Annotated in this window: 52 protein-coding genes (1 of these 52 cut by a window edge); 32 read left to right on the top strand and 20 right to left on the bottom strand. The window is 71.9% G+C overall.

Annotation, left to right across the window (positions count from 1 at the left end):
• The 3 genes from hemC to hemB form a co-directional block, all read left to right on the top strand.
• Nucleotides 1-248, top strand: partial view of a hydroxymethylbilane synthase gene (hemC, locus tag AB0917_RS07770; RefSeq protein ID WP_366818600.1) — the 3' portion only. 739 nt of this gene lie to the left of the window's left edge; the window shows 248 of its 987 coding nt (coding positions 740-987); its start codon lies beyond the left edge, outside the window; the stop codon is at nt 246-248.
• On the top strand, nt 245-1915 hold the full coding sequence (locus tag AB0917_RS07765; RefSeq protein WP_366818599.1) for a bifunctional uroporphyrinogen-III C-methyltransferase/uroporphyrinogen-III synthase: 1671 nt from the start codon (nt 245-247) through the stop codon (nt 1913-1915). The genes hemC and AB0917_RS07765 overlap by 4 nt, the downstream gene beginning before the upstream one ends.
• Nucleotides 1916-2033: 118 nt before the next feature.
• Nucleotides 2034-3041 (top strand): porphobilinogen synthase, encoded by a 1008-nt coding sequence (gene hemB, locus AB0917_RS07760; RefSeq protein ID WP_366818598.1) that lies wholly within the window; start codon nt 2034-2036, stop codon nt 3039-3041.
• Nucleotides 3042-3058: 17 nt separating this feature from the next.
• On the opposite strand, the gene AB0917_RS07755 is transcribed toward hemB, so the two are convergent.
• The 4 genes from AB0917_RS07755 to AB0917_RS07740 all read right to left on the bottom strand — a co-directional run bounded on the left by AB0917_RS07755 (nt 3059) and on the right by AB0917_RS07740 (nt 5888).
• On the bottom strand, nt 3059-3535 hold the full coding sequence (locus tag AB0917_RS07755) for a hypothetical protein (protein WP_366818597.1): 477 nt from the start codon (nt 3533-3535) through the stop codon (nt 3059-3061).
• 18 nt (nt 3536-3553) lie between these two features.
• A complete protein-coding gene (locus tag AB0917_RS07750) occupies nt 3554-3895 on the bottom strand; it encodes a hypothetical protein (protein WP_366818596.1) in 342 nt (113 codons plus the stop codon).
• A gap of 242 nt (nt 3896-4137) precedes the next feature.
• On the bottom strand, nt 4138-4962 hold the full coding sequence (locus AB0917_RS07745; RefSeq protein ID WP_366818595.1) for a DUF4253 domain-containing protein: 825 nt from the start codon (nt 4960-4962) through the stop codon (nt 4138-4140).
• 182 nt (nt 4963-5144) lie between these two features.
• Nucleotides 5145-5888, bottom strand: a complete 744-nt coding sequence (locus AB0917_RS07740) for a DUF4232 domain-containing protein (RefSeq protein WP_366818594.1) — start codon at nt 5886-5888, stop codon at nt 5145-5147.
• Nucleotides 5889-6081: 193 nt separating this feature from the next.
• Here AB0917_RS07740 and AB0917_RS07735 point away from each other — a divergent pair, with 193 nt between their 5' ends.
• Nucleotides 6082-7545 (top strand): helix-turn-helix transcriptional regulator, encoded by a 1464-nt coding sequence (locus AB0917_RS07735; RefSeq protein ID WP_366818593.1) that lies wholly within the window; start codon nt 6082-6084, stop codon nt 7543-7545.
• A 79-nt stretch (nt 7546-7624) separates the two neighbouring features.
• On the opposite strand, the gene AB0917_RS07730 is transcribed toward AB0917_RS07735, so the two are convergent.
• Nucleotides 7625-9730, bottom strand: coding sequence for a CoA transferase (locus AB0917_RS07730; protein WP_366818592.1), 2106 nt, complete (start codon nt 9728-9730; stop codon nt 7625-7627).
• 379 nt (nt 9731-10109) lie between these two features.
• Here AB0917_RS07730 and AB0917_RS07725 point away from each other — a divergent pair, with 379 nt between their 5' ends.
• Entirely contained in the window at nt 10110-10553 is a 444-nt protein-coding gene (locus tag AB0917_RS07725; protein ID WP_366818591.1) for a hypothetical protein, read from the top strand.
• Nucleotides 10554-10764: 211 nt separating this feature from the next.
• Here the strand turns inward: AB0917_RS07725 and argS are convergent, their stop codons facing one another.
• On the bottom strand, nt 10765-12537 hold the full coding sequence (argS, locus tag AB0917_RS07720; protein WP_366818590.1) for an arginine--tRNA ligase: 1773 nt from the start codon (nt 12535-12537) through the stop codon (nt 10765-10767).
• A 176-nt stretch (nt 12538-12713) separates the two neighbouring features.
• On the opposite strand from argS, the gene lysS reads away from it, so the two are divergent.
• Entirely contained in the window at nt 12714-14480 is a 1767-nt protein-coding gene (gene lysS, locus AB0917_RS07715) for a lysine--tRNA ligase (protein ID WP_366818589.1), read from the top strand.
• Nucleotides 14481-14567: 87 nt separating this feature from the next.
• Here the strand turns inward: lysS and AB0917_RS07710 are convergent, their stop codons facing one another.
• The 3 genes from AB0917_RS07710 to AB0917_RS07700 all read right to left on the bottom strand — a co-directional run bounded on the left by AB0917_RS07710 (nt 14568) and on the right by AB0917_RS07700 (nt 18041).
• On the bottom strand, nt 14568-16097 hold the full coding sequence (locus AB0917_RS07710) for a DUF2637 domain-containing protein (RefSeq protein ID WP_366818588.1): 1530 nt from the start codon (nt 16095-16097) through the stop codon (nt 14568-14570).
• A gap of 181 nt (nt 16098-16278) precedes the next feature.
• Entirely contained in the window at nt 16279-17085 is an 807-nt protein-coding gene (locus AB0917_RS07705) for a DUF3558 domain-containing protein (protein WP_366818587.1), read from the bottom strand.
• Nucleotides 17086-17216: 131 nt separating this feature from the next.
• The gene (locus AB0917_RS07700; protein WP_366818586.1) at nt 17217-18041 is read right to left on the bottom strand and encodes a DUF3558 domain-containing protein; all 825 of its coding nucleotides are present in this window, start codon (nt 18039-18041) and stop codon (nt 17217-17219) included.
• Between the two features lie 183 nt (nt 18042-18224).
• On the opposite strand from AB0917_RS07700, the gene AB0917_RS07695 reads away from it, so the two are divergent.
• Nucleotides 18225-19418: an RtcB family protein gene (locus AB0917_RS07695; RefSeq protein ID WP_366818585.1), complete on the top strand. Its 1194-nt coding sequence runs from the start codon at nt 18225-18227 to the stop codon at nt 19416-19418.
• A gap of 48 nt (nt 19419-19466) precedes the next feature.
• Here the strand turns inward: AB0917_RS07695 and AB0917_RS07690 are convergent, their stop codons facing one another.
• The 3 genes from AB0917_RS07690 to AB0917_RS07680 all read right to left on the bottom strand — a co-directional run bounded on the left by AB0917_RS07690 (nt 19467) and on the right by AB0917_RS07680 (nt 22176).
• Nucleotides 19467-20225 carry an SDR family oxidoreductase gene (locus AB0917_RS07690; RefSeq protein ID WP_366818584.1) on the bottom strand — a complete coding sequence of 253 codons (759 nt, stop codon included), beginning with the start codon at nt 20223-20225 and terminating at the stop codon, nt 19467-19469.
• Between the two features lie 186 nt (nt 20226-20411).
• Nucleotides 20412-21146 carry a Mut7-C RNAse domain-containing protein gene (locus tag AB0917_RS07685; RefSeq protein ID WP_366818582.1) on the bottom strand — a complete coding sequence of 245 codons (735 nt, stop codon included), beginning with the start codon at nt 21144-21146 and terminating at the stop codon, nt 20412-20414.
• Between the two features lie 205 nt (nt 21147-21351).
• Complete coding sequence (locus tag AB0917_RS07680) at nt 21352-22176, bottom strand: helix-turn-helix domain-containing protein (RefSeq protein WP_366818580.1); 825 nt, start codon at nt 22174-22176, stop codon at nt 21352-21354.
• An 80-nt stretch (nt 22177-22256) separates the two neighbouring features.
• Here AB0917_RS07680 and AB0917_RS07675 point away from each other — a divergent pair, with 80 nt between their 5' ends.
• Entirely contained in the window at nt 22257-22832 is a 576-nt protein-coding gene (locus AB0917_RS07675; RefSeq protein ID WP_366818579.1) for a TIGR03086 family metal-binding protein, read from the top strand.
• Between the two features lie 127 nt (nt 22833-22959).
• Here the strand turns inward: AB0917_RS07675 and AB0917_RS07670 are convergent, their stop codons facing one another.
• Nucleotides 22960-23397 carry a hypothetical protein gene (locus tag AB0917_RS07670; RefSeq protein ID WP_003968390.1) on the bottom strand — a complete coding sequence of 146 codons (438 nt, stop codon included), beginning with the start codon at nt 23395-23397 and terminating at the stop codon, nt 22960-22962.
• Nucleotides 23398-23839: 442 nt separating this feature from the next.
• Between AB0917_RS07670 and hemL the strand changes: the two genes are divergently transcribed.
• From hemL to ccsB, 7 genes are all read left to right on the top strand, one after another.
• Nucleotides 23840-25147, top strand: coding sequence for a glutamate-1-semialdehyde 2,1-aminomutase (gene hemL / locus AB0917_RS07665; RefSeq protein WP_366818578.1), 1308 nt, complete (start codon nt 23840-23842; stop codon nt 25145-25147).
• Nucleotides 25144-25836, top strand: coding sequence for a histidine phosphatase family protein (locus tag AB0917_RS07660; protein WP_366818577.1), 693 nt, complete (start codon nt 25144-25146; stop codon nt 25834-25836). Before hemL ends, AB0917_RS07660 begins: the two co-directional genes overlap by 4 nt.
• Before the next feature lie 345 nt (nt 25837-26181).
• Nucleotides 26182-27453, top strand: coding sequence for a hypothetical protein (locus AB0917_RS07655; protein ID WP_366818576.1), 1272 nt, complete (start codon nt 26182-26184; stop codon nt 27451-27453).
• Between the two features lie 67 nt (nt 27454-27520).
• A complete protein-coding gene (locus AB0917_RS07650) occupies nt 27521-28123 on the top strand; it encodes a TlpA disulfide reductase family protein (protein WP_366818574.1) in 603 nt (200 codons plus the stop codon).
• A 4-nt stretch (nt 28124-28127) separates the two neighbouring features.
• On the top strand, nt 28128-28937 hold the full coding sequence (locus AB0917_RS07645) for a cytochrome c biogenesis protein CcdA (RefSeq protein ID WP_366818573.1): 810 nt from the start codon (nt 28128-28130) through the stop codon (nt 28935-28937).
• Nucleotides 28938-28941: 4 nt separating this feature from the next.
• Nucleotides 28942-30729, top strand: a complete 1788-nt coding sequence (locus AB0917_RS07640) for a cytochrome c biogenesis protein ResB (RefSeq protein WP_366818571.1) — start codon at nt 28942-28944, stop codon at nt 30727-30729.
• Nucleotides 30726-31808, top strand: a complete 1083-nt coding sequence (ccsB, locus tag AB0917_RS07635) for a c-type cytochrome biogenesis protein CcsB (protein WP_366818569.1) — start codon at nt 30726-30728, stop codon at nt 31806-31808. The genes AB0917_RS07640 and ccsB overlap by 4 nt, the downstream gene beginning before the upstream one ends.
• Before the next feature lie 61 nt (nt 31809-31869).
• Here the strand turns inward: ccsB and AB0917_RS07630 are convergent, their stop codons facing one another.
• Together AB0917_RS07630 and AB0917_RS07625 are read right to left on the bottom strand one after the other, a co-directional pair.
• Nucleotides 31870-33207: an aldehyde dehydrogenase family protein gene (locus tag AB0917_RS07630; RefSeq protein WP_366818567.1), complete on the bottom strand. Its 1338-nt coding sequence runs from the start codon at nt 33205-33207 to the stop codon at nt 31870-31872.
• A 197-nt stretch (nt 33208-33404) separates the two neighbouring features.
• Entirely contained in the window at nt 33405-33776 is a 372-nt protein-coding gene (locus tag AB0917_RS07625) for a PLD nuclease N-terminal domain-containing protein (protein WP_366818615.1), read from the bottom strand.
• Between the two features lie 157 nt (nt 33777-33933).
• Here AB0917_RS07625 and AB0917_RS07620 point away from each other — a divergent pair, with 157 nt between their 5' ends.
• Both AB0917_RS07620 and mqnP read left to right on the top strand, forming a co-directional pair.
• Entirely contained in the window at nt 33934-35391 is a 1458-nt protein-coding gene (locus AB0917_RS07620; RefSeq protein WP_366818566.1) for a menaquinone biosynthesis decarboxylase, read from the top strand.
• Nucleotides 35388-36311, top strand: a complete 924-nt coding sequence (gene mqnP, locus AB0917_RS07615; RefSeq protein ID WP_366818565.1) for a menaquinone biosynthesis prenyltransferase MqnP — start codon at nt 35388-35390, stop codon at nt 36309-36311. Before AB0917_RS07620 ends, mqnP begins: the two co-directional genes overlap by 4 nt.
• Before the next feature lie 21 nt (nt 36312-36332).
• Here the strand turns inward: mqnP and AB0917_RS07610 are convergent, their stop codons facing one another.
• Entirely contained in the window at nt 36333-36965 is a 633-nt protein-coding gene (locus AB0917_RS07610) for a rhomboid family intramembrane serine protease (RefSeq protein ID WP_366818614.1), read from the bottom strand.
• A 120-nt stretch (nt 36966-37085) separates the two neighbouring features.
• Here AB0917_RS07610 and AB0917_RS07605 point away from each other — a divergent pair, with 120 nt between their 5' ends.
• Nucleotides 37086-37769 (top strand): UbiX family flavin prenyltransferase, encoded by a 684-nt coding sequence (locus AB0917_RS07605; protein ID WP_366818564.1) that lies wholly within the window; start codon nt 37086-37088, stop codon nt 37767-37769.
• Nucleotides 37770-37797: 28 nt separating this feature from the next.
• On the opposite strand, the gene AB0917_RS07600 is transcribed toward AB0917_RS07605, so the two are convergent.
• On the bottom strand, nt 37798-37944 hold the full coding sequence (locus AB0917_RS07600; protein ID WP_366818563.1) for a hypothetical protein: 147 nt from the start codon (nt 37942-37944) through the stop codon (nt 37798-37800).
• A 121-nt stretch (nt 37945-38065) separates the two neighbouring features.
• Here AB0917_RS07600 and AB0917_RS07595 point away from each other — a divergent pair, with 121 nt between their 5' ends.
• The 6 genes from AB0917_RS07595 to AB0917_RS07570 all read left to right on the top strand — a co-directional run bounded on the left by AB0917_RS07595 (nt 38066) and on the right by AB0917_RS07570 (nt 43597).
• Nucleotides 38066-38521 (top strand): Lrp/AsnC family transcriptional regulator, encoded by a 456-nt coding sequence (locus tag AB0917_RS07595; protein ID WP_366818562.1) that lies wholly within the window; start codon nt 38066-38068, stop codon nt 38519-38521.
• Between the two features lie 95 nt (nt 38522-38616).
• A complete protein-coding gene (gene mqnE / locus AB0917_RS07590) occupies nt 38617-39780 on the top strand; it encodes an aminofutalosine synthase MqnE (RefSeq protein WP_366818561.1) in 1164 nt (387 codons plus the stop codon).
• Nucleotides 39781-39906: 126 nt separating this feature from the next.
• Nucleotides 39907-40443, top strand: coding sequence for a GNAT family N-acetyltransferase (locus tag AB0917_RS07585; RefSeq protein ID WP_366818560.1), 537 nt, complete (start codon nt 39907-39909; stop codon nt 40441-40443).
• Nucleotides 40444-40669: 226 nt separating this feature from the next.
• Nucleotides 40670-40939, top strand: coding sequence for a DUF4229 domain-containing protein (locus AB0917_RS07580; protein ID WP_366818559.1), 270 nt, complete (start codon nt 40670-40672; stop codon nt 40937-40939).
• A gap of 435 nt (nt 40940-41374) precedes the next feature.
• Nucleotides 41375-42772: a dicarboxylate/amino acid:cation symporter gene (locus tag AB0917_RS07575; protein WP_366818558.1), complete on the top strand. Its 1398-nt coding sequence runs from the start codon at nt 41375-41377 to the stop codon at nt 42770-42772.
• Between the two features lie 174 nt (nt 42773-42946).
• A complete protein-coding gene (locus AB0917_RS07570; protein WP_366818556.1) occupies nt 42947-43597 on the top strand; it encodes a TetR/AcrR family transcriptional regulator in 651 nt (216 codons plus the stop codon).
• 22 nt (nt 43598-43619) lie between these two features.
• Here the strand turns inward: AB0917_RS07570 and AB0917_RS07565 are convergent, their stop codons facing one another.
• From AB0917_RS07565 to AB0917_RS07555, 3 genes are read right to left on the bottom strand one after another with little or no spacing between them, the layout of a single operon-like run.
• Nucleotides 43620-44003 carry a VOC family protein gene (locus AB0917_RS07565; protein ID WP_366818555.1) on the bottom strand — a complete coding sequence of 128 codons (384 nt, stop codon included), beginning with the start codon at nt 44001-44003 and terminating at the stop codon, nt 43620-43622.
• 45 nt (nt 44004-44048) lie between these two features.
• A complete protein-coding gene (locus AB0917_RS07560) occupies nt 44049-44987 on the bottom strand; it encodes a MaoC/PaaZ C-terminal domain-containing protein (protein ID WP_366818554.1) in 939 nt (312 codons plus the stop codon).
• Nucleotides 44988-44992: 5 nt separating this feature from the next.
• Nucleotides 44993-46312 carry a 3-oxoacyl-ACP reductase gene (locus tag AB0917_RS07555; RefSeq protein ID WP_366818553.1) on the bottom strand — a complete coding sequence of 440 codons (1320 nt, stop codon included), beginning with the start codon at nt 46310-46312 and terminating at the stop codon, nt 44993-44995.
• 124 nt (nt 46313-46436) lie between these two features.
• On the opposite strand from AB0917_RS07555, the gene AB0917_RS07550 reads away from it, so the two are divergent.
• The 8 genes from AB0917_RS07550 to AB0917_RS07515 all read left to right on the top strand — a co-directional run.
• On the top strand, nt 46437-47726 hold the full coding sequence (locus tag AB0917_RS07550) for an acetyl-CoA C-acetyltransferase (RefSeq protein WP_366818552.1): 1290 nt from the start codon (nt 46437-46439) through the stop codon (nt 47724-47726).
• A gap of 282 nt (nt 47727-48008) precedes the next feature.
• On the top strand, nt 48009-49940 hold the full coding sequence (locus AB0917_RS07545) for an AMP-dependent synthetase/ligase (RefSeq protein ID WP_366818551.1): 1932 nt from the start codon (nt 48009-48011) through the stop codon (nt 49938-49940).
• A 444-nt stretch (nt 49941-50384) separates the two neighbouring features.
• Entirely contained in the window at nt 50385-51641 is a 1257-nt protein-coding gene (locus tag AB0917_RS07540) for a hypothetical protein (RefSeq protein WP_366818550.1), read from the top strand.
• Between the two features lie 504 nt (nt 51642-52145).
• Nucleotides 52146-52907, top strand: a complete 762-nt coding sequence (locus AB0917_RS07535; protein ID WP_366818549.1) for a hypothetical protein — start codon at nt 52146-52148, stop codon at nt 52905-52907.
• A gap of 14 nt (nt 52908-52921) precedes the next feature.
• A complete protein-coding gene (locus tag AB0917_RS07530) occupies nt 52922-53374 on the top strand; it encodes a phage holin family protein (protein WP_366818548.1) in 453 nt (150 codons plus the stop codon).
• Nucleotides 53350-53991 (top strand): DUF3618 domain-containing protein, encoded by a 642-nt coding sequence (locus tag AB0917_RS07525; RefSeq protein ID WP_366818547.1) that lies wholly within the window; start codon nt 53350-53352, stop codon nt 53989-53991. The genes AB0917_RS07530 and AB0917_RS07525 overlap by 25 nt, the downstream gene beginning before the upstream one ends.
• A 256-nt stretch (nt 53992-54247) precedes the next feature.
• Nucleotides 54248-55318 (top strand): M20 family metallopeptidase, encoded by a 1071-nt coding sequence (locus tag AB0917_RS07520; RefSeq protein ID WP_366818613.1) that lies wholly within the window; start codon nt 54248-54250, stop codon nt 55316-55318.
• 457 nt (nt 55319-55775) lie between these two features.
• A partial coding sequence (locus AB0917_RS07515) for a MarR family transcriptional regulator (RefSeq protein WP_366818546.1) occupies nt 55776-56782 on the top strand: 1007 nt, incomplete at its 3' end.

Here is a 56782-nt window from a genome sequence, read left to right as displayed (position 1 = left end):
CCGCCCTGGAGGCCGGCTGCTCCGCACCCGTGGGTGCGCTGGCCGACCTCCTGGTCGACGGACAGGTTGTCAACGAACTGCGCCTGCGCGGAGTCGTCGGTTCCACCGACGGTTCCTCGCTGGTACAGCTGTCCACCACCGGTCCCGTCCCCACGTCGCACGACGACGCGGCGGCCCTCGGTCGCGAACTCGCGTCCGAGATGCTCGCCAAGGGTGCGGCCGGTCTTATGGGGGAGCGAGCACTTTGAGCCCCAACGGCCCCGCCGCATCCGACTATCCGGCCCTGTCCCCACAAGGTCAGGTCACCTTCCTCGGCGCCGGCCCCGGCGACCCGGGACTGCTGACGCTGCGCGCCGTCGAGGCGCTTGCGAGCGCGGACGTCCTTGTCGCCGAACCGGACGTGCTGGACGTCGTTCGCGGTCATGCGCGGGCAGGCGTAAGCACGCCTGAGCTGACGGTTGTTGACGTTCCGTCAACAACCGCCGGAGTACCCGTTCTCAGGGATGCGGCCAATCTTTGCATGGAGGCGGCCAAGGGCGGCAGGCGGGTGGTCCGTGCTGTGGCCGGAGACCCGGGCCTGGACGGCAGCGCGGGGGCGGAGATGCTCGCCTGCGCCGCCGCCGGGGTCCCCTTCGAGGTCGTCCCGGGCATCGCGAACGCCGTCGGCGTGCCCGCGTACGCCGGGGTGCCGCTGCGCGACGCGCAGGGTGCCGACGTGCGCTTCGTCGACGCCCGTACCGCCTCGGACCGGTGCTGGAGCGAGGTCGGCGCGAGCGACGCGACCGCCGTCGTCTCGACCACGCTGGACGCGGTCGCGGCCGCCGCCGGTGAGCTGGTCTCCGCGGGCCGCAAGCCCGACACCCCGCTCACCGTGACGATCGGGGGCACCACCACCCGCCAGCGCACCTGGACGGCGACCCTCGGGACGATCGCCCAGGTCTTCAAGCAGGCCAAGGTGCTCCCCTCGCCGGAAGGGCACCGGCCGGTCATAGCCGTGGTCGGTGAGCGCAGCTCCGCCGCCCAGCGCGACCAGCTCGCGTGGTTCGAGTCCAAGCCGCTGTTCGGCTGGAAGGTGCTCGTGCCGCGTACGAAGGAGCAGGCCGCGTCGCTCTCCGACCAGCTGCGTTCCTACGGCGCGGTGCCGCACGAGGTCCCGACGATCGCCGTCGAACCGCCGCGTACGCCCCAGCAGATGGAGCGCGCGGTCAAGGGCCTGGTCACCGGGCGCTACGAGTGGATCGCCTTCACCAGCGTCAACGCGGTCAAGGCCGTGCGGGAGAAGTTCGAGGAGTACGGGCTCGACGCCCGCGCCTTCGCCGGGATCAAGGTCGCGGCCGTCGGTGAGCAGACGGCGGCGGCCCTGGTCGACTTCGGGGTCAAGCCGGACCTGGTTCCCTCCGGTGAGCAGTCCGCCGCCGGGCTCCTGGACGACTGGCCGCCCTACGACCCGGTCTTCGACCCGATCGACCGGGTGTTCCTGCCGCGCGCCGACATCGCCACCGAGACCCTGGTGGCCGGGCTCATCGAGCTGGGCTGGGAGGTCGACGACGTCACCGCGTACCGCACGGTCCGCGCCTCGCCGCCGCCGGCCGACACCCGCGAGGCGATCAAGGGCGGCGGCTTCGACGCGGTCCTGTTCACCTCGTCCTCGACCGTCCGCAACCTGGTCGGCATCGCGGGCAAGCCGCACAACGTGACCGTCATCGCGTGTATCGGCCCGGCCACGGCGAAGACCGCCGAGGAGCACGGGCTGCGCGTGGACGTCCTGTCCCCGGAGCCGTCCGTGCACCGGCTCGCCGAGGCGCTCTCCGCCTTCGGAGCGCAGCGTCGGGACGCGGCGAAGGAGGCCGGCGACCCGGTGACCCGGCCCAGCGAGCGGCGCCCGGGTGCGCGCAGGCGTCGGACGACGACCTGAGGGATACGTGGTGGGGTGGGCCCGGTTGCTTCGGCGGCCGGGCCCGCTGCCGTTCCCGGGGCCTTTCCCGGCGTGGGTGTCGGTAAGAGGGTGATGTGGGCGGGTCTATGGTCGAAGGATGACTGCGTACGGAAACTTCCCCGGCTCCCGCCCCCGGCGGCTGCGGACGACCCCGGCGATGCGGCGGATGGTCGCCGAGACACGGCTCGACCCCGCGGACCTGATCCTCCCCGCGTTCGTACGGGAGGGCATCGACGCCCCGGTCGCCATCTCGGCCATGCCCGGCGTGCACCAGCACACCCTGGACACCCTGCGGAAGGCGGCCGTCGAGGCGGTGACGGCCGGGGTCTCGGGGATCATGCTCTTCGGCGTTCCGGAGGACGCGAAGAAGGACGCCCGGGGCACGGCGGGCACCGACCCCGACGGCATCCTCCAGCTCGGGCTGCGGGCGGTGCGCGAGGAGGTCGGGGACGACCTGGTCGTCATGTCGGACCTGTGCCTGGACGAGTACACCGACCACGGCCACTGCGGGGTCCTGACGGCCGACGGGCGGGTGGACAACGACGCGACCCTGGAGCGGTACGCGGAGATGGCCCAGGTCCAGGCGGACGCCGGGGCCCATGTGGTGGGCCCCAGCGGCATGATGGACGGCCAGGTGGGCGTGGTCCGGGACGCCCTGGACCAGACCGGGTACGAGGACGTGTCGATCCTCGCCTACACCGCGAAGTACAGCTCCGCCTTCTACGGCCCCTTCCGCGAGGCCGTCGGCTCCTCGCTGACCGGCGACCGCAAGACCTACCAGCAGGACCCGGCCAACGCCCGGGAGTCGCTGCGGGAGCTGGCGCTCGACCTGGAGGAGGGCGCCGACATGGTCATGGTGAAGCCCGCCGGACCGTATCTGGACATCCTCGCCAAGGTCGCCGGGTCGGTGGACGTGCCGGTCGCGGCGTACCAGATCAGCGGCGAGTACGCGATGATCGAGGCCGCCGCCGAGAGGGGCTGGATCGACCGGGACAAGGCGATCCTGGAGAGCCTGACCGGTATCCGGCGGGCCGGGGCGCAGATGATCCTCACCTACTGGGCGACCGAGGCCGCCCAGTGGCTGGGGCGCGACCCGCAGCGCTGAGCGGGGCGGGACGGGTTTCAGGGGAGGCCGGCTCCGGTCTCCTGGAGCCGGTGGGCCTCCTTGATGGAGAACCGGGCGCTGTCCCGTACGAGCGGGTCCTGGTCGGCGCGCGCGGTGGAGTCCAGGGCCATCGCGACGAGCGGGTCGGAGGTGTAGGGCGCCAGCGACATCGCCGCGTACTGGCGGACCAGGTCCTCCTCCGGCTCCCGCAGGGCGGTGAGCAGGGCGCGGCCCGCACGGCGGCGGAGGTCGGGGTCGGCCGGGGGCCAGACGCGCAGGACGGTGGCGCTCTCGACCCGGGCGAGGTCGTACTCATCGGCGTCGGCGACCACCGAGACGAGGAACGGCAACGCCTGGGCGTTGGCGTCCAGTTCGGTGATGATCTCGCGCTTGCGGTCGCTGCCGGGGGGCAGCGCGCGGTACTCGGCTATCAGGCGTTCGGCGGCTTCGGCCGCTGCCGCCGCTGCCGTGGTCGGGGGGTGTGTGTCGTTCATGGGGGTGGACACTTTCTGTCAGGGCCAGTCGACCAGTGCCATGAATGCTACGAAAGTGACCACCACGGTGGCGGGCGCGGCCAGCGCCAGGCCCACACGCCGGGCGGCGTTGCGCAGTTGCCAGGGGGCCGCCCAGCTCGCGATCAGCAGGATCAGGGCGAGGAGCAGACCCACGCACAGGACGGTCCACGCGGGGGCGAAGCTCGCGTCGAAGCGGTCGGCCTCGGCGCCGTTGCAGGAGTCGCACGCCATCGGGGTGAGCCCGCCGATGAACAGGGCGATGAGTCCCATCGGCAGGGTGACGAGCGTGGAGATCAGCGGGGCGATCCAGGCGCGCGGGTCGCGTGTCGTGTCGGGCATGCGCACGAGTCAACCTCGGCTGCCGGTCGGTCGCATGAGTACCGGGGCTCAGTCGCCCGCTGGTATGCGCCCGCTTGTACGCGTGTCCTGGGGCTGGGGCTGGGGCTGGGGCTTGGGGTGAGGTTGAGGTTGGGGCTGAGGTCGGGGTTGAGCCCTGGCCTGAGGTCCGGGCTGGGGTCCGGGTCGAGGTCCGGGCTGGGTCCGGTCGGGGCCCGGCCTCTGCCCGGTCGGTCGGCCCGTGGTCAGTCCCACCAGAACGACCACACCTCCTGGTCCAGCAGGCGCTTCTCCGCGTACACGTCCAGGTCGTACGGCGGGGACTGGTCGATGTTGTCCGGGCAGAACGCGTAGTGCTCGGCGGCCAGGGCGCGGGCCTCCTCCAGGGTGGTCGGCGGGCGTCCCACGGAGACGGTCATCGTGTCGAAGCCGAGCACCACGACCCGGGCGTCGTAGCGGTCCTCCCAGGAGCGGAGCACCGCGCAGAGCCGGGCCACGTCGTTCTCGTGGTTCATCGGGCCCGACCAGCCGATCGCCGCCGGTATGTCCGCGCTGCGACGGGCCGGGACGAGGGCCATGCGGGCCCCGCCGAGCCAACCGTCCGGGTCGGCCGTGATCACGCCCGCCAGGCCGGCGGCCGCCTCGTCCGGGTCCTCACCGGACCCCTCCGCCGGGGCCGGGGCGAGACCGGGCCAGGAGCCGGGGGAGCGCTCCGCCTCCTCGCCCCGCGCCCCGCCGTCGCCCACCTCGTCGTCCGCGTACTCCGTCCAGTACCCCGCCAGCACCTCGTCGGCCTCGTGGTCACCGGGGTACGTCGTCAGCTCCGGGCACAGGTCCCACTCCTCGGGCCACTGGTCGCGCGGTCCGCCGCTGACCAGCACCGGCAGCAGCCCCAGCCGCCGTCCGGCCGTGCGCAGGGCGCTCCAGTCGCGAGGAGCGGCCGGGCCGTCCGCGTACCACAGCAGCGGTTCGTGCCAGGGGCCGTCCAGCGTGGCGTCCACCAGGGAGCCGGGCGGGAGGTCCAGGCCGGAGGCGGCCAGACGGGGCAGGAAATTCGGGAGCGTCGCCATGGAGGAGACCATAGGCGGGCCCACTGACAACGCCGGCCGGGAGATCGACCGGCACTCCGCCGAGGAGGCCGAGGAGGCCGACGAGGCCGACGAGGCCGACGAGGCCGACGCGTGACCCGTACGTACAGGTCACGCGTCAGCTTCTGTAGGGCGACGCGGCGGCCCGGCGGACCGGCGGCTGATCAGAAGGTGAGCGCGGTCGCCCGGTCCGACTGCCAGTAGGTGACGAAGCCGTTGTCGTCCCAGTAGGTCTCGGCCGGGAGCTTGAGGTTGACGGGCGTGTCGTACGTCGAGCCGTCGCGCTTGGCGAAGTACACGGACAGGTTCGTGCCCTGGTGGACCTTGCTCTGTCCGGGTTCGCCGGTGAGGCCGATGCCCGCGTACGCCTCCTCTCCGGGGGCGAGCGTGACCACGGCCTGCGGCTTGCTGCTCTCCAGGATCGGGAAGACGGACTGGGCGCCGTCGAAGCCGAGACGGGGCGCGTAGTAGGCGTCGCAGAGGCCGGAGCCGGTGTTCTTCAGGGTGAGCAGCAGGTGGTTGATGGGGCGGCTCACCTTGACGACGGTCACCTGGGTGTTCGCGGCCGTGCAGGTGGTGCGGGGCGCGGCGGAGGCCGGGGTGGCCTTCTCGGTGCCGTTGTGGGCGGTGCCGTTCCCGTTGCCGCCGGCGTGCTTGCCCTGGGCGGGCGTGGAGGCGCTCCCGGTGGGGGCCCCGGTCGGCGGAGCGGGGGATTCCGGCGTCTCCGGAGCGGTGGACTCCGGCGTGGCGTCGGTGCTCGTCGCGGCGGGCGCCGACGAGGCCGGGTCCGACGAGGCCGCCGGGGCCGTCGCGGTGTCCGTCCCGCCGCCGCCACAGGCGGTCAGCGAGAGGGCGGCCACGAGTGCGGTGGCGGCGAGTGCGGTGGTGCGGATGCGGTTGGTGCGCATGGCGGTGGTACTCCCCGTGTTCGGTACGTCGGTCGGTGCTGCGGTCTGGTCCGAGCTTGCGGGGTGGCTGATTCCGGCCGCAACGCCCGGCGAACCATTGGGGATGCTGGAACGTCTAGGCCTACGGTGACCTGCGGGAATTCCGCGTCCCTGGAACGCCGTTCCGGGACGGACCAAGGAGGGGAACGCCGTCGTGGCGACGCCGGAGGCCGAGCATTTCGCGGCCCTGCTCAAGGATCTGAAGGACCGTTCGGGGCGCAGCTACGGGGTACTGGCCGGGAGACTGCACGTCAGCACGTCGACGCTCCACCGGTACTGCAACGGTGACGCCGTGCCCAACGAGTACGCCCCGGTCGAGCGGTTCGCCCGGCTGTGCGGGGCGGCGGGCGACGAGCTGGTGGAGGTGCACCGGCGGTGGATCGTGGCGGACGCGGCCCGGCGGCGGCCTGCGGGGACGGGTGCGGGGGCGGGGGCAGGGGCTGAAGGGCCGGCTCGGGCTCCGGTGGTGGGTCCGGCTACGGAGTCGGGCCCCGCTTCGGCTGTTCCTGATGTTCCTGCTGCTTCCGCTGCTTCCGCTGCTTCCGCTGCTTCGGTGGCGCGTGCGCCGGAGCCCGCGCCGGAGCCCGGTACTCCTGGGGCCACGGCCGGTGCCGGTGCGGTGTCCGCCGGTGACGCGGTGGCCGGTGGCCCCTCCCGGTGGGCCCGGCTCTCCCGGCGTACGCGGGTCCTCATCGCCGCCGCCGGGGTCGCCGCGCTCCTCGTGCCCGCCTCCGTCGTCGCCGCCGATCTCGTCGGGGGGCGGGCGGAGGGCGGCGCGGGCGCTCAGGGCCGGGTCGAGTGGGCGAACGACGGCACCTTCGTCCCGCCCGCCTCCGCCTCCGCCCTGCCCCGGCCCTCCGAGTCCCCGGCCTCCCCCTCCGAGAGCCCCTCCCCGCCGGAGTCGTCCGGCGAGCCGTCGGCCGAGCCCTCGGGGGAGTCCGGTGCGCCCACCGCCCCCGGTACGGATCAGCCGCAGGAGGGCGGTACGGGTCTCGGCGCACCGCCGGCCGTCACCATCTCCTCGTACAACTGGGACGAGCCCTGCGGGCAGTTCTACCTGCTGGACCGGGAGCCGAAGAGCGTGTCCTCGCCGCCCCCGCCGCAGGACCGGCGGGGCTGGGCCGAGTCGTACGGCGGGGTGGACGCCGGGAACATGCTGCTCCAGCTGACCGTGCAGGGCACCTCGCGCGAGGCGGTCGTCCTGAAGGGCCTGTACGTGCGGGTGCTGTCCCGCAAGGCGCCGCTGCCCTGGTCGGCGTACCTGATGGGCAACGGCTGCGGCAGCGGCATCGCCCCGCAGACCTTCGCGTCCGACCTGGACTCCGGGCACCCCGTCATCACCCCGGTCCCGGGGTCGCAGGGGGACCGGACGATTCCGGCCGTGCCGTTCCCGTTCAAGGTGTCGTCCGAGGACGTGGAGGTCTTCAACCTCGACATGAAGGCCCAGGGGTACGACGTCACCTGGTACCTGGAGCTGAAGTGGAGCAGCGGCGGGCGCGAGGGGATGCTGCGGATCGACGACCACGGGAAGCCGTTCCGTACGAGCGGTATGCGGGGGCGGCCGATGTACACGTACGGCAACGACGAGGTGAAGTGGGAGCCGCACCTGGCAGGTTGACGGGTGCAAGAGGGCCCGGCCGCTGTCCGTGGCAGCGGCCGGGCCCCGTTTCAGGCGCCGGTGACGGTGGACGCGGCGGTCACGAGAAGCTCCAGGGGGGTGTGGGCCGGGCGCAGCCGTCGTGGGTGAAGTACGGGGCGAGCGCGGGGTCCTGGGGGAGCGCGGCGAGGTCGGTGACCACCTCGCGGGCGGGGACCCCTGCCGCGTGGAGGCGCTTGACCCAGGTGCTGGAGGGGGCGGCGGCGAACGTCGCGAGGGCGGCGGCGGTGGTGGTGGTCTTCGTGGCGCCGCCGGACGGCCCGGCGCCGGACGCCCCGGCGCCGGGCGTCGCGGCGGACAGCCCTCTGTCGGTCGGGTCGACGGACGAACCCCTGCCGTCCGTGCCGCCGTTCATGCCGCCGTTCGTGCCGCCGCCCGTGCCGCCGTTCGTGCCGCCGTGCGGTCCGCCCCCGGTCACGGACGGGATCGTCCCCGCCGCCGCTCCGACCGCGATCAGGCCGTCGGCGGTCGGCGCGACGAGACCGGGCGGCGCCGGACGGCTCCCCGGGGTTTCGTCCAGGCCGCGCAGCAGGGGCCGCAGCAGCACCCGGGAGGCGCCGAGCAGCGAGGAGTCGACGCGCAGGCGGCCCGTCGCCGCCCCCGACTCGCGGGCCAGCAGGGCCGCCAGGACGGACTCGGCCGCCAGCTGGCCGCCCAGGATGTCCAGCAGGGTCACCAGCGAGGGGGCCGGGTTCCCGTCGGGCGTCCGTACGGTGTCGGCGACGCCCGACCACGCCTGGACCATCGGGTCCGTCCCCGGTGGGCGCGGTCCGTCGGGTGAGCGGTCCCAGGCGGAGGCCCAGGCGTAGATCAGCCCGGGGTGGACGCGGGCCAGGTCCTCCTCGTCGAGCCGGAGCCGGGCCGCCTCGCCCGGGGCCCAGGTGTGCAGGAAGACGTCCGCCTCGGCCACGGTCTCCGCGACCGCGCGGCGGCCCGCCGCCGTACGGATGTCGATCTCGCGGACCTCCTTGCCCGCGTTGAGCACCGCGAACCGGGCCGAGACACCGCCCGCGAACGGGGCCGCCCGGCGCGAGGGGTCGCCGCCCGGCGGCTCGATCCGGATCACGTGCGCCCCGAGGGCCCGGAGTACGGAGGTGGCCAGCGGGCCCTGGACGTGCCGGGTGGACTCGACGACGGTGAGGCCGGTGAGGGGGAGCGGGAGGGAGCCGGGGCGGGCTCCCCGGTGGTGGCGGGGCGCCGGCAGGCCCTCGTCCCGGGGGAGTTCACGCAGCTCCCAGGGGTCGTCGTCGTACCGTACGTCGCTGTCGGCCCGCCGGTCCGTCGGGGTGCGCAGGGCGCAGATGCCCATCCCGGTCCGTTCGGCGAGCAGGACGAGTTCGGCGTACCGGTGGCGGGCCGCGCACCGGGCGAGGGTCGTGATCAGCGGGGACGCGGCCCGGGTGGACCGCGCGGCGAACGCCCGCCAGCTGTTGGCGATGTCCTTGGCGGGGGCGCCGGCCGCCTTCCAGAAGTCGCGCCAGGGCCGGACCTCCAGCGCCTCCACCTCGAACCGGACCCCGTCCGCCGAGACGAACGGCGGCCGGGCGGTGCGCCGGTAGGGCGGGGTCGGTACCTCCTCCGGCTCGTCCCCGGCCGTCGCGGCGGCCATGTACGGCCCGAGGGAGAAGAGGGCGGCCTCCACCACGCTGACCCGGGCCGTGCGGACCGGGGTGCCGCGCAGGCCGGAGAGGGCGGCGGCCAGCAGGGCCTGGGTGGCGACGGTTCCGGCGAGGGTGCCCAGGTAGTCGGTGCCGAGCGGGCGCGGGCCGCCGTTGGCCCGGCCGTGGAGGGCCATGAGCCCGGTGGCGGCCTGGGCGGTGGTCTCGTCGAACGGCGTCGGGTCCCCGGCGGGCCAGCCCCGCAGGGTGAGGTCCGTGCCCGGGGCGTGGTGCGGTCCGCTGAGGCCGATGACGGTCTGCGGGCCGGTCGTGGCGTACCGGCCCCGCGCCGGGGCCGCGCTCCCGGCCGCGTGCCGGGGGCCCGAGCCGGGTCCGAACCGGGCGCCGAGCCGGGTGAGGTGGTCGCGGACGACCTCGGTCGCCGTGACGAGGCCGGTGGGCGGGGCGGGCGGCAGGTGGACCAGGTGGCCGTCGAGCGGGAGGGCTTCGCTGGTGGTGAGCGGGGAGAGCGGTGGCGCGGATGTCAACGGGTCCTCCGGGGGTCCGGTGCGGTCCGGTGGTGTGGCCCGGTGGGGGGTGTCCGGAGGCGGGCGGAGCTTTTCGGACGACCGGAGACGAGCCGTTAGTTAGGTTAGGCTAACCATAGTCATTTGGGGGCTCGCTTGGGGGATCCCGGCCGGATCGGCCCGCCGGCTCGGTGAGTTGAGGAGCCGGGGCGGGGCGGGGCGGGCCGGTCGGTGGGGGACCGGGCCGCGCCCGGAGTCCGGGATGACGACGAGCACCTCTGAGGTCCGACACCTCTGAGGTCCGAGGCCGGATTTCGTGCGTGTGCCCGGGGGCCGGCCGGGCAGGCGGGGAGGACAGGGCAGTCAGCCAGTCGTTGTCCGTGATGGGAAGGGAAGGGCCATGAGCGTCTCAGCCGACACCTCGGCGACACCGGCACCGGCGGCCACGGTGATCACCGAGCCCCTGCCCGACCTCCAGCTCCAGTTGCTCATCCAGCTCCTGGACCGCGACCCGCGCTCCAGCCTGCCCCTCACCCTCACCCACCCCGGCGGCCTGCTGCACGGCGACGTGATCGGCCACGAGCAGTGGAAGGCCGAGTGGGCCAGGAGCCTGCGCCAGGTCGAGGGGGAGGGCGCCAACCTGCTCGCCGAGTTCCCCGAGACGGTCGACCAGGGCGTACGGGAGCTGCACGGCCAGGAGGGGGCGGAGGCGGCCCGGCTGCCGCGCTGGATCCACCTGCGGGACGTGACGCTGCTCGGCGGGGCCATGAGCGCGGTCTCGCTGCCGCTCTGGCGCGGACGGCTCGCGGACGTGTCGGGATGGGCGCTGGGGCGGCCGCAGTGACGACCCCGTAGGAACGTGCGTACGTACGAGGTCGGCTTCCGGCGCCTGGGTGCGTACGCGGTCGGCCCCTGTACCCGCTTGCGTACGCGGCCGGCTCCCGTACCCGCTTGCGTACGCGATCGGCCCTCGTACCCGCGTACCCGCTTGCGTACGCGGTCGGCCCCGGCACCATCACAGGTGCCGGGGCCGGTCACGTACAGCCTCGCTGGGATCAGAGCCGCTCGGGCGTCCGGATGCCCAGCAGCCCCATGCCCTGGTGCAGGGTCCGGGCGGTGAGGTCCACCAGGAAGAGGCGGTTCTCGACGACCTCGGGCGCGTTGTCCGGGCTGAGCACCTGGCACTGGTCGTAGAACGTGGTCAGGTGCGAGGCCAGCTGGTACAGATACGCGGCCAGCTTGTGCGGCTCGTACCCCGAGGCGACCTCGCCGAGCACCTCGCCGAACTGGTCCAGGTGCAGGCCGAGCGCGCGCTCCGCCGGGGCCAGCGCCAGCTCCGGGTGGGCGGCCGGGACCGCGTCGCCCGCCTTGCGCAGGATCGACCGGATCCGCGCGTACGCGTACTGGAGGTACACCGACGTGTCGCCGTTCAGCGACACCATCTGGTCCAGGTCGAACTTGTAGTCCCGCACGGCGGAGGTCGACAGGTCGGCGTACTTCACGGCGCCGATGCCCACGTACCGGCCGTTCTCCACGATCTCGTCCTCGGAGAGCCCGACCTTGTCGGCCTTCTCCCGGACGACCGCCGTGGCCCGGGAGACCGCCTCGTCGAGGAGGTCCTCCAGCCGCACGGTCTCGCCCTCACGGGTCTTGAACGGCTTGCCGTCCTTGCCGAGGACCGTGCCGAAGGCGAGCTGGACGGCCTGCACGTCCTCGTTCAGCCACCCCGCCCGGCGGGCCGTCTCGAAGACCATCTTGAAGTGCAGCGACTGCCGCGCGTCCACCACGTACAGCAGGGTGTCGGCCTTCAGGTCCTGGACCCGGTCGCGGATCGCGGAGAGGTCGGTGGCCGCGTAGCCGTAGCCGCCGTTCGTCTTCTTCACGATGAGCGGGACCTTGTTGCCGTCCGGGCCCTTCACATCGTCGAAGAACACGCACAGCGCACCCTCGGAGCGGACGGCGACCCCCGTCTCCTCCAGGATGCGGCAGGTCTCCTCCAGCATGTCGTTGTAGCCGGACTCACCGACGATGTCGGGGTCGCGGACCTCCATGTCGAGCTTGTCGAAGACGGAGTGGAAGTAGATCTTCGACTCGTCGACGAAGCCCTGCCACAGCTCCAGCGTCTGCGGGTCCCCGGCCTGGAGGGCCACCACCCGGTCCCGCGAGCGCGCCTTGAACTCCTCGTCGGAGTCGAACAGGGCACGCGACGCCTTGTAGACGCGGTTCAGCGTCGACATCGCCGCCTCGCCGTCCGCCGCGTCGCCCTCGCGCTTCAGGGCGCCCGGGTGCTCGGTCAGATACTGGATGAGCATGCCGAACTGGGTGCCCCAGTCGCCGATGTGGTGGCGCCGGACCACGTTCTCGCCGGTGAACTCCAGGATCCTGACCATCGCGTCGCCGATGACCGCCGAGCGCAGGTGGCCGACGTGCATCTCCTTGGCCACGTTCGGCTGGGCGTAGTCGATGACCGTGGTCCCGGCCGCCGCGTCCACCGGCACGCCGAGGCGGCCCTCGGTGTCGGCGGCCCGCGCGGCCAGCGTCTCGACGATCGCCCTGTCAGCGAGCGTGATGTTGAGGAAGCCGGGGCCCGAGACCTCGATGTCCTTGATCAGCTCGCCCGCCGGAAGGGCGGCGGTGACCTGGCCCGCGAGCTCGCGGGGGTTGCCCTTCAGCTTCTTGGCGAGGGCCAGGATGCCGTTGGCCTGGAAGTCGGCCCGGTCGCTTCGGCGCAGCAGCGGGTCCGCGGCGCCGGCATCCGGCAGAGCTGCCGTCAGGGCGTCCGCCAGCTGCTGCTGGAGCGTGGAAGCGAGGGAAGTGACCGAGGCCATGGGCTGGCTGCCGTTTCCGTAGGAGTACAGGGGATCTCCCCAGTATCCCACGGGGTGTAAAGCGGTTTACGCCCGACGTAAAGGGGTTTACACCCGGCACAAAGCCGTTTTCGCGCTGCGGGGGGTAGCTGGGAGAATGGTCCCTGCCCCACCGGGACCTAACACGAGAGAAGGACGTGCCGACCGTGGCCGAGAGTCAGACCAGCACCGAGACCGACTGGGTCTCCCGCTTCGCGGACGATGTCATCGCCGAATCGGAGCGTCGTGCGCCTGGCAAACCGGTCGTCGTCGCCTCCGGTCTTTCCCCGTCGGGCCCGATCCACCTCGGCAACCTCCGCGAGGTCATGACCCCGCACCTGGTCGCCGACGAGATCCGCCGCCGCGGGCACACCGTGCGCCACCTGATCTCCTGGGACGACTACGACCGCTACCGCAAGGTCCCGAACGGGGTCCCGGGCGTGGACGAGTCCTGGGCCGAGCACATCGGCAAGCCGCTGACCTCGGTGCCCGCCCCGGCCGGCTCCGCGTACCCGAACTGGGCCGAGCACTTCAAGGCCGCCATGACGGCCGCCCTGGACGAGCTGGGCGTCGAGTACGAGGGAATCAGCCAGACGGAGCAGTACACCGCGGGGACCTACCGCGAGCAGATCCTGCACGCGATGAAGCACCGCGGTGACATCGACGCCGTGCTCGACCGCTACCGGACGAAGAAGGACCCGGCGGCCGGTTCCGCGTCCCAGAAGAAGAAGCCGCAGCAGCAGAAGAAGGCCGACGAGGCCGAGCTGGAGGCCGCCGAGGGCTCCGGCGCCGCCGACGAGGACGACGGCAGCGGCAACAGCGCCGGCTACTTCCCGTACAAGCCGTACTGCGGCAACTGCGAGAAGGACCTCACCGTCGTCACCTCCTACGACGACGACACCACCGAGCTGAACTACACCTGCTCGGCGTGCGGCTTCGCCGAGACGGTCCGGCTGAACGAGTTCAACCGCGGCAAGCTGGTCTGGAAGGTCGACTGGCCGATGCGCTGGGCGTACGAGGGTGTGATCTTCGAGCCCAGCGGCGTCGACCACTCCTCGCCCGGCTCGTCCTTCGTCGTCGGCGGCCAGATCGTCCGCGAGGTCTTCGACGGCGTGCAGCCCATCGGGCCCATGTACGCCTTCGTCGGCATCTCCGGCATGGCCAAGATGTCCTCCAGCAAGGGCGGGGTCCCCACCCCGGCCGACGCGCTGAAGATCATGGAGGCGCCGCTGCTGCGCTGGCTCTACGCCCGCCGCAGGCCCAACCAGTCGTTCAAGATCGCCTTCGACCAGGAGATCCAGCGGCTGTACGACGAGTGGGACTCGCTGGGCCGCAAGGTCGCCGACTCCACGGTGCTGCCCGCCGACGCCGCCGCGTACGCGCGGGCCGTCCGCACGGCGGCCGGGGAGCTTCCCAGCACCCCGCGCCCGCTGCCGTACCGGACGCTCGCCTCGGTCGCCGACATCACCGCCGGCGCCGAGGACCAGACCCTGCGCATCCTCAGCGAGCTGGACCCGGAGAACCCGCTGACCTCGCTGGACGAGGCCCGCCCGCGTCTGGACCGCGCCGAGAACTGGATCACCACCCAGGTCCCGGCCGAAGCCCGCACCATCGTCCGCGACGAGGCCGACAAGGAGCTGCTCGGCTCGCTGGACGAGCAGGGCCGCGAGTCGCTGCGCCTGCTCCTGGAGGGGCTGGACTCGCACTGGTCGCTGGACGGGCTCACCACGCTCGTCTACGGCGTGCCGAAGGTGCTGGCGGGCCTGGAGCCGGACGCCAAGCCGACGCCCGAGCTGAAGACCGCCCAGCGGTCCTTCTTCGCCTTGCTCTACCGGCTGCTCGTCAGCCGCGACACGGGGCCCCGGCTGCCCACGCTGCTGCTCGCGGTGGGTGAGGACCGGGTGCGCCGGCTGCTGGGCGCGTAGCGCGGCGGGTACGTGACAGGGGCCGCCGGCCGGGAGGGGTTCTTCCGGGCGGCGGCCCCTGTCGTTCGTACGTGTGTACGCGGCGCCTCAGGCGCTCTGGTCGGCCGTCACCCGCTGCATGTAGTGGGCCCTGAACTGCGGCATCAGGTGCTGGAGCAGCTCGGTCGAGCGCGGGTGGTGCACGTCGTGACGGTCGGCCAGGTGGATGTCGAGGGTCTCGACGTTCGGGTACTGGCCCTCCTGGTCCGTGTACGAGCTGAACTCCTCGTAGGCCCGGTTGGCGAAGTCCTCGTCCTCCTGGGACCACGGCTCCAGCTGAGGCGCCTCCTCGGAGACGGCGGCCGGCTCCTCCGCGACGGGCCGCGCCTGCTGTACGGGCCGCGCCTGCTGTACGGGCCGCGCCGGCTCGTCGGGCTCCTCGGGGAGCTCTTCGCGGCGGGGGTGCGGGACCGCGCCGATCGTGCCGACGTTGCCGAGGGGGCGGGTGCGGCCGGGGCCCAGGGGGACGGCGGCGGGCGTGGGCTCCAGCCCCTCGGCGTGCTCCGGGTCGTACGCGCTCGCCTGCGGGCCCTCCGGCAGCTTCTGGGCGGCGAACCAGGGGCTGTCGTGGGTCGGCGGGAGCTGCTGGGTCTCCGGGGCCTGCTGGGGGAGTTGCTGCTGGGTCTCCGGGGCCTGCTGCTGGGGGAGTTGCTGCTGGAGCTGGGGCTGCTGCTGGGCCTGCTGGGGCGTCTGCTTCTGGAGCGACGGCTGCGGGTGAGGCTGCTGCTGCGGGTGCTGCTGCTGTTCCGGGTGCTGCTGGGCCTGCTCCTGCTGCGGCTCCCGCTCCCCGCGCCCCTGCTCGTGACCCTGCTCCTGGCTCGGCTCCCGCCCCTGCCCGCGCTGCGGCTCGTAGGGCAGTTCGGCCTTCGGGGCGGGCGGCAGGAGAGCGGGCTCGATCCCGGCGGCGGCGAGCCCGGCCGGGGCGGTCTCGGCGAGCGGGACGCCGTACTTCGCCAGCCGAAGCGGCATCATCGACTCGACCGGGGCCTTGCGGCGCCAGTTGCGGCCGAACCGGGCCTGGAGGCGGGCCTGGTAGATCAGCCGCTCCTGTTCGAGCTTGATGACCTGCTCGTAACTGCGCAGCTCCCACAGCTTCATGCGCCGCCACAGCTTGAACGTCGGTATGGGGGAGAGCAGCCAGCGCGTGAGGCGCACGCCCTCCATGTGCTTGTCGGCCGTGATGTCCGCGATCCGGCCCACCGCGTGCCGGGCGGCCTCCACCGAGACGACGAACAGGACCGGGATCACCGCGTGCATCGCGGTGCCGAGCGGATCGGGCCAGGAGGCGGCGCCGTTGAACGCGATGGTCGCGGCGGTCAGCAGCCACGCCGTCTGGCGCAGCAGCGGGAACGGGATCCGCATCCACGTCAGCAGCAGGTCCAGGGCGAGCAGGACACAGATCCCTGCGTCGATACCGATCGGGAAGACCAGGGAGAACTGCCCGAACCCCTTGGCCTCGGCCAGCTCGCGCACGGCCGCGTAGGAGCCCGCGAACCCGATCGCGGCGATGATCACCGCACCCGCGACGACGACTCCGATGAGTATCCGGTGCGTGCGTGTCAGCTGCATGGCGGCCACCGGCGCTCCCCTTCCCGACTTCTTCTCTCCGTCCGGCATCCGACGTCCGGCGCTGGCACAGCCTGGCACATGTGTGCGAGTCGCGTTGCGTGGGGAGGGGCGGAGCCCGGACCTCGGAGGAGGGCCGGGCTCCGGAAAACGGTGCGGGGCCTGGGAGTTCGGCTCTCCGGGCCCGCTCAGGTCACGACTTGGGCGTGGCCTGAGGCTCGTCCTTCTTCTCGTCCTTCTCGGCGTCCCCGGCCGACGGACCGGCCTCCGCGCTGCCGGAACCGGCGGTGGCGCCGACCGCGGTGACCGCCTCCTTCGCCGCCTTCTGGGCGCCCTTGAGGATGTCCGCGGCGGTCGGGGTCTTCGCCCCCGCGTAGCCCGCGCCGTTGTACGTCAGGGTGATGACGACATTGCCCGTGCGGGCCACGACCGTGGCGTACTCGAAGTCCTCGTCCGTCTTGTTGAGCTTGTACGTGATCGCCGTCGCCTCGTCGCCGATGCCGGGGGCGGCGGCCGCGGCGAGCTTCTCCGCGCCCTCGCTCGCCTTCTCCTTGGCGATCTGCTTCGTGTAGTCCTCGGTGGCGCGGTCGGCGCCGCTGCCCAGCGACTGGTCGGAGTCGAAGCGGGTGAAGGCGGCGGAGAGCCAGCGGTACTGCGAGCCGTTGACGCCCTTGTCCTCCAGCCCGTTCCACGAGCAGCTGCCACGCATCGAGAGGTCGCTGGAGCGGCCCGCGGTGCCGCCCTTCTTCTTGGCGTCGGGCACCAGGTCCTCGACGGTCTTCTTCGCGATCGAGGAGCACGCGTCGGGCAGGTCGGTGAACTTCGCCGGCTCGACCGCGGGCTTCGTGGGCTCGGCGGCGGCGGACGAGGAGGAGTCCGCGCTCTTCTTGGCGTCGTCGGAGCCGGATCCGGAGTCCGAGGAGCAGCCGGCGGCTACGAGCATCACCGGAACGGCGGCGCAGGCGAGTATGCGGGACAGTCGCGGAGCTGATCGGTGCATGGTTCCTTCACTCGGACGGCACGTGGGTCTCGTTCGTGGTGCCACGTTACGACGGGCGGCGGCCCCGCGGCGCCTCGGCCAGGGGCCCCGGCCGCCCGCGAACCGGCCGCCCGGAGGCCTCGTGGGCGGCCCTACCGGCTGATCACCTCGGCCAGCTTCCGGGCCAGTGCCTGGGCCTTGTCCTGCAGTTCCTTGCTGTCGGGCACCTTGGTGACGAGGGCCGGCTGCTCGCCGTACCGGACGGTCACGATCACGTTCGATGTGCGGAATACCACGCTCACCGTGCGGTGCTGTGCGGTGGAACCTGCCCGGGTGGGGAGATCGTCCAGGAACGCGGCGTCCCCGAGCCCTTCGAGCACGCGCGGCCGGAGGTCCTCGCCGGTGCTGCCCGGGGCGCCGGGGGAGGCGGAGGGGTCCGTCGACTCCTGGCCGTCGCCGGGCTTCGGGGTCCCCTCCGCCTCCCCTTCCGCGCTCTTCGTCGCGTCCTTCGTCGCGCCCTTCTCGGGGGGCCCGCCGGGGGTGGCCCTCCCCGACAGCTCGGCCGCGTTCTCCTTCTTCACGTACAGGGAGCGGGCGCGGTCGTCGTCGCTCACGGCGGGGTCGTACGACACCACGCGCTCGAAGTCGATCGACAGGTTCCGGGAGGAGTCCGGCGCATCGGACTTCCAACTGCAACCGACCTTGCGGTCGATGTCGTACGTGATGGTCGCCGACCCCCGCAGCACCTTCTCCTGCTGCTGCCGGGACAGCTCCGCGACGCCCGGCAGCAGGTCCTTGAGCGTGGAGTTCGGTACGGCGCGGCAGGGCGCGGGCAGGGTCTTGTACTTGCCCGGGGGCGCGGTGGTGACGGTGGGGCTGCCCGGCTTGCTGTCGGCGCCGCCCGCGCTGCCGTCGGCGCCGGCACTACAGCCGACGGCGAGCGCTGCGAGGAGCGCGACGCCGGGTACGTACGCCATGTGTCGCACCGTCCCAGGCTCCCTTCGGTACGGAAAACATGTTGCCGCTCGGAGGCGGCCGATGGACACAATGTGTATCGCACGCGCCGCTGTGAATGCCGGTCGGCCGACCTGTTCGCCGACCTTGGGCCCGGTTTTGCGCTTTCAGTCTTTTCGGGGGAATCTCGGGGGAATCGAGGAGTTATGTCGTACGTAGAGGTACCGGGGGCGAAGGTCCCCATCCGGATGTGGACCGATCCCGCGTCGGTCGAGGACGTGGCGATGCAGCAGCTGCGGAACGTGTCCACGCTGCCCTGGATCAGGGGTCTCGCCGTGATGCCGGACGTCCACTTCGGCAAGGGGGCCACGGTCGGTTCGGTGATCGCGATGCAGGGCGCGGTCTGCCCGGCCGCGGTGGGGGTCGACATCGGCTGCGGGATGTCCGCGGTCAGGACGTCCCTGACGGCGAACGATCTCCCCGGCGACCTGTCACGGCTGCGCTCCAAGATCGAGCAGGCCATTCCGGTGGGCCGGGGGATGCACGGCGAGACCGTGGACCCGGGGAGGCTGCACGGGTTCCCGACGTCCGGGTGGGACGACTTCTGGGGGCGGTTCGACGGGATCGCGGAAGCGGTCAAATTCCGTCAGGAACGTGCCACGAAGCAGATGGGAACGCTCGGATCGGGTAATCACTTCATCGAGTTCTGTCTCGATGAGACCGGTTCCGTCTGGTTGATGCTGCACTCCGGCTCGCGGAACATCGGCAAGGAGCTGGCGGACTTCCACATCGGCCAGGCGCAGAAGCTGCCGCACAACCAGGGCCTGATCGACCGGGACCTGGCGGTGTTCGTCGCGGACACCCCGCAGATGGCGGCCTACCGCAACGACCTCTTCTGGGCGCAGGAGTACGCGAAGTTCAACCGCGCGATCATGATGGGGCTCTTCCAGGACGTGGTCCGCAAGGAGTTCAAGAAGGCGCGGGTCACCTTCGAGCCGGTCATCTCCTGCCACCACAACTACGTGGCGGAGGAGCGGTACGAGGGCATGGACCTGCTGGTCACCCGTAAGGGGGCGATCCGGGCCGGCTCCGGGGAGTACGGGATCATCCCGGGCTCCATGGGCACCGGCTCATACATCGTGAAGGGTCTCGGCAACGAGAAGTCGTTCAACTCGGCGTCGCACGGCGCGGGCCGGCGGATGAGCCGGAACGCCGCGAAGAAGCGCTTCTCGACCAAGGACCTGGAAGAGCAGACGCAGGGCGTGGAGTGCCGCAAGGACTCCGGGGTGGTGGACGAGATCCCCGGTGCGTACAAGCCGATCGAGCGGGTCATCGACCAGCAGCGGGACCTGGTCGAGGTCGTCGCGAAGCTCAAGCAGGTGGTGTGTGTGAAGGGCTGAGGCTCCATCGACCCAGCCGCCTCACCACCGCCAGGTGCACCGCGTCCGCTACAGGGTGCGGTGCACCTTCGTGTTGGAGGCCTGGGCGCGGGGGCGGACCACCAGGAGGTCGATGTTGACGTGGCTGGGGCGGGTGACGGCCCAGCCGATCGTGTCGGCGACGTCCTCGGCGGTCAGGGGGGCGTCCACGCCCGCGTAGACCTTGGCGGCCTTCTCGGTGTCGCCGCGGAAGCGGGTGGTGGCGAACTCGTCGGTCTTGACCATGCCGGGGGCCACCTCGATGACGCGGACCGGGGTGCCGACGATCTCCAGGCGCAGCGTCTCGGCGAGGACGTGCTCGCCGTGCTTGGCGGCCACGTAGCCGCCGCCGCCCTCGTAGGAGGAGAGAGCGGCGGTGGAGGAGAGGATCACGATCGTGCCGTCGCCACTGACGGTGAGGGCTGGGAGCAGGGCCTGGGTGACGTTGAGGGTGCCGATGACGTTCGTCTCGTACATCTGGCGCCAGTCGGCGGGGTCGCCGGTCGCCACCGGGTCGGCGCCCAGTGCGCCGCCCGCGTTGTTGACGAGGAGGGCCAGGGAGCGGAACGCGGTGGCGAACTCGTCGACGGCCGCGCGGTCGGTCACGTCCAGGGCGTAGGCCGTCGCCTCGTGGCCGGCCTCGGTGATCTCGGCGGCGAGCGCCTCGATCCGGTCCTTGCGGCGCGCGGTGAGCACGACCCGGAATCCGGCTGCGGCCAGCGTGCGGGCGGTCGCGGCGCCGATGCCGCTGCTCGCGCCGGTGACGACGGCGATGGGGGTGGCGGGCATGGCGATCTCCTCGGGCAGTTGATCGGTGACGGGAAAAGGATAGGCAGCCGTTGCCCGGCCGGTCTGCCCCCGCCCTTACGGCACCGGCGGTACTGCACCGGGGCTGCCGCCCTCGCCGCCACCGCATCGCCGCCACTACGCCGCCGCCGCGCCTACGCCGCCGCCGCCACTACGCCGCCGCCGCGCCTACGCCGCCGCGCCGCCGAACTCCCGTACCGCGTCGGCCACGATCGTCTCCAGGTGGCCGTGGTGTGCGCCCCGCCAGTACACCCGGGCGCACGCCGTGCACTGGGCGAAGACGTCGTACGCCTGCTGGGTGCCGTGCTCCAGCAGGTCGCTCACCGCGTCCTTGTCGGCCTCCGTGAGCGTGCCGTTGCAGGCGGTGCAGCGGGTCCACGGGGCGAGGGCCGGGGCGAAGCGGCCGAGGACGTCGCGGAGCTGCTCCTGGGGGCGGTCGCTGTAGACGTACGCCCCCGCCCAGATCTCCCGGCGGCGCAGCAGCCCGCGGTCCCGGGAGAGCAGGACGCGCCGTTCCCGCGCGGAGCGGGCGGCGAGCGCGGGATCGCCGATGTCCTCGCTCTCGTACGCCGCGTCCACGCCCAGCAGCCGCAACCGCCGGGCCAGCGTGCCGAGGTGGACGTCGAGGAGGAAGCACAGGGGTGCGCCGGGGACCCGCTGGGGGCGTTCGACCGCCCGTACGTCGATGTGTTCGCCCGGACCCGGGATGTGGGAGCGGTCCGCCGGGGCGCCGTTCACCAGCAGGGTGCCGGCCTCGGTGAGCGGGACGCCGAGGGACTCGATGACGTGGCCGAGGGTGGAGGCGCCGTCGGTGGTCAGCGGCGTGGGTCCCCGGCGGCGCTCGTGGGGGACGAAGAGCCGCAGCTCAGGGGCTACTTCGACGGTGATCTCGGGTCCGTTCACCCGGCCAGGATGCCACCCGGGCGGGGCGAGCGGCCAGGGCATTCGGGCGCCTGGTGGAGTTGGTGGAATTGGTGGGGCTGGTGGTGCTGCCAGCGCCGGTGGGGCGTACGGAGGTGGCGGAGGGCCGAGCGGCCCCGGTGGCAGGGGCCGGTGGCGGACCGGTTGCCGGGCCAGGTGGCAGGGCCCGGTGGCCGGCGCCGGTTGCTCAGGGCGGTGGGGCGAACGCCGTCGGGGGCACTCCCACCGTCGCGGTGAAGTCCCGCACCAGGTGCGCCTGGTCGCTGTAGCCGAGGTCGGCCGCCAGCCGCGCCCAGTCCACGGCCGGGTCGGACTCGGCGCGCTCCAGCGCCTCGTGGATGCGGTAGCGGAGGATGACCCACTTGGGGCCCACCCCGACGTACGCGGAGAAGAGCCGTTGCAGGGAGCGGGGGGAGAGCCCCGCGTCCACGGCGAGCCGGCCGGCCCGGCGCACCGAGCGGTCCGTGCGCGCCCGCTCGACCAGCTCCATCGCCAGCGTGGCCTGCGGGTCGGGCCGGGGCTCCAGGGCGAGCAGGCAGGCGTCGAGTGCGGCGACCCGCGCGTCCTCGTCGTCCGGGTCCAGGACCGCGTCGACGGGCGGTGGCGTACGCAGCACCTCGGCGGCGGCGATCCGGCGTCCCGTCAGGTCGCTCAGGGCGTGCTCCGGCGCGAACGGGCGGAATCCGCCGGGCCGGAACTGCACTCCGCAGACCCGGCCGCGCCCCGTCAGCTTCTGGGTGAAGAGCCCCAGGCCGATGCCCGCCACCTCGGCGTACCCGGCTCGTTCCTCGGCGCTCTCCCCGGCCTCGTACCGCTGGAGGACGAGGTTGACCGACGGGTGCGGGACGACGTGGGCGGCGTAGGGCCGGTCGAGGTCCCAGTCGATGAGCCAGTAGTGCTCCAGGTACGGGCGCAGCGCGGGGGCGGGTTCGCGGCGGCGGAAGCGGACGCGTGCGAAGAGGTCCGGGGCGTCCACGATGCCCCGGGTGTCGCGGCGAGGTCCGGCGGCCATGGCATCGATCCTAAGGAGCCCCTGGGGGCCTGTCGCGTTTCTTCAAGACGCCGGCACCCCGCAGGCGCAGGGTGGGCGGCATGACACAGAAGATCGGTGAACTGCTGGAAGCCGCCGCGGGCCGGGCCCTGCCCGTCGTGCGGGGCATCGACGACGGGCAGCTGGGGGACCGTACGCCCTGCGCGGAGTACGACGTACGGGCGCTGCTGAACCACCTGTTCCAGGTGGTCGTGAACTTCCAGGCCCTCGCGGCCCGTGAGGAGGTGGATTTCAGCCGGGCGCCGGAGTTCGTGACGGGCGACTGGCGGTCCAGGTTCGGTGAGGAGACCGCCCGGCTGGTGGCGGCGTGGGACGCGCCGGGGGCCGAGGAGGGCACGGCCGGGCAGATGGGGATGCCGGCCCGGACGGTGGGGCTGATGGTGCTGGGTGACCTGACCGTGCACGCGTGGGACCTGGCGCGGGCGACGGGCGCGGAGTTCGTCCCCGACCCGGGTGTGGTCGAGGAGGTGGCGCCGGGGCTGGCGGCCCTGGCGCCGCAGGGCCGGGAGATGAAGGTGTTCGGTGAGCCGTTCCCGGTGGGGGAGGGGGCCACGGCTTTCGAGCGGGTGCTGGCCGTGACGGGGCGCGACCCCGGGTGGCGTCCGGCCGGGAGCTGACCTCCCTCGGAGATCGTCGTCCTGGGCGGCGGCGGATCGGGCCGGTGGGCCGAAGATCGGACTTCAGCCAATCATTGGCGTGATTCAACCGAATAGGTGCACGTGGGTGCGGGCGTTTGCCTGGTCGTCACGGCCAGACCAGGCAGTACGCCTGGTGCCCCGCGTCGTGCAGCCGGTGCGAGAAGTCCTGCCACTCGTGGAGCAGCTGGTAGACGTTGAACGCGTCGCGCGGCCCGCCGCGGTCGGGGACCGTGGACCAGATGAAGGCCGCCGCGCCGACGGACTCCTCGCCGACACCGCGCAGCGGGTCGACGACGGTCATCGGGAGCTTGACCACCGCGTAGTCGGGGTGGAGGACGACCAGCTCCAGCGGGGGGACCTTGTGCAGGGGTATGCCCTGGATGCCGGTCAGCACCATGGCGGCCACCGTCTCCGGCTTGATCTTGGTGAACATGCCGCCCATGCCCAGCTCGTCGCCGCCCAGCTCCTCCGGGCGCATCGAAATGGGCACGCGTGCCGCGGTGGCCCCGTCCGGAGCACCGAAATACTTGTAGGTCACCCCCATCCCGCCACTGCTCCTGCTCCCGGGGAGCGGCGTGCTCTCCGCGCCCCTGCCCTGTGCGCGCTCGGCCCTTCGCCGGTGCCGCCCTCGCCGGGCAGGCTCGGGCCCCAGGCCGTCGGTCCCTTCGCCCACTCCGCCACCGCGATGCATATCTCATCCACCCGACTACTTCTTAGGAGACACAGCCCCCGCCGCGCAACCCGATCATCGTGTCAGTGACCTCCCCCACGGGCGTGCGGTGAAACACCTGTCCGCAAGACCGTCCGTGCCTCTGACACCATGGCATGTGTGAGCTTTCCCTATGTCGCCCCAGTTTCGCAGACGTGAGGGTGCCGACGCTCTTTCGTGATACGAGGGGAGCGCGCTCCCTGCTCACCGGTGGCCGGGATTACCTTGGATTCTCCGGCCCGGCCTCCCGACACCCGAATCGCAGATCAGGACCAAAGTGGCGTATTCATACGAAGCCCCAGTTTCGCAGTCGCTGTTCGACCGGGCGTCCGTCGTGACGCCCGGCGGCGTGAACTCACCCGTGCGTGCCTTCCGGGCCGTGGGCGGTACGCCCCGGTTCATGGTGTCCGGCACCGGTCCGTACCTCACCGACGCCGACGGCCGGGAGTACGTGGACCTCGTCTGCTCGTGGGGGCCGATGATTCTCGGCCACTCCCACCCCGAGGTCATCGCCGCCGTCCAGGAAGCGGTCTCCCGGGGCACCTCCTTCGGTACGCCGGGGGAGGGCGAGGTCGCGCTGGCCGAGGAGATCGTGGCGCGGATCGAGCCGGTCGAGCAGGTCCGCCTGGTCTCCTCCGGCACCGAGGCGACCATGTCGGCGATCCGGCTGGCCCGCGGCTTCACCGGCCGGGCCAAGGTCGTGAAGTTCGCCGGCTGCTACCACGGGCACGTGGACGCCCTGCTCGCCGCCGCCGGCTCGGGCCTGGCCACCTTCGGCCTCCCCGACACCCCCGGGGTCACGGGCGCCACGGCCGGGGACACCGTCGTGCTGCCGTACAACGACCTGGACGCCGTGCGGGCCGCCTTCGCCGCGCACCCCGGCGAGATCGCCTGTGTGATCACCGAGGCCTCGCCCGGCAACATGGGCGTCGTCCCGCCCGCCGACGGCTTCAACGCCGGTCTCAAGGAGCTGTGCGCGGCCGACGGCGCCCTGTACATCTCCGACGAGGTCATGACGGGCTTCCGTACGTCGAAGGCCGGCTGGTACGGCATCGACGGCGTCCGCCCCGACCTGATGACCTTCGGCAAGGTCATGGGCGGCGGCTTCCCCGCCGCGGCCTTCGGCGGACGCGCCGACGTGATGGCGCACCTCGCCCCGGCCGGCCCCGTCTACCAGGCGGGCACCCTCTCCGGGAACCCGGTCGCCACCGCCGCCGGCCTCGCCCAGCTGCGGCTGCTCGACGACGCGGCGTACGCGAAGATCGACGCGGTCTCCGCCGAACTGCGCTCCCTCGTAGGTGACGCGTTCACCAAGGAAGGCGTCGCGCACACCGTCTCCTCGGCGAGCAACATGTTCTCGGTCTTCTTCACCGACCGGCCCGTGCGCGACTACGACGACGCCAAGAAGCAGGAGGCCTTCCGCTTCACCGCCTTCTTCCACTCGATGCTGGAGCAGGGCGTCTACCTCCCGCCCTCCGCCTTCGAGTCCTGGTTCGTCTCCACCGCCCACGACGAGCGGGCCCTCGAGCGGATCGCCGCCGCCCTGCCCGCCGCCGCCCGTGCCGCATCGGAGGCCACCGCATGAGCGAGAACGGAAGCCGCAAGGACATCACCGTGGTGCACCTGATGCGCCACGGCGAGGTGCACAACCCGGACGGCGTGCTGTACGGGCGCCGCGCGGGCTACCACCTCTCCGAGCTGGGCCGGCAGATGGCCGACCGGGTCGCCGACCACCTGGAGAAGCGCGACATCACCCATGTCGTCGCCTCCCCGCTGGAGCGCGCCCAGGAGACGGCCGCGCCCCTGGCCAAGTCGCACAGCCTGGACCTGGCCACCGACGACCGGCTGATCGAGGCCGCCAACGTCTTCGAGGGCAAGACCTTCGGCGTCGGCGACGGGGCCCTGCGCAAGCCGGACAACTGGAAGCACCTCACCAACCCGTTCAAGCCGTCCTGGGGCGAGCCGTACATCGAGCAGGTCGTCCGCATGATGGGCGCGCTGGACGCGGCCAAGGACGCGGCGCGCGGGCACGAGGCGGTCTGCGTCAGCCACCAGCTGCCGATCTGGATCGTCCGCTCGTTCGTGGAGCGCCGCCGGCTCTGGCACGACCCGCGCAAGCGCCAGTGCACGCTGGCCTCGCTGACCAGCTTCACCTACCAGGGCGACAAGATCGTCTCGGTGGGCTACTCGGAGCCGGCCCGGGACCTGGTGCCCGCGCACCTGCTGGCCGGGGCGAAGCCGGTGAAGGGCAAGTCGAAGGCGTTCGGCGCGTAAGCCGTACGAACCGAGGACTTCGGCGCGTAAGCCGTACGAACGTCGTGAACATACGGGGCCGACCGCCGTCGCGGTCGGCCCCGTTCCCGTAACGGCACGACAGCGGCCCCCGACCCTTGACGTGGACGCAGCAACGTCCCAGGGTGGGACGGGTTCGGCCCGCCCCGCCCGTCGCCCGGCCGGCCGGTTCACGAGGGCTGCCCGGAGGCCGGGGCCGTCCGGCCCGTCGCCAGGTAAAGCGTAAAGAAAGTCCCCAATTGCACGGAACCGTCGTGTTCTCCGAGGCCTCTCACTCTTCAGCAGTTTGTATGACCTTGAGGTAAAACGACCGTAGATGGGGACGACATGCGCGACATCAATCGAAGGGGACTGCTCGGCGCGGGGCTCGGCACCGCCGCCGCGATCGGACTCGCCGGCTGTGGCTTCTCCAGCTCATCGGGCTCCTCCGAGGGGGGCAGTGACAAGGGCGACACCGGCGCCGGCGGCAAGGGCGACACCGGCGGCAACGGCGGCGGAAACGATTCGTCCAAGAGCCCGGCCCGGCTCATCGGCGACGGCTCCACCGCCGACACCGGAAAGCAGCCCCACCAGCCCGCCGCCCCCGTCCCGCTGGAACCCGGCCAGACACCGCCGCAGTTCGTGATCTTTTCCTGGGACGGGGCGGGCGAGGTCGGCAACGGGCTCTTCCCGCGCTTTCTGGAACTGGCCAAGGACCACGACGCCGCGATGACCTTCTTCCTCTCCGGGCTGTATCTGCTGCCCGAGTCGAAGAAATCCCTCTACCGCCCCCCGAACAACCCCCGCGGCGCCTCCGACATCGGCTATCTCACCGACGATCACGTCAAGGACACGCTGACGTACGTACGGCAGGCCTGGCTGGACGGCCATGAGATCGGCACCCACTTCAACGGGCATTTCTGCGGCGGTTCCGGTTCCGTCGAACGCTGGACTCCCGCGCAATGGCAGAGCGAGATCGATCAGGCCGTGTCGTTCGTCACGGAATGGCGGACCAACACCGGCTGGGAGAACGAGGATCCGCTGCCGTTCGACTACCGGAAGGAGTTGATCGGCGGTCGCACCCCCTGTCTGCTCGGTCAGGACAATCTCCTGCCGACCGCGAGCAAACTGGGGTGGCGCTACGACGCCAGTTCGCCCGGCGGCCGCCAGACGTGGCCCGTGAAGCGCGGCGGCGTCTGGGACCTCCCGCTCCAGGCGATGCCGTTCCCCGGCCACTCCTTCGAGGTCCTCTCGATGGACTACAACATCCTCGCCAACCAGTCGCAGAATTCGACCAAGGGCATGCCCTCGCGTTATCCGGGCTGGCGCAAGCAGGCCACCGGCGCTTATCTCAGCGGTTTCGAGCGCGCCTACACGACGAATCGCGCGCCCTTCTTCATCGGCAATCACTTCGAGGAGTGGAACGGCGGCATCTATATGGACGCCGTGGAAGAAGTGATCAAGAAGACGGCCGGTAAGAAGGATGTGCGGCTCGTCTCCTTCCGGCAGTTCGTCGACTGGCTCGACGTACAGGATCCCGCCGTCCTCGCCAAGCTCCGCACCCTGGAGGTCGGACAGTCGCCCGCAGGTGGCTGGAACTCCTTCTTTAAACAGGCCTGACAAGGGGCTTTACGGGCACCGAGGGGGGTGCGGGGGATCTCCGGAACTGCCATGCGAAACTTTTCACATGAGCTTTGGCCGTGCGTCCCGACGCCGCTTCACCCTGCTCGCCGCCATCACCGTGGCCGGTGCCCTGACGCTGTCCGCGTGCGGGGACGGCAACAAGGCGCAGGGGGGCGGCAACACCAACTTCGTCACCGGCAGCGGGGGCATCTCCACCGTCGCGAAGGGGGAGCGGCCCCAGGCTCCGAGGCTTCAGGGCACGGACCTGGACGGCAAGCCGCTCGACCTCGCCGACTACAAGGGCAAGGTCGTCGTCCTCAACGTCTGGGGCTCCTGGTGCGGCCCCTGCCGCCTGGAGGCGAAGTACTTCGCGAAGGTCTCCGAGGAGACCGCCGACCAGGGCGTGCAGTTCCTCGGGATAAACACCCGCGACGCGCAGCGCGACCCCGCGGTCAACTTCGAGAAGGACTACGGGATCACCTACCCGAGCTTCTTCGACCCGATCGGCAAGCTCATCCTCCGCTTCCCCAAGGGCACCGTGAACCCGCAGGCCATCCCCTCCACCGTGGTCGTCGACCGGGAGGGGAAGATCGCGGCCCGCACGCTCCAGCCGCTCGACGCCGACCAGCTGCACGAGATGATCGACCCGATCATCGCGGAGAAGTGATCCGGTGATCCCGCTCGCCGCCCACCCCCCGGCCGCCCTGCTCACCGGCCACGAGGCGACCGTCACGCTCGCCGCGGCCAACGAGACCGTCCTGACCGGGACCCTGCTGGTCTCCCTGCCCATCGCGCTGCTGGCCGGCCTCATCTCCTTCTTCTCGCCCTGCGTGCTGCCGCTCGTCCCCGGCTACCTGAGTTACGTCACCGGGGTCACCGGCACCGACCTGGCCGAGGCCCGGCGCGGCCGGGTCGTGGCGGGCGCCGCGCTCTTCGTCCTCGGCTTCACCGCCGTCTTCGTCTCGGGCGGAGCGCTCTTCGGCTACTTCGGCCGCGAGCTCCAGATGCACGCCGAGCTGTTCAACAAGATCCTCGGCGTCCTGATGATCCTCATGGGCGTCTTCTTCATGGGGCTCCTGCCGGGCGTGACGCAGCGCGAGTTCCGCGTCCACCGGCGGCCGGTGGCCGGGCTGGCCGGCGCCCCGCTGCTGGGCGCCCTCTTCGGGATCGGCTGGACGCCCTGCATCGGCCCGACGTTCGCCGCCGTGAGCACGCTCGCCTTCACCGAGGGCACCGCCGGGCGGGGCGCGATACTGACCGTCGCGTACTGTCTCGGACTCGGCGTCCCGTTCGTCCTGGCCGCGGTCGCCTTCCGCAGGGCGCTGGGCGCGTTCGGCTGGGTCAAGCGCCACTACGCGTGGGTGATGCGGATCGGCGGCGGGATGATGATCGCGACGGGAATCCTGCTGCTGACCGGCGTGTGGGCGACGCTCATGCAGCAGATGCAGAGCTGGTCCGACGGCTTCATTGTGGGGATCTGAGTTCATGAGCGACACGAACACCACGGGCACCGGCACGGCCGCCGCCGAGCGCGAGCAGCGGCGCGTCGACGACGCGGCCGGCGAGCGGCTCTCCACCGCGCCCCGCGAGGAGCGCCCCGAGACCGGTGCGGCCGTCCCCGCCATGGGGGTGATCGGCTGGGCCCGCTGGTTCTGGCGTCAGCTCACCTCGATGCGGGTCGCGCTGATCCTGCTCTTCCTGCTCTCCCTCGGCGCCATCCCCGGCTCGCTGATCCCGCAGACCAGCGTGGACGACATGAAGGTCGCGGACTTCAAGGAGCAGCACACCACCCTCACGCCGATCTACGAGAAGTTCCAGCTCTTCGACGTCTACAGCTCGGTGTGGTTCTCCGCGATCTACATCCTGCTGTTCGTCTCGCTCATCGGCTGCATCGTGCCGCGCACCGGCCAGTTCGTCGGCCAGCTCCGCAGCCGTCCGCCGGGCGCCCCCAAGCGGCTGACCCGGCTGCCCGCGTACACCACGTGGCGCACCGGGGCCGAGCCCGAGGAGGTCCGCGAGGCGGCCCTCGGCGTGCTGGGCAAGCGGCGCTTTAGGGCGCACACGGTGGGCGACGCGGTCGCCGCGGAGAAGGGCTACCTCCGCGAGGCCGGGAACCTGGTCTTCCACATCGCGCTGATCGTGATGCTGGTCGCCTTCGCCGCCGGGCAGCTCTTCAAGTCCGAGGGCGGCAAGCTCGTCGTGGAGGGCGACGGCTTCTCCAACACGCTCACCCAGTACGACAACTTCAAGTCCGGCTCGCTCTACGACCCGGACACGATGGCCCCCTTCAGCTTCGTCCTGGACGACTTCGTCGGTACGTACGAGGAGAGCGGCCCGCAGCGCGGCACGCCCCGCACCTTCGAGGCCCGGGTGAAGTACACCGAGGGCGCCGAGGGGCCCGAGCGCAAGGCCGTCATCCGCGTCAACGAACCGCTCGTCGTGGACGGCACCAAGGTCTATCTGATCGCCCACGGTTACGCCCCGGTCGTCACCGTCCGGGACGGCAGGGGCAACGTCGTCTCGCGGAGCCCCGTACCGCTGCTGCCGATCGACAACAACATCACCTCGACCGGCGCGATCAAGGTGATGGACGGCTACCGCGACAAGGACGGCGTCAAGACGCAGCTCGGCTTCAAGGCCTTCTTCGTGCCGACCTTCGCGGGCGAGGGCCAGGGCCAGATGTTCTCGCAGTTCCCCGGCGCGGAGTACCCGGTGCTGGCGCTGAGCGCCTACAGCGGCTCCCTCGGGGTGGACTCCGGGCTGCCGCAGAACGTGTACCAGCTCGACACGTCCAAGATGAAGGAGTTCAAGGGCGAGGACGGCGAGCTGCTCAAGAAGATGATGCGCCCCGGCGAGAAGCTGGACCTGCCGGACGGCGGCGGCTCGATCACCTTCGAGGGCATCGAGGAGTGGGCGAGCTTCCAGATCTCGCAGCAGCCGGGCAACGGGCTCGCGCTCGGCGGTTCCATCGCCGCCGTCGCCGGACTCGCCGCGTCGCTGTTCATCCAGCGCCGCCGGGTGTGGGTCCGGGCGGTCCGGGGTCCGGACGGGGTGACCGTCGTGGAGATGGCGGGCCTGGGCCGCAGCGAGTCCGCGAAGCTCCCCGAGGAGCTGGGCGACCTCGCGGCCGCCCTCATCACGACGGCGCCGGTCGCCCCCGCCGCCACGGAGGAACCGGACCCGCCCGCATCCACCGACGCGGACACCACGAACGAGGCCGGGAGCCGGCCCGTACACCCTGCTGAAGCACCTGCCGAAGGGGCTGAGAAGTGAATCTCGCCGCCGCAACCAACGAGAGCCTGGCGCACACCAGCAATGTGCTGATCTATTCGTCGATGGCCGTCTACACCCTGGCCTTCTTCGCACACATCGCGGAGTGGGTCCTCGGCAGCCGCAGCAAGGTCGGCCGCACCGCCGCCGCGCTGTCCGGCGCCGAGGCCGGTGGCTCCGCCGCCTCCCCGGTGGTGGTCGCCCAGGGCGGCTCCACCGCCGTGCTGGAGCGCCCCGAGGTCATCACCCGCGCCGCCGCCGGGGCCCGGGACGTGCCGGACGGTCCGGGAGCCGCGGGCGGCACGTTCAAGGGCGACCTGTGGGGCCGGATCGCGGTCTCGCTGACCGTGGTGGCCTTCGCCGTGGAGGCGGGCGGTGTCGTCACCCGCGCCCTGTCGGTGCAGCGGGCCCCCTGGGCCAACATGTACGAGTTCTCGATCACCTTCTCCACGGTGGCGGTCGGCGCGTACCTGGTGCTGCTCGCGCTGAAGAAGAACGTCCGCTGGATCGGGCTCCCGCTGGTCACCACGGTCCTGCTGGACCTCGGCATCGCGACCACGACGCTCTACACCGACAGCGACCAGCTGGTGCCCGCGCTCCACTCGTACTGGCTGTGGATCCACGTCTCGACCGCGATCATCTGCGGCGCCGTCTTCTACCTCGGCGCGGTCGGCACGGTGCTCTACCTCTTCCGCGACAGCTACGAGAGCAAGATCGCCTCCGGCGGTACGCCCGGCAGGTTCGCGGCCTCGGTCATGGAGCGGCTGCCCTCCGCCTCGTCGCTGGACAAGTTCGCGTACCGGATCAACGCGGCGGTCTTCCCGCTGTGGACGTTCACGATCATCGCGGGCGCGATCTGGGCGGGCGACGCCTGGGGCCGGTACTGGGGCTGGGACCCCAAGGAGGTCTGGTCCTTCATCACCTGGGTCGCCTACGCCGCCTACCTGCACGCCCGCGCCACCGCCGGCTGGAAGGGCCGCAAGGCCGCCTACCTGGCGCTGATCGCCTTCGCCTGCTGGCTGTTCAACTACTACGGCGTGAACATCTTCGTCACCGGTCTGCACTCCTACGCCGGGGTCTGAAGCCCCTGTACGCACGAAGGCGCCCCGGACGGGTCTCCGTCCGGGGCGCCTTCGTGTGCCGTCAGCCCAGCGGGGTGTCCAGGACCGCCTTGCGGTGGCTGAACGTCTCCAGGGAGTAGCGGCCGTGGTAGTTGCCCATGCCGCTCTCGCCGACCCCGCCGAACGGCAGGTCGGAGACGGTCAGATGGGCCAGCGGCAGCCCCATGCCGACCCCGCCCGAGGACGTCTCGGCCAGCAGCCGCTCGCGTACGGCGGGGGAGTCGGTGAACGCGTACAGGGCCAGCGGCTTGTCCCGGTCGTTGATGAAGCCGATCGCCCCGTCCAGGCCGTCCACCGTCACCAGCGGCAGGATCGGGCCGAAGATCTCCTCGCCCATCACGGGTGCGTCGGGTGCGACATCGGCCAGGACGGTCGGCGCGATGTACCTCGTGTCCCGGTCGTGGGCGCCGCCGGTCACCGTACGGCCGGAGTCCAGCAGGCCCGTCAGCCGGTCGAAGTGGCGCTCGTTGACGATCCGCCCGTACTCCGGGTGCTCGGCCGGGTCCTCCCCGTACAGCCCCTCCACCGCCGCCGCCAGCGCCTTGGCGAGGGCCGGGGCGGTCTCCGGGTCCGTCAGCACGTAGTCGGGGGCCACACAGGTCTGGCCGGCGTTGATGAACTTGCCCGAGGCGATCCGGCCGGCCACCGTCTTCAGGTCCGTGTCCCGGTCGACGAAGGCCGGGGACTTGCCGCCCAGCTCCAGGGTGACCGGGGTGAGGTGCTTGGCGGCGGCCGTCATGACGATCCGGCCGACCTTGCCGTTGCCGGTGTAGAAGATGTGGTCGAAGTGCTGCTCCAGCAGGGCGGTGGTCTCCTCGACCGCGCCCTCCACGACCCCGACCGCATCCGTGTCCAGGTACCGGGGCAGCAGCCGGGCCAGGGCCGCGGAGGTCGCGGGCGCCAGCTCGCTGGGCTTGACCACCACGCAGTTCCCCGACGCCAGGGCGCCCACGACCGGGGCGAGCAGCAGCTGCACCGGGTAGTTCCAGGGCGCGATGACCAGGACGACGCCGAGCGGGTCCAGCACGGTCTGCGCGGTGGCGCCGGTGGGGGCGAGATGCGGCGGTACGGGGGCGGGTTCGGGCCGCAGCCACTCGGCGAGGTGCTCCAGGGTGTGGTCGGTCTCGCGGACGGTGAAGTCGATCTCGGTCCGGTACGCCTCCTTGCGGCTCTTGCCCAGGTCGGCGTGGAGGGCGTCGGCGAGGTCGTCGCCGTGCTCGGTGAGCAGGGCGCGCAGCCGCTCCAGCTGACCGGTGCGCCAGGCGAGATCCTTGGTGCGGCCGGTGCGGAAGGTGGCGCGGAGGCGGGCGACGAGCTCGGCGGGGGTTTCGGAGGGTGCCTCGGTGGGGGTGGCGGGCATGGGGGGCTCCTAAAGAGGGGCACGCGTGCCCTTGAGAGGGTCACGCGTGCGGTGCCTGCTTCTGTTGTTACCCCTTCGAGGATGGCCGACGCCGCCCCCGGGACGCGCTCACCGCGCCGGTCGGAAAGATCACCCCTGCCGGCGGGAACAGGCCGTCAGGAACAGCCGGTCAGAAAGACCCCGGCGGGAACGGCCCGTCAGGAGGTGGGCGGGGTCTTGTCGTCGGGGCTCGTACCGCCGTCGCGGTGCCCCCGCTCCTCCTCGGCCTTCTTGGCCTCGGCCTCCGACTCGGCCTTCTTGTCGTCCTTGAGCGACTTGAGGAAGTCGGGGTTGTCGTCCGGGGCGACCCACTGCTGCCGCCTGCCCGGCTGCCACGAGGAGGGCCCGCTGCCCCCGGCCGCGCCGTGGCGCACCTTGCCGGCGATGAGCCAGCCGACCGAGCCGACGACCCAGAACAGCAGGATGATGAAGACCCAGGCGATCTTGGGCAGGTGCTTGGTGTCCTCCTCCGAGGTGTTCAGGCAGTCGATGAAGGCGTAGATCATCAGAGCCAGCGGCAGGATGAACATCAGGGCTCTCATGGCGCGTCCCCCAGTGGAGCGGCGGCGGGGCTCGGTGTTCCCCCGGTGTCGCCGCCAGGGTACCGGCTGGCCGCCGGGAATCCCGGGCCAGGAGCCGGGGGAGCCCCGGCGGGGCCGCGCGGACGGGGATGACAAACTGGACCGCATGGCTTACGACGATCTCCGCTCCCTGCTCCGGGCTCTTGAACGCGATGGTGATCTCAAGCGCGTCAAGGCCGAGGTCGACCCTCACCTGGAGGTCGGCGAGATCGTCGACCGGGTGAACAAGGCGGGCGGCCCCGCCCTGCTCTTCGAGAACGTCAAGGGGTCCTCGATGCCCCTGGCCATGAACGTCTTCGGCACCGACCGGCGCCTGCTCAAGGCGCTCGGGCTGAAGTCGTACAGCGACATCAGCGACAAGATCGGCGGGCTGCTGAAGCCGGAGCTGCCGCAGGGCTTCGTCGGCGTACGGGAGGCCTTCGGCAAGCTCGGCTCGATGGTCCACGTGCCGCCGAAGAAGGTGAAGTCCGACGACGCGCCGGTCCAGGAGGTCGTGCTGAAGGGCGACGACGTCGACCTGGACCGGCTGCCCGCGCTCTTCACCTGGCCCGGCGACGGCGGCTCCTTCTTCAACCTGGGCCTCACCCACACCAAGCACCCCGAGACCGGCGTCCGGAACCTGGGGCTCTACCGGCTCCAGCGCCACGACAGGCGCACCATCGGGATGCACTGGCAGATCCACAAGGACAGCGCCAACCACTACCAGGTCGCCGCCCGGCGCGGTGAGCGGCTGCCCGTCGCCATCGCCTTCGGTGCGCCGCCCGCCGTGACGTACGCCTCCACCGCGCCGCTGCCCGGGGACATCGACGAGTACCTCTTCGCCGGGTTCGTCCAGGGCAAGCGGATCGAGATGGTCGACTGCAAGACCGTGCCGCTCCAGGTCCCGGCCCAGGCCGAGGTGGTCATCGAAGGGTGGCTGGAGCCGGGCGAGATGCTGCCGGAGGGCCCGTTCGGGGACCACACCGGCTTCTACACCCCGCAGGAACCGTTCCCCGCACTGACCATCGACTGCGTCACCATGCGGAAGCGGCCGCTGCTCCAGTCCATCGTGGTGGGCCGCCCGCCGACCGAGGACGGGCCGCTGGGCCGGGCCACGGAACGGTTCTTCCTGCCGCTGCTGAAGATCATCGTGCCGGACATCGTGGACTACCACCTCCCCGAGGCGGGCGGTTTCCACAACTGCGCGATCGTCTCGATCGACAAGAAGTACCCCAAGCACGCGCAGAAGGTGATGAGCGCCATCTGGGGTGCGCACATGATGTCGCTGACCAAGCTGATCGTGGTCGTCGACTCCGACTGCGACGTCCACGACCTGCACGAGGTCGCCTGGCGGGCGCTCGGCAACACCGACTACGCCCGGGACCTCACGGTCACCGAGGGCCCGGTCGACCACCTGGACCACGCCTCGTACCAGCAGTTCTGGGGCGGCAAGGCGGGTATCGACGCCACCCGGAAGCTGCCCACGGAGGGCTACACCCGGGACGGGGGCTGGCCCGAGATGGTCGAGTCCGACCCGCAGACGGCGGCGAAGGTCGACCGCCGTTGGAAGGAGTACGGGCTGTGAGCAGCGCGGCAGAAGCGGCGGCGTCCGTCCCCGGCTCCGCGCCCGCCGACAGCAAGGTCAAGTCCTTCCTCCGGCTGGTGATGATCGAGCACTCGGTCTTCGCGCTGCCCTTCGCCTACATCGCCGCGCTGACCGCGATGTTCCAGCTGGACGGCACGATCCACTGGGGCGTCCTGCTGCTCGTGACGCTCGCGATGGTGGGGCTGCGGACGTTCGCGATGGCCGCGAACCGGATCATCGACCGGGAGATCGACGCCCGTAACCCGCGTACGGCCGGGCGTGAGCTGGTCACCGGCGCGGTGTCGGTGAAGTCGGCCTGGACGGGGGCGCTCGTCGCGCTCGCCGTCTTCCTGGGCGCCGCCGCCCTGCTCAACCCGCTCTGCCTGGCGCTGGCGCCGCTCGCGGTGGTGCCGATGGTGGTCTATCCGTACGGCAAGCGGTTCACGAACTACCCGCACGCCATCCTGGGACTGGCGCAGGCCATCGGGCCGATCGGCGCCTGGCTCGCGGTGACCGGCTCCTGGTCGTGGGACGCGGTGATCCTGGGGCTGGCCGTCGGCATCTGGATCGGCGGCTTCGACCTGATCTTCGCCTGCCAGGACGTCCAGGCCGACCGGGCCCACGGGGTGCTCTCCTTCCCGGCGCGCTTCGGTATCCCGGCGGCGCTGTGGGGCGCGCGGGTCTGTCACGTGGTCACGACGGGGCTGCTGGTCTGGTTCGGCCTGGCGACGGACGCCGAGCTCTTCTACTGGGTCGGCATGGTGATCGTCGCGGTGGCGTTCGTCTACGAGCACCGGGTGGTGCGGCCGCACGACCTGTCCCGGCTGAACCGCGCCTTCTTCTCCGTCAACGGCTTCATCGGCATGGCGCTCTTCGCCTGCGCGCTGCTCGACCTGCTGGTGCGCGGTCTGACCCCGTGAGCCCGCTCCCGGGCGCGCGGGTCAGACCGTGACCAGGTTGTCCGGGCCGCGATGCGTGGGCGGACGGCGGAAGAAGAAGGCCGCCGCCACGCCGCCTATGAGGCCGAAGAGGTGGCCCTGCCAGCTGACGCCCGACTCGGTGGGCAGGACGCCCCAGAGCAGCGAGCCGTAGACCACGGCGACCCCGATGCCTATCAGGACGTCCCAGGGCCGGCGGTCCACGAAGCCCCGGACCAGCAGATAGCCCAGCAGCCCGAAGACCACGCCGGAGGCGCCGAGCGTCACCGTGTACGACGGGGCGGTCAGCCAGACGCCGACGCCGCTGACCAGGATGACCGTCACGACGACGGCGGCGAATCTGCGCAGCCCGCCGAGGGCGGCGATGAAGCCGAGGACCAGCAGCGGGACGCTGTTGGAGGCGACGTGCTCCCAGCCGCTGTGGAGGAACGCGGCGGGCACCACGTCGCGCAGCTCGGCGACCTCGCGCGGGCTGATGCCGTAGGTGTCCAGAGCGTTTCCGGTCGCCACGTCGATGCCTTCGAGGATCCACAGCAGAGCGACCCAGCTCACCATCAGGATCCCGGCCGTGAGCGCGCGTGCGCCGCCGGTCGGGGTGGAGCCCGTGCCGCGGCCGGTTGTCCAGTAGTCGCCCATGGTCTGCCCCTGCCCCCGGGTTGCCGTCATCTGTGGAACGTCCCGGACGGCCGCCCGGTTCCGGGTGCGGGGCGTCGGGGCGCGCCGGATAGGCTCGTTGATGTGGAATCCGGGACTTCAGTGACTCATCAGCGGCGGCGGCCTTGGATTGTCGGGGTGTCCGGTGCTTCGGGGACCCCGTTCGCGGCCGCCGTCCTGCGCGGGCTGCTGGCGGGCGGCGAGAGCGTGGACCTGGTGGTGAGCCGGGCCTCGCGTCTCACCCTGCTGGACGAGACCGGCATCGCGTTCCGGGACGGGCACTGGCGCGAGGACCTGCGCTGTTGGCTGGATCGTGGCGCCGACGGGAAGCCGGACGCGTTCGCGGTGGGCGACGCGGAGCTGGAGCGCGTACGCCACTGGCCGGCCGGTGACCTGGCCGCCGGGCCGTCCTCCGGGTCGTACCCGGCGAAGGGGATGCTCATCGTGCCGGCCTCGACGGCCTGTGTGGCCGGAGTGGCGCTCGGTCTGTCGAAGGATCTGCTCCAGCGGGCCGCGAGCGTGACGCTCAAGGAGCGCCGTCCGCTCGTCGTCGCGGTCCGTGAGACCCCGCTGAGCGGCCAGACGCTGAAGCAGATGGTGGCCCTGGACGAGGCGGGCGCCGTGGTGCTGCCCGCCTCTCCGGCGTTCTACGCGGGCGCGACGCACATCCAGGACCTGGTGGACTTCGTCGCGGGGCGGGTGCTGGACGCGGCCGGGGTGGAACACCGGCTGTACCGCCGCTGGGAGGGAGAGCTCGGTGGCGGCTCCCGCAGCCCGGAGGGCTGACAGGCCGGAGCGGACCGAGCGTCGTGGGTCAGCGCTTCTTGGCGGTGCGCGGCGCGTGGGTCTTGTCGACGCGGCGCGCGGCGGCGGGCTGGTGGGCACGCGAGCGGTTGGCCAGGTCCTGCAGCTCGCGCATCCGGGCGTAGGCCATCTCGATCGTGTACACGGTGAAGTTCACTCCTGAAGATTCGAAAGCGTTTCTTGGATGTTCTAGAAGATTTGCAGGGCCTGAGCCCTACATGCCTTAGATTCTACACGTAAACTCGCGGTACTGCTGAACAATGGAAGGCTTCAGTCATATGGACGCGGTGGACAGGCAGCTCATCCAGGCCCTCAGGGAGAACGGCAGGGCCTCGTACGCCGAGCTGGGACGGCTCGTGGGGCTCTCCGGGCCCAGCGTCACCGACCGCATCAACCGGCTGGAAACCGCCGGTGTCATCACCGGCTACCGCGCCACCGTCGATTCGGCCTCGCTCGGCCTCGGCGTCACCGCGCTGATCGGGATCTCGCTCTCGGACGCGGCCGACCACGAGGACGTGGCGCGCCGGCTGAAGGACCTCGCGGAGATCGAGGACTGCTGGTTCATCGCGGGCGACGACTCGTACATGCTCAAGGTCCGGGTCGGTGACGTGGACGGTCTGGAGCGGACGATCCGGCGCCTGAGCGGTACGAAGGGCGTCTCGCGGACCCGTACCACGATCGTGCTCTCCACCAAGTGGGAGAACCGGGTCGGGGAACTCCCCGAGGAGCCGTAGGCGCAGAGCGCCGTACAAGGGGGCCCCATCCACCCGAAGGGTGGGGGAGTACCGTTGGCGAGGTCTGTTGTACGGAGGAAATGGGAGGCGGCCAGGTGGACGCGGGACTCAAGCGCGAGCTGGAGCAGAAGGTCCGGGCCGGCGAGCGGCTGACCCGCGAGGACGGGATCGCGCTCTACGCGTCCGACGACCTGGCGTGGCTCGGCGGGCTGGCGCACGAGGTGCGCACCCGTAAGAACGGCGACGTGGTGCACTTCAACGTCAACCGCCACCTCAACATGACCAACGTGTGCACCGCCTCGTGCGCGTACTGCTCGTTCCAGCGCAAGCCGGGCGAGAAGGACGCGTACACGATGCGGATCGAGGAGGCCGTCAGCCTCGCCAAGGCGATGGAGGGCGAGAACCTCACCGAGCTGCACATCGTCAACGGGCTCCACCCCAACCTCCCGTGGCGCTACTACCCGCGCTCGCTCAGCGCGCTGAAGGAAGCCCTGCCGGACGTGGCGCTGAAGGCGTTCACGGCGACGGAGATCCACCACTTCGAGACCATCTCGGGCCTCACCGCCTCCGAGATCCTCGACGAGCTGATCGAGGCCGGGCTGGAGTCGCTGACCGGCGGCGGCGCGGAGATCTTCGACTGGGAGGTCCGCCAGCACATCGTCGACCACCGCACCCACTGGGAGGACTGGTCGCGCATCCACCGGCTCGCGCACGAGAAGGGGCTCAAGACCCCGGCGACGATGCTGTACGGGCACATCGAGGAGCCCCGTCACCGCGTCGACCACGTGCTGCGGCTGCGGGAGATGCAGGACGAGACCGGCGGCTTCCAGGTCTTCATCCCGCTGCGCTACCAGCACGACTTCGTGGACATGAAGGACGGCAAGATCCGCAACAAGCTCCAGGCGCGGACCACGATGGCGACCGGCGCCGAGGCGCTGAAGACCTTCGCCGTCTCCCGGCTGCTGTTCGACAACGTGCCGCACGTCAAGGTCTTCTGGGTGATGCACGGCGTGCAGACCGCGCAGCTCGCGCTCCAGCACGGCGCGGACGACATGGACGGCTCGGTCGTCGAGTACAAGATCACGCATGACGCCGACGACTTCGGTACGCCGAACAAGCTCGGCCGCGAGGACCTGCTGGACCTGATCCGCGACGCCGGTTTCCGGCCGGTCGAGCGGAACACGCGGTACGAGATCCTGCGCGAGTACCCGGGCCCGGAGGCGGACCGGCGCGAGTCGCCGCAGCCGATGCGGGTCTGAGCCGAGCCGCGTCACGGTCCGCGCGGAAGTAGTGCGTGTGAAAGCCCCGGCCGCCGTCCCCGGCCGGGGCTTTCCGCATTCCGGAACAGGTTGAGCCCGCCACGAGGTAATAGTTAATGTGACCCTATGGCACTTACCTTCGAGCTGGATCCCGCGTTCTCGCCCGCCCTGCGCGACGGCATCACCGCCCTGTGGGCCGATGTCACCAACGCCGGCGGCGCCGTCGGATTCGTCCCGCCCGTCACGGCCGACGAGGTCCGGCCCGACCTGCTCAAGCACCTTCTCGCCATCGAGCAGGGCCGCGCCCGGCTGCTCGTCGGCCGCGACGAGGGCGGCGCGGTCGCCGCCACCGCCTTCCTCACCCTCAACGACCACCGGCTGATGAACCACTGGCTCTGGCTCTACACCGTCATGGTCCACCCCCGCCACCAGGGCAAGGGGTACGGCCGCGACCTCATGGCCGCCGCCGCCGACGCGGCCCGCTCCATCGACGGCATCGAGGCGATCCGCCTCACCTGCCGCGGCGGCACCGGCGCCGACCGCTTCTACGCCGCCTGCGGCTACAAGGAGGTCGGCCGGGTCCCGGGCGGCATCCGGGTCGCCCCGGGCGACGACCGCGACGACATCGTCATGCTGCTCCCGCTCGGCCCGGCGGCCGTCTGAGCCGCGGGCGGCCGTCCGTACCGGGAGAAGCGCGGTGCCGCGAGAAGGTCACCCCGCGACAAGGCCACCTCGGGAGAAGGGCGCCCGGCGGCAAGGGCGCCCGGGAACCCCCTGAACCCTGAGAATTCGGGCCATGCTTCACTGGACGGGCAGGACTGTGTCGAGAGTTCGGTCGAGAGTTCATGAGAAGAGAGGGCCTGCTGTGTCCGCTGCCAAGCCGAGCGCAATGATCCGGTACACGGCGTTGCGCCTGTTGATCTTCGTCGGCTGCTTCTTCGTCGCCGGTGTCGCCGTCCACTTCGGCCTGGTGCCCGCCGGCCTCGGCGGCTCCAACATGGTCTGGGTGGTCCTGCTCGGCCTCCTCCTCTCCGCCCCGCTCAGCTACGTACTGCTGCGCAAGCAGCGCGACGAGATGTCCGCGCAGATCGTCTCCACGGTCGACCGGACCAAGGCGCGCCTCGACGCCAACCGCACCCGTGAGGACGCCGTTCAGTAAGCTTCCTCACACGCGCGCCCCTCGCGGGCCGCGCCCCGTGAACCTTCCCCCGGGACCCCAGGCCGGAGCCGAGCGCTCCAGCACTGGGGTTTCGGCGTTTCCAGGGCGCCGGGAGGGGGTTTGCCTCCCCTCCCATGGCCTTTGCCCCATCTCTCACGCTCAAAGAAAGGCTTTGGGGACCTCAAAGCCGGAGTGTTAACGTATTGGACATGAAGACAGCAGTGCGCCTCCGTCATGCCGCGAGCATCCCGCTCGTGGCGCGCCTGCATGTCGATCTCTGCCGCTGTATGTCCGCGGTCTGTTGCCGCAACGTCTGATACGGCATCATGCAGCGGCGCCGCCCCTGACGCGGGCGCCGCGATCCCGTCCCCGTTCCACCGCACGTCCGTACGTCTGTCCTCGTACGTCCCGATGCGTCCCCACTGGAGTGTGTCCGTGTCCGCGAATTCCGCGTCCGCCGCCCCCGAGGCCGAGCAGCCGTCCACCGGCTCCGGCCCCGGTTCCCGTATACCCAAGTTCCCCTTCTGGGCCCAGATCGTCGCCGGTCTGGTCCTCGGTGTCCTGCTCGGCTGGATCGCCCGCAGCCAGGACGCCTCATGGCTCGTCACCACGCTCGACCAGGTCGGCTCGATCTTCGTCCAGCTGCTGAAGCTGGCCGTCGCCCCGCTGGTCTTCTTCGCGATCCTGGTGTCGATCACCAACCTGCGCAAGGTCAACAACGCCGCCCGGCTGGCGACCAGCACCCTGCTCTGGTTCATGATCACGTCGCTGATCGCGGTCGCCATCGGCCTCATCATCGGCCTGGTGACCAACCCCGGCGCCGGCACCGGCCTGACGCCGAAGGACGGCGAGCTGCCCTCGCGCACCGGCAGCTGGATCGACTTCCTGACCGGCATCATCCCGAGCAACGTGATCACGCCGTTCACCGATCTCAACGTGCTCCAGATCGTCTTCATGGCGGCCGTCGCCGGTATCGCGGCCCTCAAGCTCGGCGACAAGGCCCAGCCGATCCTGACGCTCAGCCAGTCGATCCTGGAGCTGCTCCAGAAGGCCCTGTGGTGGGTCATCCGCCTCGCCCCGATCGGCACCGTCGGCCTCATCGGCTACGCGATCGCCGACTACGGCTGGGAGCTGATCGGCAAGTACGCGACGTTCACCGCCGACGTCTACATCGGCTGCCTCCTGGTGATGTTCGGCGTCTACCCGCTGCTCCTGGCCACCGTCGCCAAGGTCAGCCCGCTGCAGTTCTTCAAGGGCGCCTGGCCCGCGATCCAGCTCGCCTTCGTCTCCCGCTCCTCGGTCGGCACCATGCCGGTCACCCAGCGGGTCACCGAGCGCCTCGGCGTTCCGAAGGAGTACACCTCCTTCGCCGTCCCGTTCGGCGCGACCACGAAGATGGACGGCTGCGCCGCGATCTACCCGGCGCTGGCGGCGATCTTCATCGCCCAGATCTTCGACGTCCAGCTGGGCATCGGTGACTACATCCTCATCGCCTTCGTCTCGGTGATCGGCTCGGCGGCCACCGCCGGTCTCACCGGCGCGACGGTCATGCTGACCCTGACCCTCTCCACGCTGGGCCTCCCGCTGGAGGGTGTCGGCCTGCTGATGGCCATCGACCCGATCGTGGACATGATCCGCACCGCCGCCAACGTGACCGGCCAGGCGGTGGTCCCGGTCATCGTCGCGGCCCGCGAGAAGATCCTCGACCACGGCAAGTACAACTCGCCCTCGTCCTCCCCGATCGACGCGTTCGGCCCGTCCGACGACGACACCGCCGACCGGGACGGGAGCGACGACAAGGAACGGCGGTCCGCGGTTCCGGTCAACGCCTAGCGGCCCCGCCGGCCCGTACGGCCCTGAGCGCCCCTGGTCCTCCCCCTCGCGAGGTGGACCGGGGGCGCTCTCGCGTCCGAGGGCGCCTTCGCGTCAGGTCGTGTGAGCGGCCCGGCCCGGCCCGCCGTACCCTTGGGCCGGGGAGCAGGACCGTGGGGCGGGAGGGAGTCGGACGTGGGTGCTGTGAAGAGCAAACGGATGCCACGCGCCGTGCGTGAGCGGCAGATGATGGACGCCGCGGTGCAGACCTTCGGTCAGCGCGGTTACCGGGCCACCTCGATGGACGAGATCGCGGAGCTGGCCGGCGTCTCCAAGCCGTTGGTCTACCTCTACCTGAACTCCAAGGAGGACCTCTTCTCCGCCTGCATCCGGCGCGAGGCGAAGGCCCTGGTGGAGGCGGTGCGGGCCGGGGTGGACCCGGAGCTGCCCGCCGACGGCCAACTCTGGTCGGGGCTGCGGGCGTTCTTCACCCACACCGCCGAGAACCCGGACGGCTGGGCGGTGTTGCACCGCCAGGCCCGCTCGCACGGGGAGCCGTTCGTCGGCGAGGTCATGGTGATGCGCGACGAGATCGTTGCGTTCGTGACGGGCCTGATCGGCGCTGCCGCCCGCGAGGCGCACCGCGATCCCGCCCTCGCGGACCGGGACGTGGCGGGCCTCGCGCAGGCCCTGGTGGGGGCCGCCGAGTCGCTGGCGGGCTGGGCCAACGACACCCCGGACGTCTCGGCGAAGGAGGCGGCGGCGACGCTGATGAACTTCGCCTGGGCGGGCCTGGAGAACCTGATGCACGCCCGCCCCTGGCAGCCTCCGGCGGACGCCTCGTAGCCCCGCGGAGCGGCGTACGGGGTCAGAGCGGCTGGATGCGGGGGCGCAGGAGGCAGAACTCGTTGCCTTCCGGGTCGGCCAGGACGTGCCAGCTCTCGGTGCCGGTCTGGCCGACGTCGGCGGGTCCGGCGCCGAGGGCGAGGAGCCTCTCCAGCTCGGCGTCCTGGTCGCGGTCGGTGGCGTTGACGTCGATGTGCAGCCGGACCTTCCCGGTCCGCGGCTCGCTGTTGGGGCTCAGGACGACGGTGGGCTGCGGGCCGCCGAAGCCGACGCCGGGCGGCCCGATCTCGATGGATCCGTCGTCCTCCCGGCCGAGTTCGACGTAGCCGAGGACCTCGCTCCAGAAGGCGGCGAGCCGCTCGGGGTCCGCGGCTTCGATGACCAGTTCACTGATGCGGCATGCCATGGCGGCCAGTGTAGGGAGCGAGGCCGGTGCGGGGCCCCCGGCGGCTCAGAAGCCCCGGGTCACCACCCCGGTGAGGTGCACGCGCCCGCTCCCGCTCCGCAGGGCGAAGGCCTCTCCCGCCGGGTCGGCCGCGTACGTCACGGTGGCGGGCAGCAGGACGGGGGCCTCGAACTCGGCCCGTACGGTACGGATGCCGCCGCCCTGTCCGTCGGCCTCGGCCAGGCAGCGGGCCACCGTCCACATGCCGTGCGCGATGGCCCGGGGGAAGCCGAAGAGGCGGGCGGTCAGGGGGTGGAGGTGGATGGGGTTACGGTCGCCGGAGACGGCTCCGTACCGCCGCCCGAGACCGGCGGGCAGCCGCCACTCGGCGACGGCGGGCAGGGCGAGGGGCGAACACTCGGTGCCGGCGGGCAGCGCGGGGGTCGAACACTCGGCGCCGGCGGGCAGCGCGGGGTCCGGAGACCTCTCCTCGCTCTTCCCGGCCGCCTCCGCTTCCCCGTTCTCCTCCGCCCCCGCACCCGCCTTCGTCGCGTGCCGTGACAGGTAGCCGCTGCGCGACTCCCACACCAGCTCCCCGCCCACCCGCGCCTCGGTCACCATGGTGACCTCGGTGCCGCGCCGGTGGGGCGTCAACTCCTCGGCGTACACCGTGAGTTCGAGCGCTTCGCCGGGCCGCACCGCCCGGTGGCCGCCTACCTCGATCCAGGTGTGGACGAGCCCGACGACCGGCAGCGGGAAGCCCCGCCCGGTCATCAGCCGCATGGCGAGCGGGAAGCCCAGGACATGGGGGTACGTGAGCGGGAGCGGCCCGGAGACGGTCGGCGGGAAGTGGCAGATCCGGCGGTACGCGGCCAGGGGGCCGGGCGCGGCGGGGGCCGCCGGGAGGGTGAGGCGGTCGGTGGGCAGGGTGGCGCCCGGCCGGCCGGCGTGCCTGAACGGGGAGGTGACGGCCCCGCGGACGAGGGAGGCGTTCAGTCCGGTCATCGCGCTCACGCTCCCAGCAGGCTCTGGCCGCAGACCCGCAGCACCTGGCCGTTGACGGCGGTGGAGTCGGGCTGGGCGAACCAGGCGACGGCCTCGGCGACGTCGACCGGAAGGCCGCCCTGGGAGAGGGAGTTCATGCGGCGGCCCGCCTCACGGATGAAGAAGGGTACGGCCGCCGTCATCTTCGTCTCGATGAAGCCGGGCGCGACCGCGTTGACCGTGACGCCGTGGTCGGCGGCGGCGCGTGGCCCCAGCGAGCGGACGAGGCCGATGATCCCGGCCTTGCCGGCAGCGTAGTTGGTCTGCCCGGTGTTGCCGGCGATGCCCGCGATGGAGGCGGTGGCGACGATCCGCCCGCCGCGCGTGACGGCACCCGCCTTGAGGAGTGCGTCGGTGGTGCGCAGGACGCTGTCCAGGTTGACCTCGATCACCGAGGCCCAGCGGTCGGCGGGCATGTTGGCGAGGCGGCGGTCGCGGGTGATGCCGGCGTTGTGGACGAGGACGGAGAGCCCGTCCGGCGCCGCCGCGGCGATGCGGTCGGCGGCGTCGGGCGCGGTGATGTCCAGCGGGAGCGCGGTGGCGCCGAGGCGGTCGGCGGTGCGTACCAACTCGCCCTGGGCCTGCGGAACGTCCAGGGCGATCACCCGCGCCCCGTCGCGGGCCAGCACCGAGGCGACGGCCGCGCCGATGCCCCGGGCGGACCCGGTGACCAGGGCGGTGCGGCCGGTGAGGGGGGCGGCCCGGTCGGCGACGGGGTCGGGGGTGGCGGTGGTGAGCTCGATGACCTGGCCGCTGACGTAGGCGGAGCGGGGGGAGAGCAGGAAGCGGAGGGTGGACCCGGCGGCCTGGGCCGTTCCGCCGGCCGGGATCCGCACCAGCTGGACGGTGGACCCGCGCCCGATCTCCTTGCCCAGCGACCGGACGAACCCCTCCAGGGCCTGTTGGGCGGCGGCCTGGTGGTGGTCGTCGGGGGACGGCACCGTACCGAGGACGACGATCCGTCCGCCCGGGGCGAGGGAGCGGACGACGGGGTGCAGGGCGGCGTGGACGTCACCGAGCCCGGCGGCGGTGGCGACCCCGGTGGCGTCGAGGACGATCGCGGCGGGCCGGTCGGCGCGCTCGGCCACCGGGAGCCCGGCCCCGGCCAGCACGTCCGCGACCTCCGTGGCCGCCGACGTCCCCGCCGTCAGGTGCAGCAGCGGCCCCTCCAGGCGCGGGGTCTCCAGGGTCCAGCGGCGCAGCGGGGCGGGCTGCGGCAGGCCGAGCCGGCGGGTGAGGAAGCGGCCGGGGGCTGTGCCGGTGAGGTGCAGATAGCGATCGGCCATTGTCCTGACTCCCTGCTCGGTCGTAGATTTACTCCAGAGTAAGGTTACTTAAGAGTCAGGAGCTGGTCGAGATGCACGATCCCGGACCGACCGAGACGAACCCGGCAGGGAGGGGCTGGTCACCATGACGAAGGAGCCCCGGCCGATCCCCCTCGCCCTGCCCCGCCCGCGCCGCGTCGCGGTCATCGGCGGCAGCCGCACCCCCTTCGCCCGCTCGGACGGCCCGTACGCGACCGCCTCCAACCAGGACCTGCTCACGGCCGCGCTCGGCGGGCTCGTGGAGCGGTATGGCCTCGCGGGGCAGCGGGTCGGCGAGTTCGTGGCGGGCGCGGTCCTCAAGCACAGCCGCGACTTCAACCTGGCCCGCGAGACCGTCCTCGGCTCCGCGCTGGACCCGCGCACACCGGCGTACGACATCCAACAGGCCTGCGGTACGGGCCTCCAGGCCGTGATCGCCGCCGCCAACAAGATCGCGCTCGGGGCGGTGGACTCGGCCATCGCGGGCGGCTCCGACACCGCGAGCGACGCCCCGCTCGGCGTCAACGACGACCTGCGCCACATCCTGCTCGCCGCCCGCCGCGCCAGGACGACGGGCGCCCGCGTCAAGGCCCTGTCCGCCGTACGCCCCCGCCACCTCGTCCCGGACATCCCGCGCAACGCCGAACCCCGCACGGGCCTCTCCATGGGCGAACACGCGGCCCGCACCGCCCGCGACTGGTCGGTCAGCCGTGAGGACCAGGACCACCTGGCGGCCACGAGCCACCAGCGCCTGGCGGCGGCGTACGAACGTGGCTTCCTGGACGACCTCGTCGTCCCGTACCGGGGCCTGACCCGCGACCAGAACCTCCGCCCCACCTCCACACCCGAGCAACTGGCCAAGCTGAAGCCGGTGTTCGGGACGGACCGCCCCGAGACGGCGACGATGACGGCGGGCAACTCCACCCCCCTCACGGACGGCGCGGCGACGGTCCTGCTGGCGAGCGAGGAGTGGGCGCGGGAGCACGGTCATCGCCCCCTCGCCTACCTCACCCTCTACGAGACGGCGGCCGTCGACCACGTGGACGGCGACGACGGCCTCCTCATGGCCCCGGCGTACGCGGTGCCGCGCCTGCTGGAGCGAGCGGGCCTGGGGATCGAGGACTTCGACCTGTACGAGATCCACGAGGCGTTCGCCTCCCAGGTGCTGGCCACCCTCGCCGCCTGGGAGAAGCAGGGCCTGGCCCCGCTGGACCGGACCCGCCTGAACGTGGCCGGCTCCTCGCTGGCCACCGGCCACCCCTTCGCCGCCACGGGCGCCCGGATCGTCGCAACGTTGGCCAAGCTGCTGGCGGAACGGGAGGCCCCGGGGCGGGGGCTGATCTCGATCTGCGCGGCGGGCGGCCAGGGGGTGACGGCGATCCTGGAACGCCCGTGACGCGACGGCTCTTCCCCTGCCCGTTGATGCGGTCGCCGCCGCTTGACTCCGAGGCGACTGCTTTCCCCCGAGCCCGGAGGCGACTGCTTTTCCTTGCCCCCCGAGGCGACTGCCTTCCCCCTGCCCCTGCCCTGCCCCTGACGCGACCGCCTTTCCTCTGCCCCTGCCCCTGACGCGATCACCCGCCCCTGCCCCCTGATGCGACCGCCTTCTGCGTGACCCCTGCCGGAGGGACGACCCGGCGACCCGACCCGCCCGACCCCCGCCACCGAGGAGCCGCACGTGTCAACGCCTTCAGCCGCCCCCGTAACCGCAACGCCAACTGCCCCCGCCACACCGGTTCTTGTGGAGCCGACGAAGACGAGAGGCCCGGACGGAAGGGTCCGGGAGGTCTCCGTACCGGCGTTCGCGCCCGCCGTCCTGCGGGGCTCGCTGGCGGAGATCCCGTTCGACAACGCCCGCGAGGCCCCGGCCGACGCGGTGCTGAGCCGCAAGGACGCCGAGGGCACCTGGCACGACGTGACCGCCGCCGACTTCGCCGCCGAGGTGGTGGCGGTGGCGAAGGGCCTGATGGCGGAGGGGCTGCGGGCGGGGGACCGGGTCGCGATCATGGCCCGGACGACGTACGAGTGGACGCTGCTGGACTTCGCCTCCTGGGCGGCCGGCCTGGTGACGGTCCCCATCTACCCCACCTCCTCCGCCTTCCAGGCCCGTTGGATCCTCCAGGACTCGGGCGCGGTGGCCTGCGCGGTCGAGACGAAGGAGCAGGGCCGGCTGATCAGCCAGGAGCGCAGGCAGCTGGGCGACCTGGCGCACCTGTGGCAGTTCGACACGGGGGCGATCGGCCACCTCAAGTCGCTGGGGAAGGACATCCCGGACGCGGAGGTGGCGGCCCGCCGCGCCACGTTGGAACCCGACAGCCCCGCCACCCTCATCTACACCTCGGGGACGACGGGCCGCCCCAAGGGCTGCGTCCTCACCCACGGCAACTTCTTCGCCGAGGTGGACAACGCGATAGAACTGCTCCACCCGGTCTTCAAGTCGGTGTCGAAGGACCCCGCCTCCACGCTCCTCTTCCTCCCGCTCTCGCACGTGTTCGGCCGGATGGTGGCGATCGGCTGCATGCGGGCGAGGGTGCGCCTGGGCCACGCGCCCTCCATCCAGACGGACGACCTGCTGGCGGACCTGGCGGGCTTCCGCCCGACCTTCCTCCTCGCCATCCCGTACGTGCTGGAGAAGGTCTACAACACCGGCCGGGCCACGGCCGAGAAGATGGGCCGGGCGTCCTCGTTCGACCGGGCGGCCCGCATCGCGCAACGCTACGGAAAGGCGGTCGAGGCCGCCGAACACGGCACGGGCCCCGGGCCGGGCCTCGGCCTGCGCGCGGCCCGCGCCCTGTACGACCCGCTGGTCTACCGCCGTATCCGGGCGGCGCTCGGCGGCAAGGTCCGGTACGTGATCTGCGGCGGCTCCCCGCTGGGCCGCCGGCTCGCCGCGTTCTACGAGGGCGCGGGCATCGGCATCTTCGAGGGGTACGGCCTCACGGAGACGACGGCGGCCCACACGGTGACCCCGCCCCTCAAACCCCGCCTGGGTACGGTGGGTTGGCCGCTTCCCGGTACGGCGGTACGCATCGCGGACGACGGCGAGGTGCTGCTGCGGGGCGGCCAGGTGTTCCGGGGCTACTGGGACACGGAACGCGCGGAACCCGTCCCGTACCTCCTGGACGGCGACTGGTTCCCCACGGGCGACCTGGGGTCCCTGGACGAGGACGGCTACCTGACGATCACGGGCCGCAAGAAGGACATCATCATCACGTCGGGCGGCAAGAACGTCACCCCGGCCCCCCTGGAGGACTGGCTCCGCGCCCACCCGCTGGTCAGCCAGTGCATGGTGGTCGGCGACAACCGCTCGTACATCACGGCCCTGATCACCCTGGAGCCGGACGGCCTCCAGCACTGGCGCCAGATGGTGAAGAAACAGGACGTGCCGCTACGGGAGTTGGTCCACGACGAGGAGCTGCGCACGTCCCTCCAGAAGGCGGTGGACGAGGCGAACCGCCTGGTCTCGCGCGCGGAGTCGATCCGGAAGTTCGTGGTCCTGCCGGTGGACTTCACGGAGGAACGGGGGCACTTGACGCCGTCGCTGAAGCTGAAGCGGGACGCGATCGCCCGGGACTTCACGGAGGAGATCGAGGGGCTGTACCGGCGGTGAGGGGGCGGCGCCTCGGCAGTCCTGGTGTCGACTCCGCGCCGAGCCGGGGACGGGGAGCGCGACGGCTGGGCGTCAGGGGCGATGACGACCAGACTCACGGTCCCTTCCCTTGAGTCGCACTCCCGATCTCGTCGTCGGAGGTCGGTGCGGCAAGGATCTGCGACGGTTTCTGGTTGAACTCGCGCGCCGTGGACTCCATGTCCTGCATGTTGCCACCTGGAGGGCGGCCCGGACGGGGCCCGCTGGACGGTGGAGTCATGCGCCGCTCGTATGCGGCTTGCGTACGGGTGGCGGGTGGGTGCGGCCACATCTGCGTAGTGGGGGCGGAAGTGCCGTACGGGGGTGGGCGAGCCTGGCCACAATCGGCCGCACGCGGTGCGTGAGGCCGGGCCACCAGGGCCGCTCACGTCACCCACCGCCACGAACTCGGGAGCGTGAGGTTTCATGATTCCAGGAAGACCCGGCCAGGGCGTCCCCCCGGCATACGCGCCCCAGCGCGCGGTGCTCCGGCGCCCGAGGGCCCCGCGCATCCTGGCCGCCGGACTCCTGGCCGCCGGCCTGACGGTCGCGGCCGGCCCCACCGCGACGGCGACCGGGACCGGGCCGGGGACGGCAACCACGACGGGGACCACGGCTGGGACCGGGACCGGGACCACAACGACGTCCGGGACCACGACCGCGCCCCGGAGCGGTACGGGCCGTGCCGCCCTCGGGACCTGTGCCGGCCCCACCCTCCAGACCCTCGACCGCCTCCCGGGCAGTTTCGCCGTGGTCAAGGCGCTGGGCAGCCCCGGCATCTCGGCGGGTTCCAGCGCCGACGTTCCGGTGTACTGGACCGGCGCGGAGGTCCACCGCGTCCCGATCCCGCCCGGGAACCTCGCGGGGGAGGTCACGGCGATCAACCGGCACGGGCTGATGGTCGGCACGCTCCGCAACCCGAGTACCAACGCGACGCAGGCGTTCAGCTTCCGTATCGGGAACGCCAAGGTGAGGCTGCTGCCGGGTGGCATCGCCGCCCACGACGTCAACGACTCCGGTGTCATCGCCGGGGTCGGCTCCGGCCACACCGCGGTTCTCTGGAAGAACAACACCGTGTTCCGCAGCCTCACGGTGGACACCGCCACCGGGGAGTACGGCGGCGCCTTCACGGCGGTCGGCATCAACAACGCCGGTACGGTCATCGGCGGCGGCACCCGGTACATCGAGGGCGAGTGGGTCGGCGTCGGGCTCCTCTGGAAGGCCGGTACGCCGGGTCACGCACGGACGCTGCTCCCGCAAGCCGCACCGAACGAGGGCTACTCCTCCGTGGCCACCGACATCTCCCGCGCGGGCCGCGTGGTGGGCCACCGCCTCTTCACCTGGGGCACCCAGGTCTACTGGGACCGCCCCTACACCCAGCCCCCCACCGACGTCGCCGGACTGCCGGGCCTCGGGGCCGAGGGCTACTTCACCGCGATCAGCCCGAACGGCCGCCTGACCGTCGGCTACGCACCCAACCGGTGGGCCGACCCCGGCGAGGAGCGCGGCGCCGCCCAGGTGTGGACCGGCGGCACGATGGTCAAGCTGCCGCGCCTGGACCCGCTGGGCACGGCGGAGGCGCACGCCGCCGCCGACGACGGCCGCATCGGCGGCTACGCCACGGGCCTCCCCGACCCGGAGGGGCCCGAGACCGCGTACCCGGTCATCTGGCGGTGCTCGTAAGGGACTTGAGGGGGCATGGCCACCCGGAGCAGCGGCCGGGGAGCCTGCTGCGGACGTCGGCGGTACGCACGGAGCCGGAGCCGGAGCCGGAGCAGGGGCCGGGGCCGGAGCAGGGGCCGGAGCAGGGACCGGGACCGGAGCCGGGCGGGGCACCGGTGCCCCGCCCGGGTCAGTGGGAAGGAGGGGCGGCGGTACGGGCCGGATGTCGTGGACCGAGGAACACCACGGAGCCGGAACCTTCGGGATCGGGATGGGTGACCTGCAACAAGGTACCCCCCCGCTGCCGTACCCGCCCGCTGCTGGCGGTGACGGACCCCGGCCGACCTCCGCCCCCGCCGCCGCCCCCGCCCCCCAGTGCAGCCGCCGTGACCGGCCGAGGCGCGGGCCCAGTTACCCCATTTCGCCCACATCGCGCATGCTCGCCGCATTTGCAACCATTGGGGAGGCGTCGACATGGGGACGACGCGGCACATCTCTCCAAGCAGGGCCGACCTAGGAGGAGCTTTGAGCGACTTCGAGAGTTCGAGCCGTCCGGACAGCGGAACGACGGCGACAGCGGCGCAGACCGCACGGGACAAGGCGAGTGAGGGCACCGATCTGGTGGCCGACAAGGCCGGTGACGTGGCGGGCACCGCCAAGGAACAGGCAGCCGATGTCGCGGGTGAGGCCACCGCACGGGCCCAGGACGTCGTGGGCGAGCTGCGGGACCGGCTGGAGGAACAGGCGCGCTCGCAGACGCAGCGCCTGGCGGACAACGTACGGCGACTGGCCGACGAACTGCACGACATGAGCCGGAACAGCGACGGCGACTCCTCCGCCGCAGGCGCGGTGAGGCAGATCGCGGACCGCGGGCACCAGGCCGCCTCCCGGCTGGAACACAGGGGTCCGGACGGGCTCCTCAGCGATCTTCAGGGCTTCGCCCGCCGCCGCCCCGGTGCCTTCCTCGCGGGCGCGGCGCTCGCGGGCTTCGCCACCGCGCGGCTCGCCAAGGGCGCCAAGTCCGCGGACGGCGGCGCCGGGCGCTCCGCGAGCGCGTCGGACGGCGGTACGGGCCGGGAAGCGCCGCGAGCCGGTACAGGCGGGGAAGCGCAGCAAGTAGGTACGGGCCGGGAGACGCCACGAGCCGGTACGGGCCAAGAGGTGCCGCAAGCCCCGGACACCCGCCCGACGCCGTCCTCACCGCCCCTCACTCCGTCCTACGGAGGAGGCATCGCACCAGGGCCGGTCCCGGTGAGCGACCCGTATCCGGATCGGCAGCAGCCGTAGAGGGGAGCCGAGCCGTGGTCACACCATCTTCGGAACACACCACCGCACAGCCGGGCGCACCGTCCGCCGGCTCCACCCGCGCACCGTCGGCGGACCCTTCCATCGGAGAGCTGGTCGGCGAGATCAGTGAAGACCTCACGCAGTTGGTGCGTGAGGAGATCGAACTGGCCAAGGCCGAGGTCAAGGAGAGCGCGACCAGGGCGGGCACGGCGGCGGGCATGCTCGCCGGCTCCGGTTACGCCGGGCACCTGGTGCTGCTCCTGGGCAGCCTGACGGCCATCTTCGGACTCGCGCACGTGGTCGACCTGGCCTGGGCCGCGCTGATCGTGACCGGGTTCTGGGCGATCGTGGGGGCCATTCTCTTCGTGGTCGGCCGCAAACGCCTCAAGACGGTCAGCGCCAAGCCCGAACGCACTGTGGAAACGCTGAAGGAGGACGCGCAATGGGCACGCAACCCGACGAGCTGAAGTCCGACGTGGAGGACACCCGGGCCCACCTCGCCCACAACGTGGACCGTCTCGCGGACAAGGTCACCCCGGGAAAGGTCGCCAGGCGCAAGGCGGACGCCACGCAGCGGCGGATCACCCGCGTGAAGGAGCGCGTGATGGGTGCGGCGAGCGACACCACGTCCGCAGGTACGCAAGGCGTGGCGGACACCGCCGAACAGGCGGGGGAGGCGGTCAGGCAGACCGCCGACCAGGTGGGCCGATCCGTACGCCAGGCCCCCGACCGGATCACACGGCAGACGCAGGGCAGCCCCGTCGCCGCCGGCATCATCGCCTTCGGCGCGGGCATGCTCGCGGCCGCGCTGCTCCCCACCACGGACGCCGAGGAACGCGTCGGCGCGCAGCTCCGCGAACACTCCGACGACCTTCTCGAGCCCATGAAACAGACCGCCCAGGACGTCGCTCAGGACGTCAAGGAGGACATGCGCGGGCCTGCCGCGGACGCCGTGGACGCGGTGAAGAGCACGGCACAGGACGCGGCTCAGACCACGAAGCGGAAGGCACAGGACGCGGGGCAGGAGGCAGGGACGGGGCTGCGCGAGGTCGGCCGTGACGCTGCCCGCGAAGCAGGCAACTGACCCGGCCGCTCCACGAACTGCTGCACGAACTGCTTCGCGGACTGCTTCGGCATCGAGAGGCGTCCGACGACGCGCGGGGCCCCATTCCCGCCCCGGGGCTCCGCCCGACACGATCAAGGCGGCCCACGATCAAGGCGGCCCACGATCAAGGAGGCCTGGGCCCGGAGGAGTCCGGCCTCAGGCTCCGCGTAACCAGTACGCTGGCCGCGTGACCAGGGATGACAAGGCCGAAGCCGTCGACGTGAGCACCGACGCGATGCTCGAAGACCTCCGCACGCTCGTCGAGACCGAGTCCCCGTCGCGCGATCTCGACGCCTTGGCCGTGTCCGCCGAAGCCGTCGCCACGGTCATCGAGAATCGGCTCGGCGGGCAGGCCGTCCTCATCGTGAACGAGGGCGGGCCCCACGTGCACTGGGTGGCCGGTGGTGAGCCCCGCGTCCTGATCCTCGGCCACCACGACACGGTGTTCCCGCTCGGCACCCTCGCCCGCCGCCCGTTCGCCGTCGCCGACGGGCACGCCACCGGCCCCGGCGTCTTCGACATGCTCGGCGGGCTCGTGCAGGCCGTCCACGGTCTGGCGGCGCTCGACGACCGGTCCGGCGTCGAGATCCTGGTGACCGCCGACGAGGAGGTCGGCTCCTTCTCCTCCCGGGCCCTGATCGAGGAGCGGGCCCGCGCCTGTGGTGCGGTGCTGGTCTTCGAGGGGGCCGCCGACGGGGGAGCGCTGAAGACCGCGCGCAAGGGCTGCGGCGCGTTCCGAGTGACCATCGCGGGCCGGGCCTCGCACGCCGGGCTGGAGCCCGAGGCGGGGATCAACGCCCTCGTCGAAGCCGCACACCAGGTGCTGGACATCGCTGCGCTCAGCCGCCCCGAGCTGGGTACCACGGTCACCCCGACCGTGGCGTCCGCCGGAACCCTGGAGAACGTCGTACCGGCCGAGGCGACCGTGGTCGTCGACGTCCGGGTCGAGTCGGCCGAGGAGAAGGAACGCGTCGAAGCCGCCTTCGCCGCCCTGGCTCCCCATGTCGACGGGGCGCGGATCACGGTCGAGGGGGCCATAGCGCGTCCGCCCATGCCCGAGTCGGCAGCTGCTGAACTCTTCGCACTGGCCCGTCAGTTGATGCCCGGGATCGAAGCCGCGGCGGTCGGCGGCGGCAGCGACGGCAACCTGACCGCCGCCCTGGGCGTGCCGACGCTCGACGGTCTGGGAGCGGTCGGCGGCGGCGCCCATGCCGACCACGAGTACGTCGTCGTCGACGCCATGGCCGAGCGCGCGAACCTGGCGGCCGGGCTGGTGCAGGCCATCCGGCGCTCGCCGCGAGCGTGAGCGAGGCCGCACCACTTCGGGACGCTCGTTCCCGAGACCCGGGTCTCGGCGCCCGAGATTCGGGACTCGGGACCCGAACTTCGGGGTGGTCGGTTCACTCTTCCGGGGGTACGTGAAGGGGGCCCCGGCCCGAAGCTCGAGTCTCGGGACCCGGGCATCGGGATACGAGCCCCGGGATTCGAGCGCCTTCTTTAACCGGTAGGTAAGTGAAGGGGGTTGGGGAAAACCACCCCACCTCCCCACCCCGTCACGGCTAAGGAAGTATGACTAATCGTGACAGCTTGCGGCGCAGAGTCACGGCTGCTTACGGTTCGAGAACCAAACGACCCCGACACGGTGTTGGACGCACCAGCGCCGGGGTCTGACCGCAAGATCGAAACCCTAGAAAGCCGATCCCGTGGCTACCCAGCACCCTAGCCCTGCCCCGCCCGCCCCCGCACACTCCGCCGCGTACCCGATGGCCAAGCCCGGCTACGGCAAACGCTCCGCACCCGACCAACGCCCCCGTACACGCGACGACTTCGCCCTCCTCCCGACGCGCGAGCGGTACGTCGCCGGGTTCGTGGACCACCTCCCCGAGGGCGCGGCGATGAGCGTGAAGCACCTGGCCAAGCAGCTCCCGCTCTACGGGCAACAGGCGATCTCCACCGCCCTGAACGCCCTGTCCGTCGCCGGGCATCTGCGGCGCGTACGGTGCGCGGTCGGCGCGGGCGACGAAACACGGTGGGTCTTCCGCACCTTCTGGTCCCGCACCGCACACGGCAACGAGTGGTGGAACACCTACCTCGCCACCGAAAACGCCACCACCCAAGCCACCAGCCCCGTTCTGGACGCCCCGGCCCCCGATACGACTCCCCCGCCACCGCCCTGGGTTCCGGCGGAGGAACCACCACCCACGCCCGTACCGCCGAAGAATCCCCGTACGGGACAGTCCCCCGCCGCACCACAGGAACCGGAGCAGACCGCCGTACCCCACCAACGCATCCCGGCCCCACAGCCGTACGACGCACCCACGCCTCCCGCCCCGGCTGAGACCCCGACAGAGCCAAGCCCCTCCAAGGCCACCCCCGCCAAGACCGCCCCCGCCAAGGCCAGCCCCTCCGAGGCCGCCCCTTCCCCCGCCTACCTCGCCCTGGCCCACCTCGGCCGCAACGACCACCGCCTCGCCCTCTCCGCCCACGACTGCACAACCCTGGAACCACAGGCAACCGAATGGCTCACCCGAGGCGTAAGCACCGACTACCTCACCAGCGCACTCACCCAAGGACTCCCCACCACGATCGACTCCCCCGTCGCCTTCCTCCGCCACCGCCTCACCGACAAATTCCCACCCACACTGCCCACCACCCCAGGCACCCCACCCAACACCCCCACCCCACCCCAACCCCTCCGCATCGAATGCACCAACTGCGGCCGCCCCGGCCCCCCACAAGCCCTCCCCGACGGCCTCTGCCGCCCCTGCCG

The organism is Streptomyces sp. NPDC007346, from assembly GCF_040703535.1.
In the GTDB taxonomy this organism is placed as follows: Bacteria; Actinomycetota; Actinomycetes; order Streptomycetales; family Streptomycetaceae; genus Streptomyces.
This window is presented reverse-complemented; position numbering and strand designations above follow the sequence as displayed.

Excerpts from the sequence above, each read along its gene's own strand:
- hemB (WP_366818598.1), top strand. The coding sequence starts at position 2,034 with ATGACTGCGTACGGAAACTTCCCCGGCTCCCGCCCCCGGCGGCTGCGG.
- AB0917_RS07755 (WP_366818597.1), bottom strand. The coding sequence starts at position 3,535 with ATGAACGACACACACCCCCCGACCACGGCAGCGGCGGCAGCGGCCGAA.
- AB0917_RS07750 (WP_366818596.1), bottom strand. The coding sequence starts at position 3,895 with ATGCCCGACACGACACGCGACCCGCGCGCCTGGATCGCCCCGCTGATC.
- AB0917_RS07745 (WP_366818595.1), bottom strand. The coding sequence starts at position 4,962 with ATGGCGACGCTCCCGAATTTCCTGCCCCGTCTGGCCGCCTCCGGCCTG.
- AB0917_RS07740 (WP_366818594.1), bottom strand. The coding sequence starts at position 5,888 with ATGCGCACCAACCGCATCCGCACCACCGCACTCGCCGCCACCGCACTC.
- AB0917_RS07725 (WP_366818591.1), top strand. The coding sequence starts at position 10,110 with ATGAGCGTCTCAGCCGACACCTCGGCGACACCGGCACCGGCGGCCACG.
- argS (WP_366818590.1), bottom strand. The coding sequence starts at position 12,537 with ATGGCCTCGGTCACTTCCCTCGCTTCCACGCTCCAGCAGCAGCTGGCG.
- AB0917_RS07705 (WP_366818587.1), bottom strand. The coding sequence starts at position 17,085 with ATGCACCGATCAGCTCCGCGACTGTCCCGCATACTCGCCTGCGCCGCC.
- AB0917_RS07700 (WP_366818586.1), bottom strand. The coding sequence starts at position 18,041 with ATGGCGTACGTACCCGGCGTCGCGCTCCTCGCAGCGCTCGCCGTCGGC.
- AB0917_RS07695 (WP_366818585.1), top strand. The coding sequence starts at position 18,225 with ATGTCGTACGTAGAGGTACCGGGGGCGAAGGTCCCCATCCGGATGTGG.
- AB0917_RS07690 (WP_366818584.1), bottom strand. The coding sequence starts at position 20,225 with ATGCCCGCCACCCCCATCGCCGTCGTCACCGGCGCGAGCAGCGGCATC.
- AB0917_RS07680 (WP_366818580.1), bottom strand. The coding sequence starts at position 22,176 with ATGGCCGCCGGACCTCGCCGCGACACCCGGGGCATCGTGGACGCCCCG.
- AB0917_RS07675 (WP_366818579.1), top strand. The coding sequence starts at position 22,257 with ATGACACAGAAGATCGGTGAACTGCTGGAAGCCGCCGCGGGCCGGGCC.
- AB0917_RS07670 (WP_003968390.1), bottom strand. The coding sequence starts at position 23,397 with ATGGGGGTGACCTACAAGTATTTCGGTGCTCCGGACGGGGCCACCGCG.
- AB0917_RS07660 (WP_366818577.1), top strand. The coding sequence starts at position 25,144 with ATGAGCGAGAACGGAAGCCGCAAGGACATCACCGTGGTGCACCTGATG.
- AB0917_RS07655 (WP_366818576.1), top strand. The coding sequence starts at position 26,182 with ATGCGCGACATCAATCGAAGGGGACTGCTCGGCGCGGGGCTCGGCACC.
- AB0917_RS07650 (WP_366818574.1), top strand. The coding sequence starts at position 27,521 with ATGAGCTTTGGCCGTGCGTCCCGACGCCGCTTCACCCTGCTCGCCGCC.
- AB0917_RS07640 (WP_366818571.1), top strand. The coding sequence starts at position 28,942 with ATGAGCGACACGAACACCACGGGCACCGGCACGGCCGCCGCCGAGCGC.
- AB0917_RS07630 (WP_366818567.1), bottom strand. The coding sequence starts at position 33,207 with ATGCCCGCCACCCCCACCGAGGCACCCTCCGAAACCCCCGCCGAGCTC.
- AB0917_RS07625 (WP_366818615.1), bottom strand. The coding sequence starts at position 33,776 with ATGTTCATCCTGCCGCTGGCTCTGATGATCTACGCCTTCATCGACTGC.
- AB0917_RS07620 (WP_366818566.1), top strand. The coding sequence starts at position 33,934 with ATGGCTTACGACGATCTCCGCTCCCTGCTCCGGGCTCTTGAACGCGAT.
- AB0917_RS07610 (WP_366818614.1), bottom strand. The coding sequence starts at position 36,965 with ATGGGCGACTACTGGACAACCGGCCGCGGCACGGGCTCCACCCCGACC.
- AB0917_RS07595 (WP_366818562.1), top strand. The coding sequence starts at position 38,066 with ATGGACGCGGTGGACAGGCAGCTCATCCAGGCCCTCAGGGAGAACGGC.
- AB0917_RS07585 (WP_366818560.1), top strand. The coding sequence starts at position 39,907 with ATGGCACTTACCTTCGAGCTGGATCCCGCGTTCTCGCCCGCCCTGCGC.
- AB0917_RS07580 (WP_366818559.1), top strand. The coding sequence starts at position 40,670 with ATGATCCGGTACACGGCGTTGCGCCTGTTGATCTTCGTCGGCTGCTTC.
- AB0917_RS07565 (WP_366818555.1), bottom strand. The coding sequence starts at position 44,003 with ATGGCATGCCGCATCAGTGAACTGGTCATCGAAGCCGCGGACCCCGAG.
- AB0917_RS07560 (WP_366818554.1), bottom strand. The coding sequence starts at position 44,987 with ATGACCGGACTGAACGCCTCCCTCGTCCGCGGGGCCGTCACCTCCCCG.
- AB0917_RS07555 (WP_366818553.1), bottom strand. The coding sequence starts at position 46,312 with ATGGCCGATCGCTATCTGCACCTCACCGGCACAGCCCCCGGCCGCTTC.
- AB0917_RS07550 (WP_366818552.1), top strand. The coding sequence starts at position 46,437 with ATGACGAAGGAGCCCCGGCCGATCCCCCTCGCCCTGCCCCGCCCGCGC.
- AB0917_RS07540 (WP_366818550.1), top strand. The coding sequence starts at position 50,385 with ATGATTCCAGGAAGACCCGGCCAGGGCGTCCCCCCGGCATACGCGCCC.
- AB0917_RS07525 (WP_366818547.1), top strand. The coding sequence starts at position 53,350 with ATGGGCACGCAACCCGACGAGCTGAAGTCCGACGTGGAGGACACCCGG.
- AB0917_RS07520 (WP_366818613.1), top strand. The coding sequence starts at position 54,248 with ATGCTCGAAGACCTCCGCACGCTCGTCGAGACCGAGTCCCCGTCGCGC.